This is a genomic window from Actinoplanes sp. NPDC049681 (genome assembly GCF_044465265.1).
GTDB lineage: Bacteria > Actinomycetota > Actinomycetes > Mycobacteriales > Micromonosporaceae > Actinoplanes.
This window is the reverse complement of the sequence record NZ_JBITLP010000009.1, coordinates 1-57671: the sequence shown is the minus strand read 5'-3', so window position 1 is coordinate 57671 and position 57671 is coordinate 1. Positions and strand designations below refer to the sequence as shown.

Below are 57671 nucleotides of genomic sequence, written 5' to 3'. Positions count from 1 at the left end.
GCCGTGTAGCGGGCGTCGCCGAGCACCCGCTGCTCGACGAGGCCCTTGAGCGCGCTCACCACGCCGCGGGACCGGGTCCATCGGGCCAGGTCGCCGTAGAGCGCGCGTTCGGCCTGCGCCTGGCAGCCGCGTTCGCTGCGGCGGATCAGCATCCCGTTCGGCAGCCGCACCGACACGACGTCGGCGTCGCGGCCGGGCCGCGGGTCGCCGTTGAGCGCGTCGGCCGCAGCCTGCCGCTGCTGCGGCGACAGGGCGAGCGTGTACGCGCGGTTGGGATCCGACTCCTGCGCCCGGCGGACCCTTTCCCGGACGTCCGAGCCGTACCCGTGCGCCCGTGCCCACGCCACGTCGTCCAGGACGTACGGGAAATCCCGGTCCTCGGCCACCGGGTTGCGTGCCTCGACCGTCCAGCGGAAGCCCGCGCGCTCGAGGCACCTCTTGATCAGGGTCTGCTCGCCGAGGTGGAGGAGACCGGCCTCCTCAGCCGTGATCGCCCGTGCCGGAACGTCGACCGGCACGGCCGGCGTGGCCGTCGTGCGCGCCGTGCATCCCGTCGCCACCACACCGATGACCGACAGCAGACATGCCCATCGTCCCGCTTGCCCTGTGACCGCTCCGGTCATCGATGCCCCCGTTGTTGCCGTCCCCTTGCACGCCGGGAACGTTAGGGCCGGGAGGCAGGCGCGGGTACCTGCAAGGTTGCAGGGGCGGCCGACCCGATAATGTGCCCGGCGACGAGCGGAGGGGGGCGCGACGTGGGCGCAGCGGGGGTCATCGTGCAGAGTTGCGACGATCCGCCCGTGGTGCGGCAGCTCGCCCCGGGAGAGGCGGCCACCTTCGGCCGGGGATCACCGCAGGCGCCGGTCGACATCATGCTGCCCGACGTGGCGGTCTCCCGCGTGGCGGGGCGCATCCTGGCCGTGGAGGACCACTGGCTGGTGAGCAATCTCAGCGCCCGCAGCACGTACGTCATCGAGAACCCGGAGGGCGGCGGGGAGTTCGTCAAGGTGGCGCCGCGCCGGCTGGACATGCCCGTACCGTTCGAGTTCTCCCGGGTCGTGGTGCCGGGGACCGACGGCCATGCCGCGTTCTACGTCTTCGCTCCGCAGCACGCCTATGCGGATGTGGCGCCGACGCCCGACGGCTCGGCCGACGCCACCCGGGTCTCCTTCCCGCTGGACGAGACCGCGAAGTACTTCCTGATCCTCGTCGCGCTCTGCGAACCCCGGCTCCGGAACGCCTCGAGCGTGGTGATCCCGACCGCGCCGGAGGTGCTGGAGCGGCTTTCCGGTCTGCCGGCCGCCGCCGGCCTCACCCGGGCGGCGGTCAACTTCCACGTCGGCTATCTCGCGCGCGAGAAGCTGCGGGTGAAGACGCCGGACGACACCGACGGCACCAAGGCCGATTGGCAGCGGAGCGCTCTGGTGTCGGTCGCCCTCCAGTTCGATCTGGTACGGGAGGAGCACCTCGCCCTGCTGGACGGAGCCTAGGACGCGGCGGGCCTCGGTGACGCCGGGACGACCGGACGGTAGCGGGCCAGGGAGGTGCGGACGCGGCCGATGTAGGCGATCACCTTGGGCCGATCCGTCGGTACGCCATGGGACTGGCGGACCACGTCGTCCGAGGTCCGGTAGGCGGCGGCGAGGTTCTCCTCCGGGGAGCCCGGCAGCCCCTCCAGCTTCGGCGCCATCGCGCACAGGTACCGGCCCATCGCGGGGATGGACAGCTCGGGCGGGAACGGCGGCGCCGGCACCTTGTCCCGGTGCCCGGCCGGCATGTAGTACTGCAGGACGCCCGGCGTCCACCGGGCGATGCCGTACTCGTCCTGGGCCGGGTCGGCCAGCCGGGCGTCGAAGTTGCTCTCCGCCTTGAGCATGGCGGCCACCAGCGCCGGCGTCACGGCCTTGTCGTCCGGGCACGTGGTGCCGGCCTCGACGATCAGGTCGTAGTAGGCCGGCGGGATGTCGGCATCGGTGCGGAAGTGGCGGTCGTACGGGCTCGGGGCGGCCGACCGGGCGCCGCCGTCGCTCCGGGCGCCCGTTGCCGCCTGGACGGTCGCCACCGTGGCCCCGGCGGCGCAGGCGAGGGCCGCGGCGAGCACCGCGCCGCGCCGGCGCGACGACACCAGGCGTCGGGCCAGCGGTCGCCGGCTGCCCCCTGAAGCCGCGATGATGTCGCGCGCCCGCCGGTGCAGCGCCGCGGCGTCGTGGCGCTGACGCGCAGCGTGGTCCGTTGCCAGGCAGTCGGTGATGAACTGCCGCCAGGGTGCGGGGAGCCCGTCCGGCAGGTGGAGGGCCGCCCGCCCGGCGGCGTAACCCGCGGCGGCCGCGGCACGTGCCCGGGAAGTCACGCCGGGGAAGGGCAGGCGCCCGGTGAGCAGCTGGCACGCGGTGACACCCAGCGCCCAGACGTCGGCGGTCTGGCGCACCGCCACGCCTCTGCCGCCCGTGGGCTCGGCCCAGCGCTCGGGTGGCACGTAGTCGCAGGTGCCGCCCGGGGGCAGGTACGCGTGCGTCCCGTCGATGTGCGCGGCGAGCCCGAAGTCCGCGAGTCGTACGGACCCGTCGGGCATGAGGAGGATGTTGCCCGGCTTCAGGTCGCCGTGCACCCACCCCGCGCGGTGCAGGTGGGCGAGGGCGTCGCAGATCTCGGCGATGATCCGCGGTGCGTCCGCGAGACCGGCGCCGGCCGCCCGCTCGAGCGCCGCCGCCGCTGATCCGGCCGCCAGCTCCATGGCGAGGACCGTCCCGCCGTCCAGCGCCGGGTGGGCCGGATCGTCGATCACGGTGACGTCGAGCAGCCGGATCAGCCCCGGGTGATCGACGTGCCGGTGCACGGCGACCTCGCGGTCGGCCATGTCCGCGAGATGGCTGAGCTGCCGCACGGTCAGCGTGCCGGTCGGGATGAACTTCAGCGCGGCTTGCAGCGGTGTGCCCGCGTCGCCCGTGCCGATCCGCGAAGCGGCGTAGACGCTGCTCCAGCTGCCACTGGCCAGGGCGTGTTCGACCCGCCAGCGTCCGACGCGGTATCCGGCCGGCACCCGCATCGTGCGCGGCTCGTTTTCCGGTGATCCCCCATGATCCTGTCCCACGGCGAGCCATTATTCACAGCCGTCTCTGGCTCCGGGCGGCGAGCGTGGTTCTCTGCGACTTCCGCCACCTGCAACGTTGCAGGTACCGCGGACGCGGAAGGTGGCCGAGGCTGCTCCGGCAGCCCACCACCTCAGGAGGTCTCCTTGCCCCGGCAGTTCCTCTCGAAGGCAATGCTCGGCGCGTTCCTCGGCGCCGCCCTCGCCGGTGTGCCGGCCCCGGCGTCCGCGGCGCCGCCACCGGGCGGAAACGCCGGTGGCGCTCCCGGGCCGGCCGGCAAACCCGTGCCGCTCGCCATGGCCGCCACGATCGCCCAGGCGCCCTGCGCCCCCGGCGGCGTCAGCGCCGCCGACAACACCGTCGCCGACCAACTGCGCAGCCGGATGAACGGCCGGCGGGTCGGGCATGCCCTCGACGGCTACCAGGTGTCCTGCGCGCGTGCGATCACCGCCGCGGTCGCCGGCCGCCGCCTGGACCGGCGCGCCGCCGTGATCGCCCTGACCACGGCGATCACCGAGTCGTCATTGCGCAACTACACCGAGGCCGTGGACCACGACAGCCTGGGCCTCTTCCAGCAGCGCCCGTCGCAGGGCTGGGGGAGCCCCGGGCAACTGGTCGACCCGGCGTACGCGACGGGCGCATTCCTCGATGCGATGCTGCGCGAGTATCCCGGCAACTCGTGGATGAACGGGGACATCGGCGCCATCTGCCAGCGCGTGCAGGTCTCCGCGGTCCCCGACGCCTACCGCTACGAGGTGGCCGACGCCCAGCTGCTGGCCGACGCGCTCTGGACCGGCGGAGGCGACCCGGGCGGCCCGGGACTGTACTGGGTGGACACCATGGAGACCGCTCCCGTCTTCGGCTCGCCGACCGGCACGATCCAGACCGGCACGTTGAACAAGGGCACGAACTATGTGTTCTGCAAGGCCTGGGGACGCAGGATCGAGCGGGGGAGCGCGTTCAACCACTGGTGGCTGCGGACCGATCCCGACTCGGGCCCGGCGGGGCAGTACGTGTCGGCGTTCTACCTGACGCGGTGGGGGAACGACGAGGCGAAGGCCAACGACGGCACCGTCATCCCGGACTGCTGAGAGGGTTGTGCGTGACGGCTACCGTGCCCGTCGATGACCATCTACCGCTCCTCCGCGCCGCCGCCGCGCCGTGGCCTCGCCGGCCGGCCGATCCTCACGGCCACCATCGCCGTGGCCGTGCTGGTCAGTGCCGGTCTGGGGAGCGTGGCCCTGGCGGATCGCGGGCGGCCGGACCGCCCGGCGGCCCGGCCCCCTGCCGCGGCGGCCTCGTCCGCCGCGCCGGCGGCGTCCGGGGGCCGGCCCGGGAGCATCTCGCTCTCCGCCACCGGCGACATCATCATGGGTCAGGCGCCGAGCCGGCTGCCGGCGGGCGGCGGCCGCGGATTCTTCGACGACGTGAAGCCGGTCCTGGCCGCGGACCTGGTGATGGGAAATCTGGAGCAGACCCTCACCGGCGACACCGGGTTCCGCAAGTGCGGTGCGGGCAGTGGCCGGTGCTTCGCGTTCCGGACGCCGCCGTCGTACGCCGCCCACCTCAAGGCCGCCGGCTTCGGCCTGCTCAATCAGGCCAACAACCACGGCGGGGACTTCGGTGACGCCGGCTTCGCCAACACCCGGGAGGCGCTCGAGGCACAGGATCTGCGGCACACCGGCGCGGAAGGCGAGATCACCGTCGTCGACGTCCGCGGCGTACGCGTGGCGGTCGTCGGGTTCGCCCCTTACGACCGGTTCAACGACCTGCGTGATCTGGCGCAGTCGCGGGCGGTGGTCCGGCGCGCCGCAGGGCAGGCCGACGTCGTGGTGGTGCAGGCGCACCTGGGTGCGGAAGGGGCGGACTACACCCACGTCCGGCCGGGCCACGAGTCCCTCGGCAGCGAGGACCGGGGCGACCCGATCGCGTTCGCGCACGCCGTCGTGGACGCGGGCGCGGATCTGGTGATCGGCCACGGGCCGCACGTGCTGCGGGCGATGGAGTTCTACAAGGGCCGGCTCATCGCGTACAGCCTGGGGAACTTCAGTTCCGGCCCGGCACCGTTGAAGAGCGACGGCGTGCTGGGCCGCGGCGGTGTCCTCACCGTCTCGCTGCACCCGGACGGGCGATGGGCCGGCGCGAGATTCCATTCCACGGCGATCGGCCCCGGTGGCCGGCCGGTGCCGGATCCGGACGGAAGCGGGCGAAATGCGGTGGCGCGGTTGTCCGCCGCCGACTTCCCGGAGAGCGGTGCGCGGGTGGCCCGCGACGGCTCGATCACGCCGCCGTCCTGACGGGGTGCCCGTAACGGCGAGCCACTGCCGCGTCAATCGCGAGTTCGGCCCCGGCGCAGAGTCGTCGACGGGCTGGTCCCGTACCGGCGCTGGTAGGCGGCGGCGAACCGGCCGAGGTGGGTGAAGCCCCACCGGCTCGCGGCCTCCGCCACGGTGTGCACCGCGCCGCGCCGGAGATCGTCGTGGACGCGGCTCAGCCGGACGTGGCGCAGATAGCTCACCGGGCTCGCGCCGACATGCCGGCGGAAGCCGTCCTGAAGGGTGCGCACCCCGACGCCCGAGAGCTGGGCGAGGGATCCCGGCGTGTGCGGGTGGTCGGGGCGGGAGTGGATGGCGTCGAGGGCGTGCCGGACGCTGCGGGGGTGGCATCGCGCGGCCGGGCGGTCCAGAGCCTCCCGGTAGGGGTGATCACTGATCATCAGCAGTCCCGCCAGGAGAGCCTCGGTCAGCGGCCCCGCCACCGGGGACCGATGGATCAGGCTGTCCGGGTCGTGCATGCCGTCGGTGAACATCCGCAGGATCCCGAGCCATCCGGTGCCCGCGAGGGACAGATCCAGGGTCGGTGCGAAGGTGATGGGCCCGCGCACCGGGTGCTCCAGCAGGCGCTCCAGCTGGACCTCGAGCGCGGTGCTCTCGATCGCCAGGAGGCGAACCCGGCTGGGCTCTCCGACCCGTGCCGTGAAGCGGCCCGCGTCGGGACGGTGGACGAGCGCCCGCGCCGGGCCGGTGGTGACGTGCGTGCGGCCCTGTTCCAGGGTGAGGGTTCCGGAGATCGCGAAGCCCAGACCGTACGACTGCATCTGGCTCTCCAGCACGATCGACGGGACCCGGGAGTGCTCGAGCAGCTGGAGCGGACCGTGCTGCAGCCAGTGGGCCACGAAGTCGATCTCCGCGGGACCCTGGGAGGCGTCGATCGAGGCTCGGATCCCGAAGTGGTCGGCGTAGAAGTCGCGCACGCTGTCGATGTCGGACGAGCAAAACATGGAACGGCTGCTGCCAGGCACCCGCAGTTCCCTCCTCGGGGCATTTGTCCGGCTGACCGCGATGATATCCCGACCGCGAGCCACCCACACGGGACCGGAGTTGCCGCTGGGCCACCGCTCGGTACTAGGTTGCCTGAGCAAGCGTTCAACCTAGGAGAACAGCATGACCCTCACCTTCTCGCGGCGCGTCGTGGTCACGGCGGTCGCGGCGCTCACGACCGCCGCTCTCGGCGGCGCCGGCATCGGGTACGCGGCGTCCTCGGCGACCGACCCGCAGCCGGCCATCAAGACGTGGACGCCCCGGTCCGAGGACCAGATCACCAACATCGACGTCCTGCGCCAGCAGATCCGCAACTACTACGGGGATCCGCTGAGCACCGGCCAGTTCGCCGCGGACAGCTACTACGCCAAGGAGGCGTCCTCGGTCGCCCGCCACGGCGAGCGCTACCTGGCCGCGCAGCACGGGACCTACAAGACCCGCGCGATCGTGCTCGACGTGGACGACACCACACTGGCCACCTACAACTACGAGATCGCCAGCAACTGGGCGTACAACCCGACGACCAACGGGGAGTACGTGACCCAGCAGAAGTTCCCGCCGGTGCCGGGCATGGTCGACATGGCCACCGCCGCCGAGCGCGAGGGTTACGCGATCTTCTACCTGACCGGCCGCCCGGCCGCCCAGGAAGCCGCCACGCTCGGCAACCTCACCGCCGACGGGGTCGGCGTGGACGCCGGCTACCCGAAGCCGACCACGCTGAGCAACGGGGAGGACGGCCTGTTCACCAAGCCCGCCGTCGCCGACTACCCGGACTACCTGAAGGCCGCCTGCGCCGGCGACCCGGACGGCAAGTGCACGACGATCCACTACAAGTCGGCCACCCGCGCGCACATCGAGTCTCTGGGCTACGACATCGTCGGGAACTTCGGCGATCAGTACAGCGACTTCAAGGGCGGCTACGCGAACAAGACGTTCAAGCTCCCCAACCCGAGCTACTACCTGCCCTGACGAGGCGCGACACGAAACTGACCGCGGTCAGCGGGGTCTCTCGACCCTTGTCGCTGACCGCGGTCATCGTGCGCGGTGACTGTTACTTGCCGAACTTCTTCGAGGCCTTGGCGACCGCCCTGGCGATGGCCGCCCGGAGTCGCTCCTGGACCTTCTTCGCCCACTCCGCGGCCTTGGTGGCCCGCTCCTGAGCCTTCTTGGCCTTCTCGAGAGCCTTCTCGGCCTTCTCCTGAGCCTTCTTGGCCTTCGCCGCGGCCTGGGCGGCCTTCTCCTTGGCCTTGCGGGCCTTCTCGGCAGCCTTGTCCTGCCCCTTCTTGGCCTTCTCCGCGGCGGCCTGCTCGGCGGCTGCCTTGTCGGCGGCGTCCTGCTCGGCCGTGGCGGCCTGCTCGGCGGCGGTCTGCTCGGCGGCGGCCTGCTCCGCGGCGGCCCAGTCGGCGGCGGCGGCCTGCTCGGCTGCGGCCTGGTCGGCTGCGGCCTGGTCGGCGGCGGCCTGCTCCGCGGCGGCAGCCGCGTCGGCGGCGGCCTGCTCGGCGGCCGCCTGGTCGGCGGCGGCCTTGTCGGCTGCGGCCTGGTCCGCGGCGGCCTGCTCGGCGGCGGCCTGCTCCGCGGCCTTCTCGGCCTCCGTCTGCTGGACGTCCGCCGTCCAGCTCCAGTCCTTCACGAGCACCTCGTGCGCCGGAGCCGAGGTGGCGGCCGAGCCGGGCCAGAGCGAGATCGCCTCTACCTGCAGCCGGGCGGAGACGTCGCTGCCCCAGCTCGCCTTGGGCAGCTTGGTGTAGGGCGCCGCGACGACGCTGCCGTCGAGGGTGACCTCGACCTGCTGCTGCATCGGGTTCACCTGGAAAGTCACACTGTGCCAGGCGGTGTCCGGCTTGAGGTAGCCGGCCGGGATCCAGGTGCCGCCGTTGGTGTCCGACCAGACCCGGATCTGCCCGAAGTTCGGCAGCCACGGGTTGAGCACCCACTGGAACGCGGCGCCGTTGTCCAGACGCGTGTTCGCGCCGTCCCAGACGAACATGCCGCCCTCGACGGTCTGCGCGTTGAGGGCTCCACCGGCCGTCGACGGTACCGACGGCAGCTGGAACGAGTAGCCCGCCTTGTGGATCGCGTTCATCATCGACGCGCCGGTCGAGCGCGTGTACGACAGCGCGTCCGCCATCACGCCGCGGCGGCCGACGTTCGACTGCAGGCTGGTGTAGCTGCGACGGTCGTCGGCGGAGACGTCGGTGCCGGTCACCGGCTCCTGCCCGGTCGCGGCGAAGGTGCTGCCGCCCAGGATCGTCTGCCAGCCGGACAGGTCCGCGCCCGAGCCGATCGTCACGGCAGTGCTCGCCATCGCGGGGCTGGCCAGGCCCACCGTTGCGGCCACGCCGGCCGCGACAGCCGACCCCACGAGGGACAGCAAGCGTCGGGAGCCGGTCCCGTTCGAAGCCTTCATCGGTGTGTTCCTTCCACGTCTTCGCGTACCCCTCGAGCGTGCCGCCGCTGGTTCAGGGCCGGCTCAAGGGCAGGTATGGATCCCTGCATTTCCCGGTGTGCGCGCCTTGCCGTCGACGGGCCGCCGCCCTCCGGTCGGAGGACGATCGAGTGCCGACGGAGCAGAACATCGGCGGCCGGCCGCGGCGCTGAAGCATTTCGGCCGGCACGTCGGCGTGTGGCCTCGGTCACCGTGAACCGGCGGGTGCCGCGAGGGTGCGGAAGAGCCGGGACGAGGGCTGTTCACGCCGTAGAATCAGCTTTGGGCAGATCTACCCCGGCGTACCGCCCGACTTGTAGAGTCGACACCGGCTCGGGCGGTTGTTCACATGGATAACCAGCCGCCCCTGCGTCGCCGTCAACCATGTCCGGCCGGGACGACACCGGCCCGGTGATCGCCGTGGGTGGGACGGCTGACGGGAGCTGATCATGGGCGCTGCCGGGGTCCGGGTAAACGGACAAGACCTCGCCATCGGGGACGTTTCTCCCCACACCACCACCCTGGAGTGGCTGCGGGAGCAGGGCCTCACCGGGTGCAAGGAGGGCTGCGGGGAGGGCGAGTGCGGCGCCTGCGCGGTGCTGGTCGCGCGGCCCGGAATCGGCTCGGCCACCGAGTGGGTGGCGGTGAACGCCTGCCTGATGCCCGTGCTGGGGCTTGACGGCCAGGAGGTCGTGACGGCCGAGGGGCTGGGCAGCCCCGGGCGGCTGCACCCGGTCCAGCAGGAGATGGCGGTCCGGGGCGGCTCCCAGTGCGGCTACTGCACGCCGGGCTTCGTCTGCAGCATGGCCGCCGAGTTCTACCGGCCCGGCCGGGGGGCACGCTCGAACGGCCGTGCGCCCGGGCCCGACCACGGCCCCAACGGCTTCGACCTGCACGCGCTCAGCGGCAACCTGTGCCGGTGCACCGGGTACAGGCCGATCCGCGACGCCGCGTACGCCCTCGGGCCGCCGGCAGCCGAGGATCCGCTCGCCCGGCGCCGGGAGCAGCCCGCGGCACCCGCCCGGCCGACTCGGCTGCGTACCGATGAAGGCGAATTCCTCCGGCCCGCCGCGCTCGCCGACGCGCTCCGGCTGCTGCGGGAGCGGCCCGCCGCGACCGTGGTCGCGGGCGCGACCGACTGGGGTGTCGAGGTCAACCTGCGAGGCGCCCGTGCCGGCTGCGTCATCGCGATCGACCGGGTGCCCGAGCTGCGGGATCTGGTGATCGCGGAGGACCACATCGAGATCGGCGCGGGACTCGCCCTGACCGAGATCGAGCGCCGCCTCGCCGGCCGGGTTCCGCTGCTCGGGCTGCTGTTTCCCCAGTTCGCGTCCCGGCTGATCCGCAACAGCGCGACCATCGGCGGCAACCTGGGCACCGGCTCCCCGATCGGCGACACCGCGCCGGTCCTGCTGGCGCTGGACGCCGACGTCCTGCTGGCCGACGCGGACGGCGAGCGGCGAGTGTCGCTCGCGGACTACTTCACCGGGTACAGGCGCAGCGTCCGGCGGGCCGACGAGCTCATCCGGTCGGTCCGCATCCCCCTGCCGCTGTCCGGCCTCGCGGGTTTCCACAAGATCGCCAAGCGGCGCTTCGACGACATCTCCAGCGTCGCCGTCGGGTTCGCCCTGGAGGTCGCGGACGGGACGGTCGTGCGGGCGCGTATCGGCCTCGGCGGCGTGGCGGCCACGCCCGTGCGGGCCCGTGCCACCGAGTCGGCGCTGGAGGGGCGCCCCTGGTCGGCGGAGACCGTCCGGGAGGCCGCGCGGGTGCTGCGGGGGGAAGGTACGCCGCTGGACGACCACCGGGCGAGCGCGGCGTACCGGGCCGCGATGCTCGAGCAGAGCCTGCTCAAGCTGTACGCCGAGCACGCGGAAGGGGCCCTGCTGTGAGCGCGCTGTCGGAACGGCCGGAGAGCCCTGCCGTCGGAGTCGCCGTGCCGCACGAGAGTGCCGGGCTGCACGTCACCGGCGCGGCGCTGTACACCGACGACCTGGTCCACCGCACCAAGGGCGTGCTGCACGCCCACCCGGTGCAGGTGCCGTACGCCCACGCCCGCGTGACCGGGCTGCGGGTGGCGCCCGCGCTGAGCGTGCCCGGGGTCGTCCGGGTCCTCACCGCCGCGGACGTGCCCGGGGTGAACGACGCCGGGGTCAAGCACGACGAGCCGCTGTTCCCCGACGAGGTGATGTTCTTCGGGCACGCCGTGTGCTGGGTGCTCGCCGAGACGTTCGAAGCGGCGCGGCGGGGCGCCGAGGCCGTCGAGATCGACGTCGAGCCGCTGCCCTCCCACGTGTCGCTGCGGGACGCGATCGCCGCGGAGAGCTTCCAGGGCGCCACGCCGCAGATCGTGCGCGGCGACGTGGAGGCCGGGCTGGCCGGCGCCGTCCACGTGTTCAGCGGCGAGTTCGAGTTCGCCGGGCAGGAGCATTTCTACCTGGAGACACACTGCTCGCTGGCGTACGTCGACGAGGCCGGGCAGATCTTCGTGCAGAGCAGCACGCAGCATCCCACCGAGACGCAGGAGATCGTCGCGCACGTGCTGGGCCGGCCCAGCCACGAGGTGACCGTCCAGTGCCTGCGGATGGGCGGCGGCTTCGGCGGCAAGGAGATGCAGCCGCACGGGTTCGCCGCCGTCGCGGCACTGGGTGCCACGCTCACCGGCCGTCCGGTACGGGTGCGGCTCACCCGTACCCAGGACCTGACGATGTCGGGCAAGCGCCACGGCTTCCACGTGGACTGGCGGGTGGGCTTCGACGACGACGGCCACCTGCAGGCGCTCGACGCGACGCTGACCGCCGACGGCGGCTGGAGCCTCGACCTCTCCGAGCCGGTGCTGGCGCGGGCGCTGTGCCACACCGACAACGCCTACTGGCTTCCGCACGCGAGGTTCACCGGCCGGATCGCGCGCACCCACAAGACATCCAGCACGGCGTTCCGCGGGTTCGGCGGGCCGCAGGGGATGCTGGTCATCGAGGACATCCTCGGCCGGTGCGCCCCGCTGCTCGGCATCGACCCGGCCGAGCTGCGCCGGCGCAACTTCTACCGCGCCGGGCAGGCCACGCCGTACGGCCAGCCCGTGCGCCACCCCGAGCGGCTGCACCGGCTCTGGGAGCAGCTGCTCGACAGTGGGGCGGTCCCGGCGCGGCAGGACGAGGTCGCCAGGTTCAACGCCGGCCATCCGTACACGAAACGGGGTCTGGCCGTCACGCCGGTGAAGTTCGGCATCTCCTTCAATCTCACCGCGTTCAACCAGGCGGGCGCGCTGGTGCACGTCTACAAGGACGGCTCGGTGCTGATCAACCATGGTGGTACCGAGATGGGCCAGGGGCTGCACACCAAGATGGTGCAGGTCGCCGCCACGACGCTGGGACTCCCGCTCGAGCGGGTGCGGCTCGCGCCGACCCGGACCGACAAGGTGCCCAACACCTCCGCCACCGCGGCCAGCTCGGGCGCGGACCTCAACGGCGGGGCGATCAAGGACGCCTGCGAGCAGATCCGCGAGCGGCTGGCGCAGGTCGCCGCCACCATGCTGGGCGTCAACGCCGCCGACGTCCGCATCGTCGACGGCATCGCGCGAGGCATCGGCGCGTCCGCGGGTGTCACCTGGGACGACCTCGTGCGCGCCGCGTACTTCCAGCGGGTCCAGCTCTTCGCGGCGGGCTTCTACCGCACCGAGGGGCTGCACTGGGACTCGTCGGTGATGCAGGGTTCGCCGTTCAAGTACTTCGCGTACGGGGCGGCCGCCGCCGAGGTCGAGGTGGACGGGTTCACGGGCGCGTACCGGACCCGGCGGGTCGACATCGTGCACGACGTGGGCGAGAGCCTGTCGCCGCTCATCGACATCGGGCAGATAGAGGGCGGTTTCGTCCAGGGCGCGGGCTGGCTGACGCTGGAGGACCTCCGCTGGGACACCGGTGACGGGCCCTCTCGCGGGCGGCTGAGCACCCAGGCCGCCAGCACGTACAAGCTGCCCAGCTTCTCGGAGATGCCGGAGGTCTTCAACGTCACGCTGCTGACCGACGCGGCGGAGGAGGGGGTCGTCTACGGCTCCAAGGCGGTCGGCGAACCTCCGCTCATGCTCGCCTTCTGCGTGCGCGAGGCGCTGCGCCAGGCGGCCGCGGCGTTCGGTCCGGCCGGAACGAGCGTCGAGCTCGCCTCGCCGGCCACCCCGGAGGCCGTCTTCTGGGCGCTCGAACGGGCGCGCGCCGGCAGCGGCAGCGGCGTGGCCGACGCGGACGTCCCGCCGCCGCAGCCCGGGGCCGAATCGCAGGCCATGCGGCCCGAGTCGGAGCGGGTGGGGCAGGCGGTGAGCCGTGGCTGACCGTACGTGGCTCGGCGCCGTCACCCACCTCAGGGCCGTCCGCGAGCCGGGCATCCTCGTCACCCTCACCGCGGTGCGCGGGCACGCGCCGCGGGCGGCCGGGGCGAAGCTGGTCATCAGCGCGGCAGAGACCTGGGGATCCATCGGCGGGGGCAACGTGGAAGCCGTCGCCGTCGACCGGGCCCGGGCCATGCTCGCCGCGAACGGCACGGCACCGGAGACGTTCACGCTCGCACTGTCCGACAAGGCGCCCTACGAGCACGGCGTCCAGTGCTGCGGGGGGAGCGTCACGGTGCTGCTCGAGCCGTTGCCCGTGGTGCCCGCGGTGGCGGTCTTCGGCGTCGGCCACGTCGGCCTGGAGCTGGCGCGCATCCTGGCCCGGCACGACATCGAGCTGCACCTGATCGACACCCGGCCGGAGCAGCTCACCGACGCGCGGCTGGCCGTGCTCTCCGACGCGGTGGCGGCGGTGCACGTCCACCGGGTGGCCGTGCTGCCGGAGATCGTGCTGGGGGAGCTGCCCGCCGGCACGCACGTACTCATCATGACGCACGACCACGCGGAGGACTTCGCACTCTGCGACGCCGTCCTGCGCAACGGCGAGTTCGGGTCGATCGGCCTCATCGGCTCGGCGGCCAAGTGGGCCCGGTTCCGCACCAAGCTCGCCGCCCAGGGCCACGACGACGCCGCCCTGGCGCGGATCACCACGCCGATCGGACTGCCGGACATCCGCGGCAAGGAGCCGGCGACCATCGCCCTGAGCGTGGCGGCGGATCTCCTCCGGGCGTCCTCGACAGTGGACAGCCAGGCATGACCCTCTACCGGGCCCGGACCATCGACACGCCGGAGGACCCGTTCTCCGGTGGCGGGCTGCGCTGCGAGGAGGACGGCGGGCTGCTCGTGCAGGACGGCGTGGTCGTGGAGCGGGGCACCTTCGCCGACCTGCGGCGCCGTCACCCCGGGGCCGACCTGGTGGAGCTGCCCGACGGCGTCCTGCTGCCCGGGCTGGTGGACACCCACGTCCACTTCCCCCAGGTACGGGTGATCGGCGCACTGGGCATGCCCCTGCTCGAGTGGCTGGAGCGATGCGCGCTGCCCGAGGAGTCCCGGCTCGCCGAGGCCGAGTACGCCCGGGCGGTCGCCGCCGAGTTCGTGGCGGCCCTGCTCGGGGCGGGCACCACCACCGCGCTGGTCTTCGGCTCCCATTTCGCGCCGGCCGTGGACGCGCTGTTCGAGGCGGCCGCCACCAGTGGCCTGCGCATCACCAGCGGCCTGGTGGTCGGCGACCGGATGCTCCGGCCCGACCTGCACACGTCGGCGCAGCGCGGCTACGACGAGGGTCACGCGCTGGCGGCGCGCTGGCACGGCGTCGGCCGCAGCCGGTACGCGGTGATACCCCGGTTCGCCCTTTCCTGCAGCGACGACCTGCTCGCCTCCTGTGGACAGTTGCACCGGGACCTGCCGGACAGCTGGTTCACGTCCCACCTCAACGAGAACCTGGACGAGGTGGCCACGGTGCGGCAGCTGTTCGGCGGCGGGACCTACCTCGACTGCTACGACCGGCACGGCCTGGTGGGCCCGCGCAGCGTGCTGGCGCACGACGTCCATCCGACGGACAAGGAACTGAAGCGGATGGCCGAGGCCGGTGCGAGTGTGGCGCACTGCCCGACGAGCAACGCGGCGCTGGGCAGCGGCCTGTTCCCGCTCAACCGGCACCTGGCCTACGGCGTACCGGTCGCGCTCGGCTGCGACGTCGGCGCGGGCACCGGCTTCTCGCTGTTCAAGGAGGGGCTGCAGGCGTACCTGCTGCAGCAGCTGCGCGGCCGGGACGGCACCGCCCTCACCGCCGCCCACCTGCTGCATCTCGCCACCGCCGCCGGCGCGCAGGCGCTCGGGCTCCGCGACCAGGTGGGCGACCTGAGCGCCGGCAGACGGTTCGATGCCATTTGGGTACGCCCCCGGCCGGGCACGCCGCTGCACATCGGCATGCGCCACGCGAACAGCCCCGAGGAGGCTCTCGCCAAGGTGTTCGCGCTGGCGACCTCGCACGACGTGGTGCAGGTCTGGGCCGACGGCGTACCCCGGACTCAGCCCGCCGAAAGGGTCTTGTAGATCGCCCTGGTCTCCTCCGCCCAGGGCGTGGGGCGGAACGTCTTCGGGTCGAGCCGGATGTGCACCCGGCGGCCCTCGGCGTGGACCGCTCCTTCGGCCGAGAGCACCCGGAAGGTGTACCCGACGCTCGTCGAGCCGATGTGGTCGACCGTCAGGTGGACGTAGACCGCCCCGGTGCCGATGATCGGCGCCTTGTAGGAGATGGCGAACTCGGCGACACCCACCGAGGCGTCGGGGTGTCCGAGCTTGCCGTTGCCGAATCCGTAGCCGTGGGAGTCCCAGAACAGGGTCAGTGCGCGCTCGACCAGTACCCCGTAGCGGGTGTTGTGCACCATGCCCATCTGGTCGAGGTCGTCGAAGTGGACGAACATCGGCTGCAGGTGTCCATGGTCCACGCTCGGTCCCTGGTTCACGAGAGATTCCTTTCGGTTGCCCATCGGGAAGACGTCAGCATAGCCACGCTCAGAGCGCCACGACTTCCGTGATCGACATCGCCGACGGCGTGGGAACCACCCGGCTGATCCGCAGTCCGGCGGCCGACAAGAGCTTCGTGAGCTCCTCCTCGGTGCGTTCCTTGCCCTCGAACACGGCCATCATCAGCACGTCGGACGTGGGGTTCGGCTGCTCGGCGCCGGCCGGCGGGACGACGATGTCGATGATGAGCAGTCTCGCGGACTCGTTCATCGCCGCCCGGCAGGTGCGCAGGATGCGGACGGCCTCCTCGTCGCTCTTGTCGTGGATGATCCGCTTGAGCAGGTAGACGTCGGCGCCGGAGGGCAGCTCGGCGAAGAAATCGGCCTCGGTGAGCTCGAACCGGCCGGCGACGGCGGGATGGGTCATCCGGTGCCGCTCCAGCACCTCGGAGCGGTCGACCAGGACGCCGCGCAGCCCGGGATTGGCCACCAGCACCGCCTGCAGCATCCCGCCGAGCCCGCCGGCGACGTCGACGACCGTGCCGGACGCCGGGAAGTCGTAGCTCTGGGCTATGCCCGTGTGCTCCAGCACCGACAGGTCCGCCATCGCATCGACGAACAGGTCGTTCTTGGCCGGTTCCTTGCTGAGGTGCTCGAAGATCTGGGCGCCGAAGACCTTGTCGAAGACCGTCGTGCCGCGCCGTACGGTCTCGTCGAGGTGCCCCGCCGGCCGCCAGTACAGCTCGTCGGTGAAGAGCAGCACCAGATTTCGCAGGGGTGCCGGGGAGTCCCGGCGCAACACGCTCGCCGCGGTCGTCAGGGCGAAGCTGCCGTCGGGCTGCTCGCTGAACACCCCGCGGGTGGCCAGGAACCGCAGCAGCCGGCGCAGGTGGCCGCTGTCCACGCCGGACCTGCGGGCCAGTTCCTCCGCGGGGAGCGGCCCTTCGGTGAGGTGGTCGGCGATCCCGGCGCCGGCCGCCGCCCGCAGCGCCGCCGGGTAGAGGTAACCCAGTGCGTCGCCGAGCAGCTGCCGTACCGCCGCGCCGATGTCCTTCGGGTCCGAGCTGATCACGAGCAGGCCTTCCGTTCGGGTGTCACCACGTGACGAGGAACCGTTCGAAGCCGCCGAGCGCGGCGTTGTTCTTCCATTGCAGGTCGTCCACCGGCTCCACCATCCGCAGGCCGGGGAAGCGGTCGAACAGCGCGCGCAGCCCGATGCGTACCTCCAGCCGGGCGACCGGCGCGCCGAGGCAGAAGTGCGGGCCGTGGCCGAACCACACCTGCGACGGCTGGTGCCGCCGGATGTCGAACGCCTCGGGGTTCTCGTAGATCCGGGGGTCGCGCAGCGCCGTTTCGTAGTTCACGACCATCGCCGTGCCCCTCGGGATGTCCACCCCGTGCATCGACACGTCCTCGGTCGCGATGCGGGGGAACGGCGAGACGCCCGGGATGCCCAGCCGCGAGATCTCCTCGGTCGCTGCCGTCCAGAGCTCGGGGTCGGCCTTCAGCGCCGCCAGCTGGTCGGGGTGCCGCAGCAGGTTCAGCACCCCGGCCGTGAGCACGGTGGCGCTCGTCTCGTGCCCGGCGACGAGCAGGAAGGTGCCCAGCGACACCAGTTCCGTCTCGGTGAGGGTGCCCTCCGCGTCGGACTGGGCCGCCAGCACGCTGAGGAAGTCGTCACCGGGGTCGGCGCGCTTGTCGGACACCAGCTTGACGAAGTAGCTGCGCAGGGCGACGTACGCCGCGGCGATCTCCTCGGCGGTCGAGGCGATCGTCATGATCGTCTCGGTCCACTCGGTGAACAGGGGCCAGTCCTCGAACGGCACGCCGAGCATGTGCGAGATGATCCGCAGGGGCAGCGGCCGGGAGAACATCTCGTTGAGGTCGACGGGCCCGTCCGCCGCGGCCATGGCGACCAGGATGTCGTCGACGATGGACTCGATCTCCGGCGTCAGCGCGGCGATCCGGGCCGGGGTGAAGGCCTGGGCCGCGAACTTGCGGATCCGGGTGTGCCGCGGGGGGTCCATGTTCATGATGGAGTCGGGACTCGGCCGTACGGCCTGGGAGCGCGGCGCGTATTCCCCGCACACCGCGGCGCGGCTGAACACCCGGTCGGTGAGCACCCGCTTCAGGTCGTCGTGCCGGGTCACCAGCAGCGCCGGGTCGCCGGTCACCATGGAGACCGGGCAGACCGGCTGCTCCTCGCGCAGCCGGCCGAAGATCTCCGGTATCTCGATCGGGTTCGTCCGGTGGATCGGCAGGGCCAGCCGCTCGGGCCCGGTGTCCGGGCGTGGGGTCAGCATCTCGCTCGACATGGTCTCCCCACCTCAGGCCGCGACGGCCTCGACGACGGAGACCGAGCCCGGCGTGGCGATGACGCGCTCCAGCCGGAGGTCCGCCTGCGCGAACAGGGCCTTCAGTTCCGCCTCCGTACGCTCCTTGCCGTCGAAGACGATCATCATCGCGATGTCGGACAGCTTGGCGGGGTGCGGGTCGTTGCCGAGCGGCACGACCGTGTCGATCACCAGGACCCGGCCGCCCTCGGCCATCGCGTTCCGGCAGCCGCGCAGGATGCGGACGCTGTCCTCGTCGTTCCAGTCGTGCAGGATGCGCTTGAGCAGGTACACGTCCGCGCCGGACGGGATGGCGTCGAAGAAGCTGCCGCCCTCGACCCGCCAGCGCCCGTCGAGCGCGGGAACGTCCAGCCGGTGTCCCTTCACCACCACGTCGCGGTCGAAGAGCACGCCGGTGACGTCCGGGTTGGCCTCGAGGACCGCGCGCAGCAGCCCACCCTGGCCGCCGCCGACGTCCACCACGGTGGAGCCGGGCGCGAACTCGTAGTTCGCCACGATGGGGCCGTGTTCGGTGGCGGACAGGTCGTCCAGTGCGGTGTGGAACGTCTGGCCGCTGTCCTGGTGCTGCTCGAGGTATTCGAACAGCGACGAGCCGAAGATGTCCGGGAACGCCGTGGTGCCGTTGCGGACCGTGTCGTCCAGGCGCCCGGCGGGCAGCCAGTACATCTCGTCGGTCAGCAGGTTCACGACCGAGGCCATCGCCAGCGGCGAATCGGTACGGAGCAGGTTGCTGGCGGTCGTGAGGTGGAACGCGCCCTCCGCGTCCTCCTCGAACAGCCCGCGGGTGGCCAGGAACCGCAGGACCCGCCGGAGGTGGTCCGCGCTCGCCTTGCTCAGCTCGGCGAGCTCCTCGGGGCTCTTGGCGCCCTCGGCCAGGTGGTCGGCGATGCCGAGGGAGACGGCGACGCGCATCGCGGCGGGGTAGAGGTAGCCGAGAGAGTCCCCGAGCACCTGCCTGACCGCCGCACCGATGTCGTTCTGCTGCGCCTGACTCAACGGATACCTCCGAGGTGACTTGGATCGACGATCAGACCGGCCCAGTCTCGCGACGGCGGCTGACGTGTCATTGACGGCTGGTTGACCGGGTGCTGACGACGACCGGGGATCAGGGCGTGGTCAGTGATCGGTCAGCGCGCCGCCGGACACTCGCCGGAAACGACGGAGGGAGACGGCGATGCGGATCACCGAGGGCGTGCTGGAGCGCGGCGACCTCACCACCTGGTACCAGGTGGTCGGTGACCTCGGCGCGGACGACACCCGGAGCCCGGTGGTCGTCTGCCACGGCGGTCCGGGGCTGACGCACGACTACCTGTCCCCGCTGGGGGTGCTCGCGGAGTCCGGCCGTCCGGTCGTGTTCTACGACCAGTTCGGTAGCGGCCGCTCGGGACACCGGCCCGGTGCGGACGCCGCCTTCTGGACGGTCCCGCTGTTCCTGCGGGAGCTGACCGACCTGATCGCCCACCTCGGCATCGGCGAGTACCACCTGCTCGGGCACTCCTGGGGCGGGATGCTGGGCCTCGAGCTGGCCGCGCAGGCGCCGGCCGGCCTGCGTTCCCTCGTCGTCGCCGACGCCTTCGCCCGCTCGCGGACGTACAGCAGGGAAGTGGCAGGGCTGGTCGCCGCGCTGCCGGAGGACGTCCGCAGCACCATCGAGCGGCACGAGGCGGCCGGAAGCACGGAGCACCCTGAGTATCAGGAAGCGGTGCGCGCGTTCTACCGGCTGCACGTGTGCCGGTGCCGCCCGGTGCCCGGAGACGTGCTCAGAACGCTGGGCGCGCTGGCCGAGGACCCCACGGTCTACCTGGCCATGGCGGGGCCGAGCGAGTTCCGGCTGACGGGGAACCTGCGCGACTGGGACATCACCGGGCGGCTCGGCGGGGTCCGGGCCGAGGTGCTGATCGTGTCGGGCCGCCACGACGAGGTCACGCCCGGGGCGGTGGCAGAACTGCACGCGGCGCTGCCGGGCTCACGGTGGGAGCTGATCGAGGACGCCAGCCACATGCCGCACCTCGAGACCCCCGGGCGATTCCTCGAGCTCGTGGAGAAGTTCCTGGACGGCGCCGACGGCGTCAGGCCATGAAGGCGGCGGCCTGCTCGCCGACCAGCAGGGCCGGGGCGTGGGTATTGCCCGTGGGGACGCTGGGGAACACCGAGGCGTCCGCCACCCGCAGGCCCTGGACGCCGTAGACCCGTAGCCGTGGATCGACCACCGCCTCCGCGTCGGTGCCCATCCGGCAGGTGCCCGACTGGTGGTGGTACGTGGTGACGGTGGCGCGCAGATACTCCCGGAGCGACCGCTCGGACTGCACGCCGGGTCCGGGGTGGCACTCGACCGCGTCCCACTCCTTCTCCAGCACCCGGGCACGGCCGATCTCGCGGCACAGCGTCACCGCCGCCGCCAGCGTGTCGACGTCGGCGGCGGTACGCAGGATCGCCGGGTCGATCAGCAGCTCGTCCCCGGGGTCCGCGCCGGTCAGGCGTACGGTTCCGCGGCTGGTGGGGCGGACCAGGCCGGCCTGCATCGTGAAGCCGGTCGGCGGCCCGGCGAGGCCCGGCTGGTACATCGGCACCGGGAAGTTCAGCGGCTGCACGTCCGGCACGACCAGCCCGGGCTGGCTGCGCCAGAACAGGTGGGTCTGCGCGGGGCCGATCCCCGCCGACGGCCGTCCCGGATCCCGCCCGGTCCCGACGATCACCGGCACGAGCAGGTGATCGTGCAGGTTCCGGCCGACCCCGGGCAGCGCCACGCGGACCTCGATGCCGACCGAGCGCAGGTGCTCGGGATCTCCGACGCCGGAGAGCATCAGCACCCGCGGCGATTCGATCGCCCCCGCACTGAGGACGACCTCACCCGAGCAGGAGGCCTGCTCGACCTGTCCGTCACGCAGCCACTCGACGCCGACGCAGCGGGTGCCCTCCAGCATCAGCCGCCGGACGCGCGCGCCGGTCAGCACGGTGACCCCGTCCGCCTCGGCGAGGTACGCACGGAAGGCGCTTCTGCGCTGCCCGCCGGACACGGTGAACTGCACCCGCGACACGCCGTCGGGCGTACCGGTGTTGTAGTCGGGGTTGTAGGCGATGCCGGTCTCCACGGCTGCCTCGATCAGCGACTCGTGGACCGGATCCGTGCGGTACCGGGTGGTCACCGGCACCGGGCCGCCGGTGCCGTGCCACTGGTCGGCGCCGGCATCGAAGTCCTCGATCCGCTTGAACACCGGCAGCACGTCCGCCCAGGACCAGCCGTCGTTGCCCAGGTAGGCCCAGTGGTCGTAGTCGGCAGCCGCGCCCCGGGTGTAGATCATGCAGTTGAGCGAGCTCGATCCGCCCAGCACCTTGCCGCGCGGCCAATGCAGCCGGCGCCCGGCCGCGTCCTGCTGCGGCGTGGTCAGGTACGCCCAGTCGCGCTCGCCGAACCACAACTCGCCGAAGCGCCGGGGGTCGTGGATCGCCGGGTCGGTGTCGGCGCCCCCCGCCTCCAGGAGCAGCACGCGGGCGCCCCGATCAGCCGTCCGGCGGGCCACGACGCAGCCCGCCGATCCCGCACCCACCACGATCACGTCGAATTCGGCGCCGTCGGTCGGCATGGTCCTCCTTGGAACACGAGTTGGTGTCAGGGCGTGAACACGAGCACGGCGTTCTGGCCGCCGAACCCGAACGAGTTGCTCACCGCGACCTCGACCGGCTGCGCGCGGGCCGCCTTGGCCACGACGTCGAGCTCGATCTCCGGGTCCAGGCTGTCCAGGTTCGCCGTCGGCGGCACCGACGCCTGCTGCACGGTCAGCGCGGTCACGGCCGCCTCGATCGCACCGGCGGCGCCGAGCGAGTGCCCCACGACGCCCTTGACCGAGGTCACGGAGGCCCGGTCGCCGAGCGTACGGCGCAGCATCCGTGCCTCCGTGACGTCGTTGAGCGGTGTCGACGTCCCGTGCGCGTTGACGTGGTCGACGTCGGCGATCCCGAGGCCGGCGTCGGCGAGGGCGGCGGACAGGGCCCGTGTCGCGCCGGCCCCGGTCGGGTCGGGCGCGGTCATGTGGTGCCCGTCCGCGGAGCTGCCGTACCCGGCGACCCGGGCGCGAATGGTGGCGCCGCGAGCGCGGGCGTCTGTCTCGCGTTCCAGCACGAGGATCCCGCTGCCCTCACCGACGACGAACCCGTCCCGGTCCACGTCGAAGGGGCGGGACGCGGCGGCCGGGTCGTCGAGGCGGCCCGAGAGCGCACCCATCCGGGCGAACCCGGTGACGATCAGGGGGCTGACGCCGGCCTCGGCGCCCCCGGTGAGGACGACGTCGCACAGATCGTCGCGCAGCAGGGCCATGGCCGACCCGATCGCCGTGGCCCCGGAGGCGCAGGCGGTGGCCGTGACGAAGTTCGGCCCGGTCGCGCCGAAGCGGATCGCCAGATGACCCGCCACCATGTTCGGCACCAGCATCGGGATCAGCAGCGCCGACACGGTCTCCGGCCCGGGGCCCAGCAGCTGGCGATGCTGCCGCTCCCAGGTGGACACGCCGCCGAGCCCGCAGCCGATCACCACGCCGACCCGCGCACCGTCCCAGGTCGACGGGTCGAGGCCGGCATCCGCGATCGCCTCGGCCGCCGCGGTCAGCCCCAGCTGGACGAACCGGTCGTGACTGAGCTCGCTGCGCCGGCCCACGTGCCGGGCCGGGTCGAAATCCGGGACCGTGCAGGAGATGTCCACCGGGAGCCCGGCCAGCTTCGGGTCCCGGCGCGCGGTCGGCGTACCGGACCAGATCATCTCCCGGTTGGCGGCGACGCCGATGCCGGCGGCGGTGACCAGGCCGAGGCCGGTCACCGCGATCGCCGGACGGGTCATGACGCCGCCGCCGCGGCCACCTGCTTCTCGATCATGTCGGCGGCGTGCTCGATGGTGTCCCGCGGGGTGGCGGTGTCCTCGCTGATCCGCACGCCGGTCGTGGTCTGCACCTCCAGGAGCAGCTCGACCATGAACAGCGAGTCCATCTCCAGCTCCTCGAAGGTGATGCCGGGCTGGATCTCGTCGCGCTCGACCTTGAACTTGGTCACCAGCAGGTCGACCAGGGTTTCGTACATGGTGCTCATCTCGGGACTCCTTCATCCGTCGGGGAATGGGTGGTCGAGGGGCGGCCGGCTCACCCCCGGTTCAGCGCCGGCCAGGTGAGTACGGTCGACCCCCAGGTCAGGCCGCCGCCGAACGCGGTGAGCAGCACCCGGTGCCCGGGTCGCAGCAGCCCCGCCGCGCAGGCGTGGTCCAGTGCGAGCGGCACCGACGCCGCGGCCGTGTTGCCCACCTCGGCGATGTTGCTGACGCAGCGTTCGCGGGGAATGCCGAGGTTGTCGGCGAGCCGGTTGAGGATGCGCTGATTGGCCTGGTGCCCGACGAGCCGGTCGACGTCCTCGGTGGTCATCTTGGCCTGCTCCAGCACCGCCCGGCAGGAGTCGGACATCCGTTGCACGGCCCGCCAGAAGACCTCGCGGCCCGCCATCGTGAAGTAGTGGTCGCCCGGTTCCGGCGACGTCGCGGCCAGTCGTGACCGGGACCCGCCCGCCCGTACGGTGATCATGTCGTAGCCCTCGCCGTCGCTGCCCAGGTCGCAACGGCCGATCGCGCCGGGCTCGTCGGCCGTGCCCGCGCGCAGCACCACGGCGCCCGCGCCGTCGCCGAAGATCGCCGAGGTCGTACGGTCGGCCGGATCGAGGATGCTGGAGAACGTCTCGGCGCCGATGACGAGAACCCGATCGGCCGAGCCGCCCGCGATCAGCCCGGCGCCGGTGGCGAGGCCGTAGAGGAAGCCGGTGCACACGGCGTTGACGTCGTACGCGGCCGCGCCGGTCATGCCGAGGCGGCTCGCCACCAGCGGTGCCGTGCCGGGGCAGGGGCGGTCCGGCGTGGTGGTGGCCACCACGACCGTGTCGACCGTGGTCTCGCCCGCGGACTTGAGGGCGGCCGCGCCCGCGCCCACCGCCAGGTCGGAGGTCGCCATGCCGGGGTCCGCGTAGTACCGCTGCGCGATGCCCGTACGGGCCCAGATCCACTCGTCCGTGGTGTCGAGACGCGCGACGAGGTCCGCGTTGGACACGACCCGGGGCGGCAGGAAACTGCCGATCCCCACCAGCACTGCCGACCGGCTCACGTTGAATCCCTTCGCTGTCACCACTGTCAGTCTCTGCGGGAGCCCTGACCGGCCGGCGACCGCTCCTTGACCGGGCGCTGACCGATCACTGACGCCCCCGGCGCGGTCATCGGCTCGTCAACAGGCGGTCAGCGCGGCTCGGCACGCTGACCGCACGGAGCTGGAGGTGCAGGTGAGTCCTACAGACGTGATCCCCGGACCGCGGCGGGTGTTCGACGGCGTGCCCGCGCTGGCGGGAGAGGTGGGCCGGACCCTCGGCGTCACCCCGTGGCGACGACTCGAGCAGGCGGAAGTCAGCCGCTTCGCCGACGCGACGGGGGACCGGCAGTGGATCCACGTCGATCCGGACCGGGCCGCGGCCGGCCCGTTCGGCGGCACCATCGCACACGGCTACTACCTGCTGTCGCTGGTTCCGGCGCTGCTCGCCGAGATCTTCGAGGTGCGGGGCGTCGGTGCGGTGATCAACACCGGGGTGCGGGAGCTGCGGTTCCGGCACCCGGTGCCGGTGGGCGCCCTTTTCCGTGCGGCGGCCCGGCTCGACGCCCTCGAGACCAATCGCCGGGGTGTCGCGGATCTGGCGCTGTACGTCGAGTTCCACCTCGAAGGGCGTACCGATCCGGCGTGCACCGCGCTGGTGCAGCAGATGGTGCGGCCGCCGGTCAGCCGGCCGAGGTGACTCCCACCAGCCCGTCGGCCAGCGCCGGGTCCTGGGCGAGAATCTCGGCGTAGCGTTGCCGCAGGGGGCGGCTGGGCTGCAGTCCCAGTTCCTCGTCCAGATGCCGGCGCGTGCGGTGGAACGTCGCCAGGGCGTCGCTCTGCCGGCCGCAGCGGTAGAGCGCGAGCATCAGCTGCTCACAGAACACTTCCCGCAACGGGTATTGCGCGACCAGCGGGCCGAGATCCGCGGCGGCGGTCACGTTGTCACCCACGGCCAGCCGGGCGGTGGAGACGAGCTCCCACACGTCGAGCTTGCGCTCCTCGAAGAGCATCGCCGCCGAGCGGCAGCGCAGCCCGTCGCCGGCGTCGAGCAGGGCCGGGCCGCGCCAGAGCCGCATCGCCTCCTCGAGCAGCTCGATCGCGCGGTGCGGTTCGCTGCGCACCAGCGCGGCGCCGCGTGCGGCGAGCGTGAGAAACCGGCTGCCGTCCACCTCCTCCGGTGCGACGTCGAGCACGTAGCCGTTGGGCACCGCACGGATCGCGATGCCGCCGGGGCCGTCGACCAGCTTGCGCAGCCGGGCCGCGTGCGCCTGGACGGCATTGCGGGCGTTGGACAGCGACCGTCCCGACCACAGCTCGGTCGCGACGTCGTCGTAGGACAACGGGCGTCCGGGGTCCAGCGCGAGCGTGGCCAGCATCGCGCGGACCTTGCTCGCCCGAATGTCGCGCAGGGCACCGCCGACGTTCACGGAGACGGTGCCGAGTAGACGAATGAGCACGATTTCCCCCTCGCCGGGATGGGCGGTTCTCGCCGCCCAGAAAAGCACACCCGGCGCCGCTCCCGCCATTCTTTCCGGCCGCCGGTCGGAATTCTTACCCTGGACCGACCCAGGGGGTGCCCGGCCCCGGTACAGGGGTTCCCCCACTGCTTTCCCGGGGTCCGGCGGTGCAGACTCGCAACAGCTCGAATGTCCGCCGAGAATTCGGAGTGCCCGCATGGAGAAGACCGCCGTCCAGGCGCCGCCGGTGCCGCGCCTCGACCACGTCATGGTCCTGCTCGACCCCGCCGACTACCAGGCGGTCGCGGATGCTCCGTTCCTCGGCTCCCGCTTCGCGCGGCGCAAGCTGAAGCACGCGGACAGTTCGGTGGCGGGTTCGTACTCCACGTTGGGGCTCGCGGGGGACAACACCCTGATCGAGCTCTTCGGTACGCCCCCGGCCGGCGCGGGCGCCCTCGTCGGCGGGCTGGTGTTCTCCTTCGAGCAGCCCGGATCGTCGGCCCGGGCGCGGGCCGTGCTCGACGACGCCGGCGTCGCGTATCACCAGGATCTGGTGCGGCGCACGCTGCCCGGCCATGACGAGCCTCAGCCGTGGTACCACCGCATCAGCGTCGGGCTGGGCCCGGCATGCCCGATGGTGCTGTTCCTCAACGAGGTCACCCCGGCCTACCTGGCAGCCGTCGGGGCGGCCCCGGCGCCGGACGGATCCCTGACCCGGGCCGGCTATCTCGACGCCGTCGTGGGCGGGTCCGGCGACGGCATGCTGATGCGTGACATCGAGAGCGTCACCCTCGTCACCACCCCGGAGCGGGCCGCCCGGCTGACCGCCGCGCTGGCACCGGTCGGCTTCGCCGCCGGCGACGACGGCGTGCTCCGCGGGCCGGATCTGACCTTGCGGCTGTGCCCGGCGCAGGGCGCGCCGGAACGGATCACGGAAATCGGGATCCGACTGTCCGGCGCCGATACCGCCGAACAGCGTGAATACACCTTCGGTGCGGCGTGCCGACTCGTCATCGATTCGCCGGAATCCGGGCGAATGCTGTTCTCGCCGTCTTCGCATTCATGAGCATTCGCTAGAAGGAATTCAATGGTGATGGCCAAGAATACGCCCTTGTTCGCCGACATTTTCGCCCGGCAGGTGGCGCTCACGCCGCACACCGTCGCCGTCGAGTTCCGCACCCGCACGCTGACGTACCGGGAGCTCGACGACGCCGCCGCCCGCCTCGCCACCGCGCTGCGCGAGCGCGGCGCCGGGCCGGGCACCCTCGTCGGGATCTCCGGGAGCCCGTCGCACTACCTGCCGGTCGCCGTTCTCGGCGTCCTGCGCGCCGGGGCCGCCTGGTTGCCGCTCGACCCGGGCTACCCTGCCGAGCGCCTGCAATACATGATCGCCGACTCGGGGATCCGCCTCCTGGTGGCCGACCCCGTCTCCGCCGCGGTTCTCGGCCACGGCCTCGACGTGGTCGGCCCGGACGTCTCCACCGCGCCGTCGGCCGCCGTGCCGGTCGGCCCCCACGACGCGGCGTACGTCATCTACACCTCGGGATCGACCGGCCGCCCCAAGGGCGTCACCCTCACCCACGGCGGCCTGGCGAACCTCGTCGCCGCCCAGCAGGCCGCGTTCGACGTCGGTCCCGGGGACCGCGTCCTGCAGTTCGCGCCGTCCAGCTTCGACGCCTCGGTGTTCGAGACGGTGATGGCGCTGGCCACCGGCGCCACACTGGTGCTGGCCTCGCGGGACGCGCTGGCACCCGGTCCGGGCCTCACCGACCTGCTGCGCCGTGACGGGATCACGCATCTCACCGTCCCGCCCTCCGTCCTGGCCACGCTTCCCGCCGAGGAACTGCCGGCCCTGCGTACGGTGATCTGCGCCGGCGAGGCGCTGCCGGAGCACCTGGTGCGGCGCTGGCAGCCCGGGCGCCGGATGGTCAACGCCTACGGCCCGACGGAGACCACCGTCTGGGCCACCGCCGCCGACGTCAAGGCGGACGACGGGAAGCCGTCGATCGGCACCGCCATCCTCGGGGCCGACGTGGTCGTCGCCGACGACCGGCTGCGCCCGGTGCCGACGGGCGTGCCCGGCGAGCTGCTGATCGGCGGCGCCGGCGTGGCCCGGGGCTATCTCGGCAGGCCGGGACTGACGGCCCAGCGGTTCGTGCCCGACCCGGCCACGCCGGGCGGACGCCGGTACCGCACCGGCGATCTGGTCGTCCGCCATCCGGACGGCAACCTGGAGTTCCTCGGCCGGGTCGACAACCAGGTCAAGATCCGCGGTGTCCGGATCGAGCCGGAGGAGATCGCCCGGTGCCTCGCCGAGCACGACGCCGTCCACGACGCCGTCGTGGTGCCGCTCGACCTCGGCCGCGGCGACGAGCTCTACGGCTACGTCACCGGCACCGCCGATCCGCAGCAGCTCCTCGCGCACCTGCGGAGCCGGCTGCCCGAGCACACGGTGCCGGCCGACGTCGTCGTCCTCGACACGATGCCGCTCACCCCGAGTGGAAAGATCGACCGTTCGGCGCTGCCGGAACCGCCCCGCGGACGGTCCCACCAGGACTACGTCGCACCCCGGACCCCCACCGAGCAGGCGCTCGCGGAGATGATCGCGGAGCTGCTGCACCTGGAACGGGTCGGCATCCACGAGGAATTCTTCGCGCTGGGCGGGCATTCGCTGCTGGCCGGGCGCCTCGCCGCCCGCGTACGCCAGGAACTGGGCCGGGAACTGCCCTTGCGCCTGCTGTACCAGTCGCCGACCGTCGCCGGGATGGCGGCGGTGCTCGACGGCGGCGAGGGGCACGGGCTGACCCCACCGCCGATCGAGACCACCACCGGCGACGACCCCGCACCGCTGTCCTTCCCGCAGGAGCGCGTGTGGTTCCTCGAGAAGCTCGTCCCCGGCAACCTCGCCTACAACGCGCAGGCGACGCTCCGGCTGCGAGGACCCCTCGACCCGGACGCCCTGCGGGCCACCCTCACCGAGATCGTGCGCCGGCACGAGGTGTTCCGCTGCGCGTACGTCGCCGAGGCGGGTACGCCGACCCAGCGGCCGATGCCCCCGATGCCGGTCGAGCTCCCCATCGTCGACCTGACCGGACTGCCCGCCGGCGCGCGCGACGACCGCGTCGAGGAGATCGTCGCCGACACCGTGCGTACGCCCTTCGACCTCGCCCGCCCGCCGCTGGCCCGCTGGGTGCTGATCCGCCAGGCCGAGGACGACCACACGCTGGTGCACGTCGAACACCACCTGGTGCACGACGGCTGGTCCTTCGCCCTGTTCGTCCGCGAACTGCAGCGGATCTACCCGGCCGCCCTCGACGGCGAGGTTCACGACGCACTTCCGGAGCCGCGATACACCGACTTCGCGCGGTGGCAGCGGAACTGGCTGCGCGGTGACGTCCTCGACAAGTTCCTCGCGTACTGGACGTCCGAACTCGACGGGTGCCCCACCGCGCTGGAGCTTCCGCTCGACCGCCCGCGCCCGCGGGTGCAGAGTTTCCGCGGTGCCGTGCTGCGGGTCGACGTGCCGCCCGCGCTCAGCGGCCGGCTCCGCCACTACAGCCGGGCTCGCGGGGTCACGCTCTACTCGGTGATGCTCTCGGGCTTCGCCGCCCTGCTGTCCCGCCACGCGGGGCAGGACGAGGTCGTCGTCGGCAGCGGGGTGGCGAACCGTCGCCTCGCCGAGACCGAGGACCTGATCGGCATGATCGTCAACACCCTGGCGCTGCGGATCGACCTCCGGGGCGCGCCGGGCTTCGACGAGCTCGTCGGCCGCGCCCACGCCACCGTCGGCCGGGCCAGCCAGTGGCAGGACATGCCGCTCGAGCTGCTCGTGGACGCGCTGGACCTGCCGCGTGACCCGGGCCGCAACCCGCTGTTCCAGGCCATGTTCAGCTTCCACGACTCGCAGGTGCCCGAGCTGGACTTCGCCGGGGTCCGGGGCACCGTGCTCGAACGGCACAACGGCTCGGCCAAGACCGACATCAACGTCGTGGTGGTGCCCCGCGCCGAGCAGCGCGCCGGGCACGCGGTGCTCGACGACGCCGACCCGATCACGCTGATCTGGGAGTACGCCACGGATCTGTTCGACGCCGAGACCACCGCCGGGCTCGTCGAGCGGTATCTGGCGCTGCTCGACGCGGCGGTGGCGGACCCGGCCACGTCGTTCGACCGGCTGCCCATGCCCGTCGGTGAGCAGCCGTCGTCCGGTCCGGTCACCGACTACTCGGCCGGGCGGACGATTCCCGAGCTCTTCGCCGAGCAGGTCGCGGCTCGCCCGGATGCCCTCGCGATCGTCGACGGCGACCGCGAATACACGTACGCCGAACTCGACCGGCGCGCGAACAGCATCGCCCACGCATTGCGTGCCAACGGCGTGGGCCCCGACAGCCCGGTCGGCGTGCTGCTCCCGCGGGGCGGCGAGATGATCGTCGCGGTTCTCGCGGTGCTCAAGGCTGGCGGCGCCTACGTGCCGCTCGATCCCGGCTACCCGGCCGAGCGCCTGGAGCTGATGGCCGGCGAGGCGGATCTCGCCGCCGTCGTCACGCGCTCACCGTTCGGCGGGCTGCTGACCGGCCTCCCCGTGCTCACCATGGAGGACGTCACGAGCGCCGCGGCCGACGCGCCGCCGTTGACCGCAGGACCCCGCAACCTCGCCTACATTCTCTTCACGTCCGGTTCCACCGGCCGGCCGAAGGGCGTGATGGTCGAGCACCGGTCGGTGCTGCGGCTGGTGTGCGGTACGGACTACGCCGAGTTCCGCCCGGGCGAGCGCTTCGCCCAGGTCGCGGACGCCTCCTTCGACGCGCTCACCTTCGAACTGTGGGGGGCGCTCCTGCACGGCGGCACGGTGTGCGTCATCGACACCGAGACGCTGCTGACCCCCGGTGGCCTCGGCCGCGCGCTCGAACACCACGGCGTGACCGCGATGTTCCTCACCTCCGCGCTGTTCACCGAGGTGATGGCGGATCATCCCGGCTCCTTCGCGGGCCTGCGTACGCTGCTCGTCGGCGGCGATGCGCTCCACGCCGACCGCGTCCGGCGGCTGCTCGGCGCGCCCGCCGCGCAGCGGCCCGAGCGGCTCATGAACGGTTACGGGCCGACCGAGGCCACCACCTTCGCCGTCTGCCACCTCATCGAGGAAGTCCCCGCGGAGGCGACGTCGGTGCCGATCGGCCGGCCGATCGCCAACACCACCGCCCATGTGCTCGACGCCCACCTGGCGCCGGTGCCGGCCGGCGTGGCGGGCGAGCTGTACATCGGCGGTCCCGGTGTGGCGCGCGGCTACGCGGGGCGGCCCGGCCTGACCGCCCAGCGATTCGTGCCGGATCCCCACGCCGGCGACGGCGGCCGGCTGTACCGCACCGGCGACCTCGTCCGCCTCCGCCGGGACGGCCTGATCGAGTTCCTCGGCCGGGCCGACGGGCAGGTGAAGATCCGCGGCTTCCGGGTGGAGCCGGGCGAGGTCGAGGCCGTGCTGGCCGCCCACCCCGGCGTCGCCCAGGTCGCGGTCGTCGTCCAGGACGCACCCGGCGGACGCCGCCTCGCCGCCTACGTCGTGGGCGCGGCGACCACCGCGGAAATGCGGGACTTCCTGGCGGACCGGCTGCCCCCATACCTGATGCCTTCGCGCTTCGTCCGGCTGCCCGCGATGCCCATGACCGCGAGCGGCAAGGTGGACCGGGCCGCGCTGCCGCAGGGCGACGACCCGGACGAGGCGGCCGGCTACGAGCCGCCGCGTACCGCCACGGAGCTCGCGGTCGCCGAGCTCATCGCCGAGTCGCTCGGACTGACGCGGGTCGGCCGCGCCGACGACTTCTTCCGGCTCGGCGGCCACTCGCTGCTCGCCATGCGACTCGTCGCGCGGATCAACGAGCGGTTCGGGACCGACGTGCCGCTGCGCCGCTTCCTGCTCACCCCCACGGTCACCGCGCTCGCCGCCGAGGTGGACGCCGCGGCCGGGGCCGCCACGCCCGACCTGCTCGACACCGACGCCGCTTTCCTGGACCGGCTCGAGCACATGTCCGACGCCGATGTCGAGGAGTTGCTCCAGACCATGGCCGAGAACGAGGCCGACCGGTGACCGAGAACCCGGGAATCTCCGACCTGCCCGCCGATCCGGCCGCCCGCCGGGCACTGCTGGCGGAACGCCTGCGGGAACGCATCGCCACCCGCGGCCACGTCCTGTCGTACCCGCAGCAGCGTCTGTGGTTCCTCGCCCAGCTCGACCCCGGCAATCCGGTGTACGTCGTGCCGATGGTCTACCGGATCAACGGTCCCCTGGACGTGGCGGCACTCGACTACGCGCTGACCGAGCTCGTGCGCCGCCACCACGTGCTGCGGACGACGTTCCGCGTGGTCGACGGCGAACCGCGCCAGTTCGTCCAGCCGGCACCCCGCATCACCGTCGAGGTCCGCGACGCCGCCGACGCCACCGAGGCCGAGCGGATCTGTGCCGACGAGGCCAGGACCGCGTTCGACCTCGAGTCGGACCTGATGATCCGCCCGCTGCTGGTGCGGCTGGGCCCTACGGACCACCGGCTGTGCCTCACGCTGCACCACCTGGTCTGCGACGGCGCGTCACTCGGCATCATCGGCCGCGAACTGTCGGCGCTGTACCGCGCACACCGGACGGGCACGGCCGCCGACCTGCCCGAGCCGCCCCTGCAGTACGCCCAGTACGCCGAGCGTCAGCATGCCCGCCTCGCCGGGCCCGAGCTGGCCGAGATGCTGGAATACTGGCGCGACCGTCTCGCGGATGCGCCCGTCCTGGCCACCCTGCCCACCGACCGTCCGCGACCGCCGGTGCAGAGCCACCGGGGCGGGCACGTCCCGTTCACCGTGGGTTCGGCTCCCACCGCCGCGCTCGCCACGCTCGCCCGGGACAGCGCCGCTACGCCGTTCGCAGTGCTGCTCGCGGCGTTCGGCGTCCTCGTGCACGGCTACACCGGTGCGCAGGAGGCCATCGTCGGTTCGCCCGTCGCCGGCCGTACCACCGAGGCGGTCCGGCCGCTGATCGGGTTCTTCACCAACACCGTCGTCCAGCGCCTGGACCTCAGCGGCGATCCGACGTTCCGGGAGCTGGTGGGCCGGACCCGCGACGAGGCCCGGCTCGCCCTGGCACACCAGGAGCTGCCCTTCGAGAAGCTGGTCGAGGAGCTGCACCCGAGCCGGGACACCGCCCACAATCCGGTCTTCCAGTTGATGGTGAGTCACCAGGAGGGTGAGCAGGGCGAGCTGGTGCTGCCGGGCTGCGAGGTCAGGATGGTGCCCGGCGACACCGGAAGCGCGAAGTTCGATCTGACACTGGGCCTGACCAGCACGGGAGACACGCTGTCCGGGCGGCTCGAGTACGCGACCGACCTGTTCGACCGGGAGACCGCGCACCGGCTGGCCCGCCATTTCACCACGGTCCTCAGCGCCGCGGTGGCCCAGCCCGACGCCCGCATCAGCACCCTCCCGCTGCTGTCCGCCGAGGAGTCCCGGCACCTGCTCGCCGATCTCAACCCGGCACCGGTGCCGGTGCCCGACGCGCTGGTGCACGACCTGATCGCGCAGCAGGCCGCCCGGACGCCGGACGCCCCGGCGTTGATGCACGTCGACGACGCACCCGATCAGGCGCTGACCTACCGCGAGGTGGAGGCCCGCGCCGAGGCGCTCGCCGCGCGGCTGCGCGCCTGCGGCGTCGGCCCGGACGTCCCCGTGGGCGTGTACCTGCACCGGTCGCCGGACCTCGTGATCGCGCTTCTGGCCGTCCTCAAGGCCGGCGGCGCGTACCTGCCGCTCGACCCCGGATATCCGCACGCCCGGCTGGCGTTCATGGTCGCCGACGCGCGGGCCCGGGTCGTCGTGACCAGCGCGACCCTGGCGCAGCGCGCCACCCGGTTGCCCGCCGAGGCCCTGCTCGTCGACGAAACCGGCGGCGACGGGGCCGCACCGGTCGCCCCGGCGGCGCTGACCCCGGACAACCTGGCGTACGTCATCTACACCTCCGGGTCCACCGGCACGCCCAAGGGCGTCATGGTGACGCACCGCAACGTCGGGAACTTCTTCGCCGGCATGGATCCGCTGATCCCGGGCGCCGGCCCGGCGAGCTGGCTGGCCGTCACCAGCATGTCGTTCGACATCTCCGTGCTGGAGCTGCTGTGGACGCTGGCCCGCGGCCACCGGGTGGTGCTGCGCGGCGACGAACCCACCCGGACGACGGCGCCGGGCGGTGGCACGGTCGTTCCCGCCGCGGCGCAGGCGCGCACGATGGACTTCAGCCTCTTCTACTTCGGCGGTGACCGCGGCGGCGACCCGGCCGACCGGTACAGGTTGCTCATCGAGGGCGCGAAGTTCGCCGACCGGCACGGCTTCCACGCGGTGTGGACCCCGGAGCGGCACTTCCACGAGTTCGGCGGCCTGTACCCGAACCCGGCGGTCACCGGTGCCGCCGTCGCCGCCATCACCGAGCGCGTGCGGATCCGCGCGGGCAGCGTGGTGCTCCCGCTGCACGACCCGTTGCGCGTCGCCGAGGAATGGTCGGTGCTCGACAACATCAGCGGGGGCCGGGTCGGAGTGTCCGTCGCCTCGGGATGGCAGCCGGACGACTTCGTGCTCGCACCGGACACCTACGCCGATCGCAAGCAGGCCATGCTCGACGGCGTCGCCACCCTGCGGCGGCTGTGGCGCGGTGACAGCCTGACACGCCGCAACGGCGTCGGCCGTGACGTCGACGTCTCGGTCTTCCCGCCGCCGGTGCAGCGGGACCTGCCGGTGTGGATCACCAGCGCCCGCAGCCCGGAGACGTTCCGGCTGGCGGGGGAGCTCGGCGCCGGCCTGCTGACGCACATGCTGGGCCACTCCGCCGAGCAGCTCGCCGAGAAGATCGCCCTCTATCGCCAGGCGTGGCGCGAGGCCGGGCACCCCGGCGACGGCCGGGTCACGCTGATGCTGCACACGTTCGTCGGCGCCGATGCCGACGAGGTACGCGAGATCGTGCGCGAGCCGCTGTGCGCGTACATCAAGTCCTCCCTCGACCTGCTTTCCGGGCTGGGCGCGGCGATGGGCGACGACACCGACCCCCGGACGCTGCCCCCGGACGAGCTGGACATGCTGGTGGCGCGGGCGTTCGAGCGGTTCTTCGACACCTCCGGGCTGCTCGGTACGCCGGAACACTGCGCCGACCTCATCGACCAGCTCAAGGCCATCGGCGTCGACGAGGCGGCCTGCCTGATCGACTTCGGGGTGCCGCACGAGCAGGTGCTCGACGCGCTCGGCCAGCTCCGGCTGGTGCGGGAGCTGTCGGAGGACCGGAGCCGCCGGGTTCGCGCCGACGAGCCGATCGCCGCGCAGATCCGCCGGCACGGCATCACCCACCTGCAATGCACGCCGTCGGTGGCCGGGCTGCTGGTCGACGACGAGGACGCCGCGGCGCTCGGCGAGCTGACCGGCCTGCTCGTCGGCGGGGAGGCGCTGCCCGATCCGCTGGCCGAGCAGCTGGCCAAGAGCGTCCCGGCGGTCCGTTCGATGTACGGCCCGACCGAGGTGACCGTGTGGGCGACGAGTGCGGAGGTGAACGGCCGCCCGGTGGTCCTCGGTGAGCCGATGGCCAACACCCGGGCCTACGTCGTCGACGCCCATCTGCGGCCCACGCCTCCGGGCGTACCCGGCGAACTGCTGCTCGGCGGCCTCGGCGTGACCCGGGGCTATCTCGGGCGTCCCGCGCTCACCGCCGGGCGGTTCATCCCGGATCCGTTCTCGGGGATTCCCGGGCAACGGCTCTACCGCACCGGTGACCTCGTGCGCCGCGACGCCGAGGGCGCGTTGTGGTTCCTCGGCCGGCTCGACCACCAGGTCAAGATCCACGGCCATCGGATCGAGCTCGGCGAGATCGAGAACGTCGTGGCGGCGCATCCCGGCCTGCGGGCCGCGGTCGTGGTCGTGCGCGGCGAGCACGCGGGCCGCCGGATCGTCGCGTACGGCGTTCCCGCGAGCGAGAACGCACCGCCGGCGGCCGCGGACGTGCGCGCGTTCTGCGCCCGCACCCTGCCCGACTACATGGTGCCCGCGGACGTCGTGCTGCTCGACCGGCTGCCCAGCACGCCGAACGGCAAGGTCGCCCGGGACGCGCTGCCCGAACCGGGCCGGCAGGCGGCGCGCGAGTACCAGCCGCCGGAGGGCGCGACCGAGACCGGCGTCGCCCGCGTGTTCGCCCAGGTCGTCGGCGCCGAGCGGGTCGGCGCGCACGACAACTTCTTCGAGGTCGGCGGGAACTCGCTGCTCGCCGTACGGCTGCGGACGCTGCTGGTCCCCGTGCTGGGCGACCGGGTATCGCTCGTCGACATCTTCCGCTATCCCACGGTCCGGGGCCTGGTCTCGGCCTCGGGGGCGCAGCGCAGCGACGCCGGGATCGACCGGGCCCGCGAGTCTGCGGGCCGGCGCGCCGCCGCCTTCGCCCGGCGCCGTGCGGGACGGGACCGGGCATGAGCGACCGCACCGCACGGCGGCCAGGCCACGAGCAGCGCACAGGAGAGGCAGGAAACGGATGAGCGCGACCGAAGCCGAGGGGCTGGAGCCGATCGCCCTGGTCGGGGTCGCTTGCCGGGTTCCCGGCGCGCGGACCCCGCAGGCGTTCTGGCGCACCATGCGCGACGGCGTCGAGTCCATCACCCGGTTCGGCCGCACGGAGCTGCTGGCGGCGGGGATAGACGAGCAGACGCTGGCCGATCCGGACTACGTGCCCGCCTCCGGGCACCTGCCGGACGCCGATCGCTTCGACGCCGAGTTCTTCGGGTTCACCGCGGCCGAGGCCCGGACCATGGACCCGCAGCAGCGGATGCTGATCGAGACCGCCTGGGAGGCCATGGAGGACGCCGGTCACGACCCCGGCCGGTTCCCCGGCGACGTCGGCGTGTTCGCGGGCGCGTTCTTCACGAAGTATCTGCTGCAGAACCTCGCCACGAACGCGCGGTTCCAGCGTTCGCCGATGGCGCCGCTGGCCCGGATGTTCAACGACAAGGACTTCGTCGCCACCCGGGTCTCGCACCTGCTCGACCTGACCGGTCCCGCGCTCACCGTCCAGACGGCCTGCTCGACCTCGCTGGTCGCCACGCATCTCGCCTGTCAGTCGCTGCTGAGCTACGAGTGCGACGCGGCGCTGGTCGGTGGTGTGACGGTGAACGTACCGCTCAAGACCGGCTACCCGGTCGCGGAGAGCGGGCTGTTCAGCGCCGACGGTCACTGCCGTCCGTTCGACGTCACCGCCGGGGGAACCGTGCCGGGCAACGGCGTCGTCGTGGTCATGCTGCGCCGGCTCGCCGACGCCCTCGCCGACCGCGACCATGTGTACGCCGTCATCCGCGGCTCCGCCGTGAACAACGACGGGGCGATGAAGGCGGGGTACGCCGCCCCCAGCGTCGACGGGCAGCTTCGGGTGGTCACCTCCGCGCTGGCCGTCGCCGGCATCGATCCCGCCACCGTCGGATACGTGGAGGCACACGGCACGGCGACCCAGGTCGGCGACCCGATCGAGACGACCGCGCTCAGTCAGGCGTACGGCGCCGGCGGCATCGTCCCCGGCTCCTGCGCGCTGGGCTCCGTCAAGGCGAACATCGGTCACCTCGACGCCGCCGCGGGCCTGGCGGGACTGCTGCGGGCCGCCCTCGCCCTGCACCACGCGGAGGTGCCACCGGCCGCGAACTTCACCATGCCGAACCCGCACCTGCGGCTCGGCGAGACGCCGTTCTACGTACCGACGAAGGCCGAACCGTGGCGGACCACCGGGCACCCGCGGCGTGCCGGGGTCAGCTCGCTGGGTGTCGGCGGCACCAACGCGCACGTCGTCCTGGAGCAGGCGCCTGAGGTGCGGCGCCCCGCGACCCAGGCGCGGCAGTGGCAGCTGCTGCCGGTCTCCGCGCGGACCACCGCCGCGCTCGACAGCGCCACCCGCGGGCTCGCCGACGCCCTGTCGGCTGCCGGCGCGCCCGAACTGTCCGACGTGGCCTTCACGTTGCAGGACGGCAGGCGGGCCTTCGGGCTCCGCCGTGCCGTCGTCTGCACCGACCACGCCGACGCCGTACGGGTGCTGCGCGGCGAGGACCCGCGCCGGCTGGCCACCCGCTGCGCCCCGGACGGATCGCATGCCGCGGTGTTCGCATTCCCCGGCGGCGGTTCGCAGCACCCGAACATGGGTCTCGACATCTACCGTTCCGAACCGGTGTTCCGCGCCGAGGTCGACCGCTGCGCCGAGATCCTGCGGCCGCGTCTGGGCTTCGACCTGCGCCGGCTGCTGTTCCCGGCCGCGTTCACGCCCCTGGAGGGCCGCGAGCTCGCCGGGGGAGCGGCCACCATGGGCCGCGACCAGGGTGCGGGCGTCGTGTCCTCGCTCTTCGTGATCGAGTACGCGCTGGCCCGCCAGCTGATGGCCTGGGGCGTGCGACCGGCGGCCCTGCTCGGCCACAGCCTCGGCGAGTACGTCGCGGCCTGCCTCGCCGGCGTGTTCACCCTCGAGGGTGCTCTGGAGATCACCCTGGCCCGCGGTGAACTGTTCGCCGCGATGCCGCCCGGCTCCATGCTGGTCGTCGGGCTTCCCGAGGCCGAGGTCGCCGCGATGCTCTCCGACCGGGTGTCGGTGGCCGCCGTCAACGCCCCCGACCTCACCGTGGTCGCCGGGCCCGACGAGGACATCCTCGCGTTGCGCACCCGGCTGCGCGGGGATGACATCGACTGCCGCAAGGTCAGCGTCCCGGTCGCCAGCCACTCCTGGATGGTCGACCCCTACCTGGACGACTTCACCCGCAAGGTCGGCAAGATCAGCCTGGCGGCGCCGGAGCTGCCCATGCTCTCGGGGGTGACCGGCACCTGGCTCACCGCCGAGGAGGCCACCGACCCGGCGTACTGGGCCCGCCACCTGCGCCGGCCGGTACGGTTCGCCGACAGCCTGCGGCAGGCGCTGGCCCAGCCCGGCAGGGTGCTGCTGGAGGTCGGCCCCGGCCGTACCCTCAGCTCACTGGCCGGATCGCAGCGGCTCGCGCCGACTCCCGTCGCGGTGCCCACCATGAGCCTGCCCCGGGACGTCCTGCCCGACCTGGCCCATCTCGTCTCCGCCGTCGGGCGGCTGTGGCAGTCCAACGTCGATGTCGACTGGGTGGCGTTCCACGGCACGGCCGACCCCCGGCGGGTCTCCCTGCCGACGTATCCGTTCCAGGGCGAGCGGCACTGGATCGATCCGGGAGGACCGCGGGCCACCGAGAGCCTCGCTGCTGAGCCGGCCGGGCCCACGCCGCCGGAGCTGCGGCTCGACGACGGGTTCGTGGGTCCCCGCACCGAGCGGGAGCGGCGGATCGCCCGCATCTGGTGCGACCTGCTGGACCTGGAACGCGTCAGCGTCGACGACGACTTCTTCGACCTCGGCGCGCACTCGCTCATGGTCACGCAGCTCACCCGGGAGCTGCGCCGCATGGGCGCGGTCGATCTGAGCGCCCGTGACGTGTTCGCGGCGGGCACGGTCGCCGGCATGGCGGACCTCGTCGGCCGGGCACTCGGAGAGCCTCCCTCGGCACCCGCGGGCACCGGCATCGTCCTCGAGGACGAGGTCGTGCTGGAGGAGTCGATCACCGCGGCGGGGCTGCCACCGGTGACCGCGGGGGCGCCGGGAACCGTACTGCTGACGGGCGCGACCGGGTTCGTCGGTGCGTACCTGTGTGCCGAGCTCCTGCAACGCACCGATGCCACCGTCCTCTGCCTGGTCCGCGCGGCCGACCAGGAGAGCGGCCTGGAACGGGTACGGGCCAATCTGACCTCGTACGGCCTGCGGACCTCCTGGGGCGAGCGGCTTCGTGCGGTGCCCGGCGACCTGTCCCGGCCCCGGCTCGGGCTGGGCGAGGCCGAGTTCGCCGCGCTCGCCGAGCAGGTCGACGCGATCTACCACTGCGGTGCGTGGGTGAACTTCGTCCGCCCGTACCGTGCGCTGAAGGCCGCGAACGTGCTCGGCACGCAGGAGATCCTCCGGCTGGCCACCACCACCCGGCTGAAGCCGGTGCATCACCTGTCCACGCTGGCGGTCCTCGCCGGCGCGATGCGCCCCGACGTCGCCCGCATCGGCGAGGACGACCCGCTGCCGCCCGCGGTCGGGCACGACACCGCCTACAGCCAGAGCAAGTGGGTCGCGGAGGGGCTGATCGGCCTCGCGCGCGACCGGGGGGTGCCGGTGTCGATCTACCGGGCCGGCGGCGTGCTGGCGGACAGTGGCAGCGGCGCGTCCAACCGGGAGGACTACGTCACCAAGGTCATCCAGGGCTGCGTCCAGCTGGGGCTGGCGCCGGACCGTCGCTACGAGCTCTCCGTCGGCACCGTCGACCATCTGGCGCGGCAGGTCATCGATCTTTCGCTCGAGGCGGCGGCGCTCGGGCGTACCTTCCACACGATCGACCCGGACACCCTGCCGTGGAACACGATCTTCGAAGAGATCCGTGAGTTCGGCTACCCGGTCGCCTCCGTGCCGTTCGACCAGTGGCGCTCGGCCCTGGTGGAGCGGGTGGACAGCGACGGCGACGACAACGCCCTGGCGCCGCTGATGGCCATGATCGGCGAGACCCCGGACCGGGCGATGCCCGCCATCTCCTGCGACAACGTGCGCGACGTGCTGGGCGACCGCGCCGCGCCGGCACTCGACCGAGCCTATTTCACCAAGATGCTGGGGTTCTTCGTCAGCAACCGGTTACTGCCGCCGGTCCTCGCGGCGAAGAAGAGAGGTTCCTGATGAGCATGTTTCTCACCGGCGCCACCGTCATCGACGGCCTCGCCGACGAACCGGCCACCGACGTCCAGATCCTCGTCGAGGGGGAGCGGATCGCCGAGGTGGGCTCTCCCGGGCTGCCCGGCGACGCCGACCTCGTCGACCTGTCCGGGCTCACGCTGCTCCCCGGGCTGATCGACGCCCACGTCCACATCGGCCACTCCAGTGAGATGCGCGCGGTGCTGAACATGGAGCTGTCGGTCGCCGAACGCGCCGCCGACATCTTCCGGACCCTGCGCCAGACCCTCGACGCGGGTTTCACCGCGGTGCGCGACTGCGGCGGCATCGACCATGGTGTGCTGCGTACGGTCGGCCGCGGCCTGGTGCCGGGCCCGCGCATCTGGGCCTCGGCGTCCCCGCTGGTGCAGTGCGGCGGCCACGGCCACCTCGGCTCGCCGTTCGTGGGCCCGGACGAGACCTTCCACTTCCGGGTACGCGGGCTCACCGCGGTCGGGCGCATCTCCGACGGGTGCGACGAGGTCCGCAAGGCCGCCCGTGAATGCTTCCGCCAGGGCGCCAGCTTCCTCAAGATGGCGGTCACCGGCGGCGTGGTGTCGATCGCGGACAACCTCTCCGACACCCAGTTCACCGTGGAGGAGATAGCGACGGCGGTCGCTGAGGCGCATGCCCGCAACACATACGTCACCGTGCACGCCCACAACGTCCCCGGCATCCGCAACGCGGTGACGGCCGGCGTCGAGTGCGTCGAGCACGGCACCGGCATCGACGAGCCCACCGCGGCGATGATGGCCGCGCACGGCGTCAGCCTGGTGCCGACGCTGGCGATCGCCAAGGTGCTGGAGGAGAACTTCGACGTCCACGGGCTGCCCCCGCAGATCCGCGACCGCGTCTGCGGCACCATGGACGGGATGATCGACGGCATCCGGGCCGCCATGGCCGCGGGCGTGCCGGTGGGCTCCGGATCCGACCTGATCGGCCCCGACCAGAACCGCCGCGGCCTCGAGATCGCGCTGAAGGCGGAGGTCATCGGGGCGATGCCGGCGATCAAGTCCGCCACCTCCGTCAACGCGAAGATCATGCGAGTCGCCGACAGGATCGGCTCCATCGCCCCCGGCAAGTACGCCGACCTGGTAGCGGTCGACTTCGACCCGTTGACCGAGCCCGCCCTCTTCGACGATCCCGAGCGCGTGGTGCTCGTGATCAAGGGCGGCCGGATCGTCAAGGACACCCGCAAGTAGAGGAGCACGCACGATGGCCGAGCGCCCGTCCAACCACCCCGCCGCCACCCACGAACGGACTGAAGGCCGCACCTTCCTGGTCGTGGTGAACGACGAGGAGCAGTACTCGATCTGGGACGAGGCCGCCCCGGTACCCGCCGGCTGGCGGGCGACCGGCTTCGCCGGGCCCGAACAGGACTGCCTGGCCCACATCGACGAGGTGTGGACCGACATGCGCCCGCGCAGCCTGCGCGACGCGAGCTGAACCCGAGGAGCGGGGAGAGAAGCGATGGACGCGCTCGGAAAGCGACCCTTGGTGGTCGGCATCGGCGGGTCGGAAGGCCCCGGGTCGGCGACCGAGCGGGCCCTGGCACGAGCGCTGGAGGAGGCCGGGCTCCGCGGTGCCGAGGTCCGGATCTACGGCGGGGCCTTCCTCGGATCGCTGCCGCTGTTCCGGCCCAGGCATCCGGAGCGCACCTGGCAGGCCCGTGAGCTGGTCACGGCCGTCGCCCGCGCCGACGGGATCATCCTCGCCACCCCCAGCTACCACGGCGGCGTCTCCGGCATGGTCAAGAACGCGCTGGACTACCTCGAGGACCTGCGCTGCGATGACCGGCCGTACCTGGACGGCCGCGCCGTCGGTTGCGTCGTGACGTCCGCGGGCCCCCAGGCGGGCGGGATCACGCTGGCCGCGCTGCGGGCCATCGTGCACGCTCTGCGGGGGTGGCCGACGCCGTTCGGTGCCACCCTGGACGTCCTGCCGGGTGCGTCGGCGGAGTCCGTCGCGGAGCGGGACGCCGGCAAGCTCGCCGTCGTCGCCGCCCAGGTTGTCGACTTCGCCCGGATGGCCCGGACCGCCCACAACGCGATCGAGGTGGCCGGGTGACGACCACGGACGACACGGTACGGATCACGGTCGCGCCGGTGGACGGAACCGCGCCGGCGGATGGAACCGCGCCGGCGGACGGAACCGCGCCGGCGGATGGAACCGCGTCGGCGGACGCCACGACGGCGGGTCGCATCGCCGAGTACCGGCGGCGCCGCGAGGAAGCCCGTCAGCCCGGCTCGCCGCGTGCCGCACGCCGTCAGCACGTCCTCGGCAAGTTCACCGCCCGGGAGCGCCTCGCGATGCTGCTCGACGAGGACTCCTTCGTCGAGATCGACTCGCTGGTCCGGCATCGCAGCACCAACTTCGGCACCGACCGGCAACGGCCTCCGGGCGACGGCGTGGTGGCCGGCTTCGGCACCGTCGACGGCCGCCCGGTCTGCGTCTTCGCCCAGGACGTGACGTCGTTCAACGGCAGCGTCGGCGAAACCTTCGGGCACAAGGTGGGCAAGGTCCTGGACATGGCCGTACGGGTCGGCTGCCCGGTCGTCGGCCTCTACGACTCCAGCGGTGCGCGCGTGCACGAGGGCGTGCTCTCCCTGGCATCCTTCGGCCAGGTCGCCCGCCGGGTGGTCGCGGCCTCCGGCGTCATCCCGCAGATCTCGGTGATCATGGGCATGTGCGCGGGCGGCGCGGTGTACACGCCGGCCGCGTCGGACTTCGTGGTGATGGTCGAGAAGACGTCGCACATGTTCGTCACCGGGCCGGACGTGATCCGCTCGGTCACCGGCGAGACGGTCGGCCTGGAGGAGCTCGGGGGCGCCTGGCTGCACGCGTCGAAGACCGGCAACGCCCACCACGTGGCGGCCGACGAGGCGGCGGCCATCGAATACGTCAAGGACCTGCTGTCCTTCCTGCCCGCCAACAACCTGGACGAGACGCCGCACCACGCGGTCGAGGCGGACCTCGCCGAATCACCGCTCGACCGCGAGCTCGACGAGGTGATTCCCGACTCGCCGGCACACGGCTACGACGTCCTCGAGGTCATCGGCAGGCTCGTGGACGACGGGTTCCTGCTGGAGGTCCACGACCGGTTCGCGCGCAACGTCGTCTGCGGCTTCGCCCACGTCGAGGGCCGGACGGTCGGGGTGGTCGCCAACCAGCCCCGCCACCTCGCGGGTGCGCTCGACATCGCCGCCGCGGAGAAGGCGGCTCGGTTCGTACGGTTCTGCGACGCCTTCGGCATCCCGCTGCTCACCCTCGTCGACGTGCCCGGCTTCCTGCCCGGCACCGATCAGGAGCACGCCGGCATCATCCGGCGCGGCGCGAAGCTGGGCTTCGCCTACATCGAGGCGACGGTACCGAAGATCACCGTGATCATCCGCAAGGCCTTCGGCGGAGGGTACGCGGTGATGGCGTCGAAGGAGTTCGGCGCCGACCTCGTGCTCGCCTGGCCGACTGCCGAGATCGGCGTGATCGGCGCCGGCGGCGGCGTGGGGCTGCTGTTCCACCGGGAGATCGCGGCGGCCGCCGACGCCGGGGCGGCGCGCCGTGAGTTCTCCGAGCAGTACTACGACACCCTGGTCAGCCCGTACGTCGCCGCGGAGCGCGGCTGTATCGACGACGTCGTCGCGCCGTCGGAGACGCGGGCGCACATCGTCCGCGCGCTCCGCGCCCTGCGTACCAAGCGGGTGGCGACCACGCCCCGCCGGCACAGCAACATCCCGCTCTGATCACCCGGCCGAGGCCGCCATCGCCGCGAGCTGCGAGTTGGTCACGTACGCGGCGACACCGGCCCGGTTGACCACTCCCAGCTTGGCGAACAGGTTGGTCAGGTGCATCTCCACGGTCTTCTCGGAGATGCTCAAGGTGCGGGAGATCCTGCGGTTGGTCAGCCCGTCCCGGACGAGCTCGGCGATCTGCTGTTCGCGGCGGGTGAGCACGGTCTCGGCCGTCGTCCGTTCCGACTGCTCGCGCAGCCTCGGCCCCCGCGCGGCGAGCCGGCGTTGTTCGCGGCGGGCGCGCTTCGCGAGGGGGAGCGCGCCGATCCGTTCCAGTCCGACCTTGGCGCTGCGCAGCTCCCGCAGGGCCTCGTCCGGGCAATCCCGGTGCCACATGGCGACACCCAGCACGATCCGGGCACGCAGCTCGTCGATGGCGGCCCCGGTGGGCCTGATCCCCGCGACCGCCTGTTGCGCGCGGGGCAGCGCGGCCGTGGGGTCGGTGGCCAGCAGCACCTGCGCCGTCGCCAGGTGGCTCAGACCGGACGGCCCGACGTGCTTCGTCAGCGCCTCCGAGCGTTCCGCCCACCGTGCCGCGGCCCCGGGACGTCCCGCGTCCAGCTCCGCCCGGACCAGCAGTTCGTACCAGGTAGCGCGGGAGGTGGCGTTGGCGCCCTGCAGGTTCGCGCCGCCCGCGAGGTGGACGAGTTCCAGGCAGCCGTCCGGGTCGTCGTTCATCAGCCGGGCCTCGGCCAGCATCCGTACGGCCAGCGCACCCTGCCAGCCCACGACGGCGTCACCCACGCGGGCCATCGCCTCGGCAGCCGCGTCCAGCTCCTTGTCCGGGCCGCCCAGGTGACTGTTCGCCCACGACAGCATGGCCCGGGCGATGAAGAGCTGCTCCTGGCTCGTGGACTGCTCGGCCAGCCGGAGCGCATGCTGCGCGGCCGCCTGGGCGTCCACCAGCCGGCCTCGGTTGCGCAGCGCCATCACGTGGCCCAGCAGCAGGTGCGGCAGCACCAGGCCGTTGCTGGTCCGCACGGCGCTGTCCACCGCCCGGCCGAAGTGCCGCGCGGCGTCGCGCCAGCGTCGGAGCAGCACCTCGCTCCAGCCGATCCACACCGCCGCGTCCAGGCTCTCGGGCAGCTTGTCGTCGAGCATCCCGTCGAGGATCGCGGCCGCCACGTCGAGCCGGGTGGAGGCACCGGACACGTTGCCCAGTGCGCAGTCGGTCTTGCTGAGCAGGCCCAGGCAGGACGCCTCGAGGGCGTGGTGACCGTGCAGGCGGGAGATGGCGAGGGCCCGCGTGGCCCACTCGTGGGAGGCGGCGGCATCGTCTCGGACCAGTTCCCGGTGAGCCATCTCCAGCTGCAGGAAAGCGGTGGACACCGTCGTGTCGTCGCCGCGCGCCGCCATCTCGGCCCGCAGCACGGCATCGGTCGAGCTGTGGGTGCCCAGCATCCGCTCGACGGCGGCGATGTGGGCCACCGCCTCGGCCCGCTGGTCCGGCCGCCCGACGCCGATCGTGCGCAGCGCATAGTGCATCGTGCTCAGCGACTCGGGCAGTTTGCCGCTGATCCCGAGGCTCTTCGCCAGCGCGGTCAGCACCACGGCCCGCCGATCGCGGGTGGCCTCCTGCTGCGGCAGGGTCTGCAGCGCCGTACGCAGCCACGCGGTCGCCGTGTCCGGCTGGTTCGCCATGATCTGCACGGCGGCGCCGGTCAGCAGGTCGGCGCCTTCGAGGTCGCCGTGCCGGATGCTGTGCTGCACGTGCGGGGCCCGTTGCAGCGGCGTCGCGGCCCGTTCCCGCAGCGCCTCCTCGGCCCGTTCGTGCAGGCCGATCCGCCGACTCAGGCCGAGGCTGCGGTAGATCGCCCGGCGGATCACCGGGTGGCGGAAGGCGAAGCTGGTGCCGTGGGCGGCCGGGCGCACCAGGTCCCGGGCGATCAGCGAGTCGAGGGCGGCCGGCACGGTCTGCTCGGGCTCGGCGAGCATGGTCGCGATCAAGGCGATGTCGAAGCCGTCGCCGAGCACCGCCGCGGCGTCCGCGACCTGCCGTGGCAGGCCGGTGATCCCGTCGAACTCGCCCAGGAAGTCGATGTCGTCGTGATTCGTGCCCGGGCCGTACGCCGCCTCGTCGGGGCCGGACCGCTCCCGGAGCAGGGCGTGCAGGTAGCGCGGATTGCCGCCGCTGTCCTGGTGGAGCTGCTTGCGCCAGGTCGGGGTGCCCGCCTCGCCCAGCAGCTGGTACACGGCCTCCTCGGAGAGCTGACGGACCTCGAGGTGCATGGCCGGCAGTGCCCGCAGGCGGTCCTGAATGCTCGAGCGCAGGCCGGTGCAGGCCTGACGGTCGCGGTAACCCAGCACGAGCATGACCGGGGCGTCCGGTGGCTTGCGCAGGAGGTCCCCGAGCAGCGTGAGCGACCTGGGGTCATAGGCGTGGCAGTCGTCGAGGACGAGCACGAGCGGGCGGTCCGCGGCGAGCTGCTCCAGCAGTCCGCGGATGGTGCGGTGGGTGTCCTCCGGCAGTTCGCCGGAGATGGACGGCATGTCGTGGCAGCCCTCCAGCAGGTCGCTGAAGACGCCCAGCGGACGGCCGGCGGCCCCGCGAAAGGCGCGTCCGGTCAGGACCGTCGCCCCGCGTTGCCGAGCCATTTCGGCAAACGCGTCCAGTATCGCGCTCTTACCGATTCCGGGCTCACCAGTCACATTGGCAAGCATCGATGTATTGTGCACGTTCAGCATGTCGAGAAAATCAACGAGCGATTGCAGTTCCGTGGTTCTTCCGAGCAATGTTCCATGATCGAGAGAACTATCCATCCCGCGCTTCCCCGTCATTGAAACTCCCCCTGGCCTTACGGCTTGTCCCCATATGTCCAGAAAGAACCTGCCGCGGGGTTCCTTCCGGCCCAGCTCGTGACCGATGGTGTGCGCATCGTTGCGGAGTGAGGGGTCTACGGAATCGCACCGCCCCGTCACTGTCAAGCGTCTTGCCGTGCACAGGATCACATTGAATTCGCTCGAAGTTCGATGCCGATGAAGGTGTTGCTGATCCCCGGCCTGTTTCGCTGGTGGAGAGGCTATCGGTCGCTGATAGCGATATTGATAACACTCACGGTGATGGATGTGTCGGGAATGCGGCACGCGCACCGATGCATCCTTGCGGGATCTGGAAGGAGCCTGTCGTGTTCCGTATACCGGTGCGACCCTGGGGGCGGTTACCCCAGGGTATTCCCCACTGCCCCGGCGGCGTCCGGCCCACGAGACTGGGCTACGTCCTGGCCAGCGCAAGGGGAAGTCCGTGGAGGATCTGTGAGCACACGCATCTATGCGCTGCCGGTCGAGCAGACGAAGTGGCAGGTGCCGAGCGGCGATACCACGGTCTTCGACTGGGAGTACGACGAGGGCCGCGACCGCCTGCTCAGCCTGTACGAGAAGGGCAAGCAGAAGCAGTGGGACGGCGCCGATCGGCTGGACTGGTCGATCGAGGTGGACCCGAACGACCCCATGGGCGTGCCGGAGCAGAGCATCGCGATCTACGGCTCCCGGGTCTGGGAGTCCCTCGGCCCCAAGGACCGGGGCATGATCCGTCACCACCTCACCGCGTGGCAGTTCTCCCAGTTCCTGCACGGTGAGCAGGGCGCGTTGATCTGCTCTTCGAAGATCGTCCACACCGTCCCCGAGCTCGACGCGAAGTTCTACGCCGCCACTCAGGTCATGGACGAGGCCCGGCACGTCGAGGTCTACTCGCGCTACCTGCGGGAGAAGCTCCAGCTGGCCTACCCGATCAATCCGGGACTCAAGGCCCTGCTCAACGACGTCATCTCGGATTCTCGCTGGGACATGACCTACCTCGGCATGCAGGTGCTGATCGAGGGGCTCGCGCTGGCGGCCTTCGGGTTGATCCGCGACATGGCGACGGAGCCGCTCGCCAAGGCGCTCAACGCCTATGTGATGCAGGACGAGGCCCGCCATGTCGCCTTCGGACGGCTCGCGCTGCGCGACTATTACCCGCAGCTCACCCAGGCGGAGCGGGACGAGCGCGAGGAATTCTGCACCGAGGCGTGCCACCTGATGCAGCAGCGGTTCGTCGGCGAGGAAGTGTGGCGGAACCTCGACGTCGACGCCGACGAGTGCATTGATTTCATGCGCCGTTCCGAGCACTTCAAACAGTTCCAGAGCCACCTGTTCTCCCGGATCATGCCGACCCTCAAGGACATCGGGCTGTTCGGCGAGAAGATGCGGACCACGTTCGCCGACATGGGCATCCTCGGCTATGCGGGGCAGGACATCGAGGTGCTGATGGACGAGGACGAGAAGATCGCCGGCGACCTCGACAAGGCCCGGATCCAGCAGGTGGACACCGCCATCGCGGTGGGCCGCTTCGAGAGTTGATCGTGGACGGTCCATTGTGACGTGGCTCTCATCCAGAGAAACTAACCGACCGGTCGTACATTTTGTTGGTAGCGTCTCCCTGTGATCCAGATCGCAGACGGCAAGCTCTCGGACGGCAAGCTCGCAGACGGCAGGGTGGCTCGGGGCGACCGAACCCGGGCCGCGGCGTTGGACAGCGCGATCGCGCTCGCCACGGAGGCCGGACTCGACGGTTTGACGCTGGGCCAGCTGGCCGATCGGCTGGGAGTCAGCAAGTCCGGCCTTTTCGCGCACTGGCGCAGCAAGGAGGAGCTCCAACTGGCCACGATCGAGCGGGCCCGGGAGAGCTTCAAGGAACGGGTGGTCGCGGCGGCGATGGACGAGCCGGCCGGCGTCGGGCGGCTGTGGAAGCTGCACGAGGCCCGGCTGGAGTACATCGCCGACGACCGGCTGCCCGGAGGCTGCTTCTTCGTCAACGCGCAATTCGAGTACGACGCCAAGACGGGCCCGGTCCGGGAGCGTCTGGCCGAGGTGCTCGCGGAGTGGCTGGCCCTGATCGAGCGGCTCGCGGCCGAGGCGGTCGACGCGGGGGACCTCGCCGCCGATGTGGACGTCGCCCAGCTGGCCTTCGAGATCAACGCCGTGGGAGCGGCCACGGTCTACCAATCGCGCTTGCTGCCCGGCTCGGCGGTGATGTCGCTCGCCCGCACCGCCGTGCTGACCCGGCTGAAGTCCGCCTGCACCTACCCGGAGCTGCTACCGCGCTCCTGAGCACCCCGCCCGTAGCTCCACCTGTTGACCAGCGCCGCCCGACGCGGCGCTGTGTCGTGCGCCCGAGTGTCGTGCACCCGAACGGAAGTGAGAGGACTTCGTCATGGCCGAAACCACGCCCAGATCCTATCGGGCGATCGTCCTGACCGCCTGCGGAGGCACCTTCCTGGCCATGCTGGACTCGACGGTCACCAGCCTGGCCGTCCCCGACCTGCATCACGAATTTCCCACGGCCACCGTGCCCGATCTGTCCTGGGTGCTCAGCGGCTATGCGGTGATCCTCGCCGCACTGCTGGCTCCCGCCGGCCGGCTCGCCGACGTGCTGGGCAGGCGCAGGCTGTTCATCGCCGGCGTCGCCCTCTTCACGCTCGCGTCGCTGGCGTGCGCCCTCTCGCCGGACCTGATACCGCTCGTGGTGTCCCGTGTGGTCCAGGGTGCGGGTGCCGCCGCGATGATCCCGGCCTCGCTGGCGATCCTGCTGATGGACGGGCCGGCCGAGAAGCGAGCCGGCTCGATCGCGCTCTGGAGCACCGCCAGCGCGGTGGCCGCCGCGGTGGGCCCGAGCATCGGCGGTGTCCTGGTCGAGCAGTTCGGCTGGCAGTCGGTCTTCTACATCAACCTGCCGCTCGGGCTGCTGGTCGTCGTGGCGGCCCTGCGGGTGCTGCCCGCACCGCAGGCGGCGCTCAGCGGGCGGCTGCCCGACCCGGTCGGGACTCTCGCGCTGGCGCTGGGCATCGGCGGGCTGACCTTCGCCGTCACCCAGGGCGGCACCTGGGGATGGTCCGACGCCCGGATCGTCGGCAGCGCGGCGCTCGGCCTGTGCATGCTGCTCATCGCCGTGCTCCGGTCCCGCCGGCACCCGGTTCCGGCGATCGAGATCTCGCTGTGGGGCAACCCGACCTTCGCCGCCGTCAACGTCGTGTCCCTGTTCTACGGCATGGCCCAGTACGCCTGGATGCTCGGCAGCATCCTCTTCCTCACCGAGATCTGGAAGTACTCGGAGCTGCAGGCCGGCGTCGCCAACACGCCCGGCGCGTTCGCGGCCTCCGTGGCGGCGCTGGGACTGGCGCGGGTGGCCGGCAAGCTCGGCGGCCCGCGTACGGTGACCATGGTGGGACTCGCCTGCTTCGCGGCCTGCGGCCTGTGGTTCAGCTTCGGACTGGTCGACCACGCGGCGTTCCTGACCTTCTGGTTGCCGGCGGCGCTGGTGGCCGGATTCGGCATGGGCGCGGCCACGATGGGCACCTCGGCCACCGCGGCGATGTCGGCGCCGCCCACCCGCTTCGCCGGGTCCAGCGGTCTCAACACCGCCTCCCGCCAGTTCGGTGGCGCCCTGGGCATCGCGGTGATGGCCGCGATCCTGCAGCACTACACGATCGGGAACGTCCGGACCGTCGACGCCTACAGCCACATGTTCCTGTACTGCGCGATCATGATGCTGATCGGGCTGCTGGTCACGGCGGTCTTCATCAGGTTCCCGGCGCCGGCCGCCCAGCCCGCCGCCCCGAAGCCCGCGCCGGAGGCCGCGACCGTCGAGGGCTGATCCGGGTGGCGCGTGCACCGAGGCGGGGTCTCGACGACCCCGCCTCGGCGTACCGGTCAACCGACCCGGAGATCGTCGATGACCCAGTACCAGTTGTTGCCGGCGTCGTAATAGCGGAACTTCACGGTCATCGTGGCCGCGCCCGGCGGGACCGCGACCGGCAGCGACTCGACGGTGGCGCGGGCGTCCGAGGCGTACCGTTTCACCAGCTGGTCGGGGCCGCCGTTGAAGCAGACCAGCACGTCGCCCTTCTGCGCGCCCTCCTGCCGGTAGTGCGTCACGTAGTTCAGCCGGACCGTGCTGCCCCCGGTGACCGGGTACGCCGGCGTGACCAGCGTGGAGTCGTAACTCCCACCGCCGGACTTGTCGGCGAACTCGTCGCTGTCGGCCACGGCGAAGACGCCCCGAGTCCGAAGCGCGTTCTCGCGTTCCTGGCCGCTCTGGGTACGGCTCCAGAACTCGTCGGTGGCGAACGACCACCCACGCCACTCCGTGACCCCGCCGGCAGGCATCGCGCCGCGGGCCACCGACCATCCGGCCGGTGCGTCGGGCGTCCAGCCGGCCAGGGTGGCGGGGATGCCCGTCTCGTCCACCGGCGTACGCAGCGGCAGCGTGTCGAACGGATCGGTGGACCGCACCCGGACGTCCTTACCGTCCAGGGTGGCGGGTACGCCGAAATGCGCCAGCGCTGACGCGGCGAGGTCGGGCTGGCGTACGTCGGCGGGCCGGCTGCCCGCGCTGATCCCCGAGCCGGTCGCGAGCAGGAACGTGCCGCGCTCGTCGATGCGGCAGCCGCCGTGCCCGCCCAGCGGCACCCGGTGCCCGTGATCGGTGGTCACCATGATCAGCCAGTCCTCCCCGGCGTACGTGGGCCGTGACCGCACCGCGGCGAGGATCCGCCCGAGCTGCTGATCCTGCTTCTCGATCGCGGCCAGGTAGCGGGCGCCGGTGCCCGAGGCGTGGGCCACCACGTCGGTGTTGCCGAGGTAGACGAAGGAGGCGTCGGGGCCGCCGCTGCTCAACCGGCCGACGGCGTCCGCAGTGATCTTCTCGTCCTCGCCCGGGTAGCCGTTCGCGTCGCCGTCGAAGGTCACCCGAGTGTCGATCTCGGCGGAGAACGTTCCCTGGTCGTGCAGCGGGGCCCAGTCGACCGCGGAGTAGGTGGCGTAGGCCGGGTCGGCCCGTTCCAGGCGGCTCAGGAAGTCGGGGTAGGTGGCGTACTGCTTGCCGGAGAAAGTGTTGTCGTGCACGCCGTGCCGGTCGGGCCAGACGCCGGTGGCGATGGTGGACCAGCCGGGGCCGCTGGACGATTGGGCCAGCGACGGGCACTGCACCAGGCTGCGGCCCAGCAGGCCCTCGGCCGCGAGCGCGTCGAGGTTCGGTGCGTTCGCGGCGACGACGCTGTCCCAGTTGAGACCGTCCATGCCGACGACGAGAAGTTTCTTCGCCGGCGCGGCAGCCGCCGCAGGCACGGGCACGGCCACGGCCGCGCCGGTCAGCAGTGCCAGGGCGAGGCCCAGGCGTCGAATTCGTGGCATTCCCTACCTCCAGAGCCGGGGTTCATCGATCTCCATAGAAGAACATGAATGTGAACCTCGATCGTGGGAGAAGTCGATGACCACGAAAGACTCCCGGCCGGCGTCGACGCCGGCCGAGAGTCTCGTGACTGGTTGTTCAGGGTCAGTCGTGCTCCGCCGACGGGACATAGGCACCGGGTACGGCGCCCGGCGCGAGGATCTCGGCCTCGCCCGGGTACGGCCGGGTCCAGTCGTGCGCCTGGTACCACGTGAAGTGGTTCATCTGCACGGGGTTCGCGAAGTCCGGCCGGGCGTCGGGCCCGCTGAGCCGCTGCTGGGCCTTCCACGCCTCCCACTGCGCCGCGACCTGGCGCTTGTCCGCCGGGATCGTGGCCGTCGGCGGGGGAGCGGCGGCGCGAAGCCTGGCCGCCGGGACGTCCTCCCCGCACGGCGGCGGTGTCGCCAGGCCCAGCGTGAGCGAGGTCCGGTTGGGCACCGCCGTGAACGGCGTGTGGTCCGGCCGGCCGGTGAAGGCGCCCCGCATCGGGCTGGCCGCGCTGTCCTTCTGGTTCATCGGGTGGATCCCGAGGATCTGTTCGATGGTCCGGATCATCGTGATCTGCGTGTAGTAGTGGTCGTCCACGACCTGGCGCCGGGCATACGGGCTGATGATCTGGATCGGTGCCCGGTGGCCGTCGACGTGGTCCAGGCCGGCCTGCGAGTCGTCCTCCACCACGAAGATCGCCGAGTCCTTCCAGTACCGGCTGTGCGAGATGGTGTCGACCATCCGGCCGACCGCCAGGTCGTTGTCGGCGACCTGGGCTGCCGCGTTCGGCGGGCCGCCGGTGTGGTCGCTGGAGAGCCAGAACATGGTCAGATTCGCCGGCCCGTTCCGCGTGAAGTCGCGCTTCCAGATCTCGTAGCGGTAGATGTCCGGGACGTCGGTGTCGAACTTCGGGAAGCCGGGCATCGACACGGAGTTCAACGAGGGAATCGGCGAGGACGAGACCATCGGGTACGCCGTGTCCCGCCCGGTCGCCGCCATGGTCCTGGTGTCGCAGTACAGGTTCTGCCAGGTCGCGTCCTCCGGCTTGGTGAGGAACTGGTGGAACTCGCCGAAGTCCCGGACGGTCCGGCCGGCCGCCTGGGCGCCGGTCCACAGGAAGCCGGTCCGCTGGTGGCCGAGCGCGTCGTCCTCCGTGTCGTAGCTGCGGATGTACTCGCCGGCGGAGGACTCGGTGTATTCGGGGTCGTCGGCCTGCATCAGCCAGTTGTGGCCCTCGGCCGAGTTGGTGCCGATGTCGTACGTGTTGTCGAACAGGACGAACTGGCGCGCCATGGCGTGCTGGTTCGGGGTCACATTCTCGCCGAACTCCGCCAGCGCCGGATCGCCGTCGCCCCTCGGGTCGTCGCCGAACAGCTGGTCGTACGTGCGGTTCTCCTTGACGATCAGGAAGACGTGCTTGATGGTCGAGGGGTCGCCGAGGCGCAGCGGGACCGGCACGGGCTTCGCGGGCTTGCGACCCGTGGCGAGCGCGACCGAGCCGCTGGTCCAGCCGTTCTGGCTGAACACCTTGCGCGTCGCAGCCCGGATGTCACGGTCGCCGGGCAGCCGGAACCGCTGCAGGCTCGAGGTGGTGTCGTGGGTGTTGTGCCCGGGCCGGGTGGTGGTGCGGCGGCCGTCGATGCCGCGGGTGCTGGAGACGAGCACGTCCTTGCCGATGGTGGTGATCTCCGCCGGGAAGTAGTCGGTCGGCAGCAGGCCTACGTAGCTGACCGGCTCGAGCGGAGTGGTGTACCGGTAGACGGCGATCGCGTCGGCGCGGCCGAGCGTCACGAGCAGGTGACCGTCGTCCGTGAGGGTCACCGCGTCGGGCTCGTATCCCACCGATGCCTCCGGCCACGGCTGCGTGGCGATGGTCTGCACGACCTTGTCGGCGGCGGTGTCGATCACGGACACGTCGTTGCTGGCCGTGTTGGTGACGAACAGGGCCCGGCCCTTCGCGTACAGGGCCGTCGGGTGCAGGCCGACGTCGATGCTCCCGGCCGTCGCGTCCGGGCGGGCGAGGTCGATGACGCTGACCGTACCCGTGGTGGCCGCGGCCGTGACCGGATCGGCCGGGACCGGGGTGTGGTAGGAGTTGATCGTGGTGTCGCCGGGCCGCGCCGGACGTCCGCCCTCGTTGCTCACATAGAGCTTCGTGCCGACCAGGGCGAGGCCGCGCGGGGCGTTGCCGACGGCCCAGCTGTGCCGGACGGTCCCGCCGGCGGCGTCGATGGCGACCACCCGGTTCTGCCCGTTCACCGCGGCGTAGACGGTGGCGCCGTCGGCGGAGAACACCGCCTGGGCCACCAGTGCGCGCTTGGGGCCGTCCGCCGGGATCGCGATGAAGCGGGGGTCGGCGAGCGTGCCGTCCGGGCCGACCCGGAACGTGCGGTAGCCGTCGGCCTGGCCGAGCCACAGCTGCGAGCCGTCGGGCGAGTACGTGGGGCCTTCCTGGCCGACGTCGTTGCCGCTGATGCGCAGATCCGCCGCGGCGTTGTTGCCGACGAGCTGCTGCACCCTCCAGCTCTTCAGGTCCACGACGGCGAGGGCCATCCCGCCGTCGGCGACCGACGCCGCCAGGTGGGTGCCGTCCGGGCTGACCGCGGACGACATGATCTTGCCGTTCTCGATGACCAGGCGCTTGCCGACGGAGTCGACGTACTGGTCGGCGGAGACGACCAGGCCCCGGCGGGTCGTCCGGCCGACCTGGTCGGTGCCGAACTGGTAGGTGGTGGCGAACGCGATGCCGGTGCTCGCGGTGACGACGACAGCGGTGATCCCTGCGGTGAGGACGAAGAGCCGGCGGCCGCGGCCGGGCCCTGCGTCTCTCCGGCGGCGTGTGACCTGCATGAGCTATCCCTTCGGTACGGTCGGGAGAAGCGCGACGGTGCCGTCGAACTGCCAGAGCGGGTTCGGGGCGTCCCCGGCCGGCGTACGGACCAGGAAGTAGCCGTTGACCTCCTTGGGGCCGTCCCCGTCGGCCATGAACCGCCCGTCCGGCGTGAGGTCGAGCTGGTAGGTGGCCGATCCGGCGGCCGGCACGCCGGGCAGGTGCCAGGAGACGACGCAGCGCCAGTCGTTGCCCGGCCCCTGCGGCTCGAGCCGGCCGCCGCCCCTGGTGCACGCGGCCGAGGTGTCCAGCTGGACCTCGGTGACAGCGGGGCGGTGGAGCTGTTCGGTCTGCAGGCGGTAGAGGTGGGCGAAGGCCGTGGCGACCGAGCGCTGCACCTTGTCCTGCTCGATACCGGAGCTCGGGCCGCCGGTCACCGGCACGATGACGGCGATCGTCACCACGAGGACCCCGGCGAGCGGCAGTAGCCCGCTCGTGAGGGCGCGACGCCCCGCGCCGTCGTACGCCTGGTCGGTGAAGTCGCGCCGCAGGAAGATCCGGTAGGCGAGCCCGGCCGCGGTGACGGCCCACACCAGGCTCACCGTGATGCCGATCAGCAGGGGCCCGAGCTGGGCCGGGCTGGTGAAGAGCCCGTTCCAGGCGATGAAGGCATAACCCGGCAGGGCCACGCGTACGGGGACCGGAAGCGGCATCATCTGCGCCAGCTGCAGGCCGAGCGCCACCAGCACGGGCAGCAGCAGCCCCATCGGCGACCGGCCCAGCGCCACCGAACCGAGCAGCCCGATCGCGGCGAGGGCGAGCGTCGGTGCCAGCACGCAGATCCAGGCGAGCAGGACCGTGCCGGCCGCGTCGGCCGGTGCCAGCGGATGCCCGTCCAGCCCGACCAGCGGATGGTTGCCGACCGTGAGGAGCCCACCGGCCGTGCTGCCGGCCGCGAGCCCGGCGACCAGCAGCATGATGACGGTCAGGCTGGCCAGCACCTTCGCCGCGAAGATGCGCCGCGGGGATCGGACCGCCAGCAGCAGGTGCCGCCAGGTGCCCAGCCGGTCCTCGGCGGCGAACACGTCGCCGGCGACGACCGATGTCAGCAGCGGGAGCGCCCAGGTGCCCGCGAAACCGAGTGTGACCAGCGGCCCGGCCCAGCCGGTGGCGTGCATCCACCGGCCGAAGAGCGTGTCGACCGGAAGCGTGCTCTGCTGACTCACCGCGGCGACGAAGAGCGCCGGCCCGGCCCAGCAGGTGAGCAGCAGCAGGCGGACACGCCGTTGCGACCACAGCTTGACCAGCTCGAACCGGTAGCCCCGGGCCACCGGAACGCTCGCCGCCACGGCGGTAGCGGTCATCGGCACGACTCCGGCTGCTCGGTCAGCGCCAGGAACGCCGCCTCGAGCGGCGATGTCACGGGGGCCAGCTCACGGATCGCGATGCCCGCCTGCACGAGGCGTACCACGAGGTCGTCGAGGGCGGTCACCGGTGCGCGCACGATGAAGGCGTCCTCGGCCACGGTCATCCCGGCCGTGCCCTCGGCGATCCGGCGGGCGGCCGGCGGGTCGGAGGTGATCAGGCGGTACTCGAGTTCCCGGTTCTCCGCGGCGAGCTTGCTCAGCGGGCCGGAGAAGGCCACCTGGCCGGTGGCCAGGATGGTCACCTCGGAGCACAGCGCCTCGACATCGTCCATGCGGTGGCTGGACAGCACCACGCTCACGCCCTCGGCCGCGAGCTTCACCAGGGCACCGTGGACGTGCCGCCTGCCGGTCGGGTCGAGCCCGTTGGCGGGCTCGTCGAGCAGCAGCAGCCGCGGCCGGGTGAGCACCGCGGCGGCCAGCCCGAGCCGCTGCCGCATGCCCAGGGAGAAGCCGTTCGTCCGGTCGTCGGCGACATCGGTCAGCCCCACCTGGCCGAGCGCGTCGTCGATCGCCGCGGCCCGCCTCCCCAGCCCCCGCAGCGAGGCCAGCGTGGCGAGGTTCTGCCGGGCGGTGAGCGACGGGTACAGGCCCGGACCGTCCACGAACCCGGCGACACCGTCCGGGGTGCCGAGCGCCCGCCGAACCGGGGTGCCGAGGATCTCGAGCCGGCCGCCGTCGGCGACGGACAGGCCGAGCAGCAGCCCCAGTAGCGTCGTCTTGCCGGCGCCGTTGGGCCCCACCAGGCCGTGGATCCGGCCCTGTGGCACCTCGAGGTCGATACCGTCGAGCGCCACGACGTCGCCGAAATACTTCGTGATCCCACGGGCCCGGACGGCCAGGACTTCGTCCATGACACCTTCTTCCGTACGCCTGCTCAAAGGCTAGGAAGAATGCATGGAGCACCCGTGAACCGCGAACTGAACGTCAAGGGAACGATAGACGTCGGACGATCGTGCGCCCGCGTCCTCAGCCGAGCTTGACGTTGAAGATCGGGTTGGCGGCGACCTTGCGGAAGGCGGCGAGGTTGGTCTTGGTGCTGTCGATGCTGATGTCGCGGTCGC

Annotated in this window: 39 protein-coding genes (1 of these 39 running past the window's edge); 21 read left to right on the top strand and 18 right to left on the bottom strand. The window is 72.2% G+C overall.

Features of this window, described 5'->3' with window-relative positions; all coding sequences use genetic code 11:
• Window positions 1-563: the 5' portion of a hypothetical protein gene (locus ACIBO8_RS30240; protein ID WP_396118766.1), read on the bottom strand. 304 nt of this gene lie to the left of the window's left edge; the window shows 563 of its 867 coding nt (coding positions 1-563); it begins with the start codon at window positions 561-563; its stop codon lies beyond the left edge, outside the window.
• 192 nt (window positions 564-755) lie between these two features.
• Between ACIBO8_RS30240 and ACIBO8_RS30235 the strand changes: the two genes are divergently transcribed.
• Window positions 756-1490 (top strand): hypothetical protein, encoded by a 735-nt coding sequence (locus ACIBO8_RS30235; protein ID WP_396118765.1) that lies wholly within the window; start codon window positions 756-758, stop codon window positions 1488-1490.
• Here ACIBO8_RS30235 and ACIBO8_RS30230 read toward each other — a convergent pair.
• On the bottom strand, window positions 1487-3091 hold the full coding sequence (locus ACIBO8_RS30230) for a serine/threonine protein kinase (protein ID WP_396118764.1): 1605 nt from the start codon (window positions 3089-3091) through the stop codon (window positions 1487-1489). The genes ACIBO8_RS30235 and ACIBO8_RS30230 overlap by 4 nt on opposite strands.
• A 144-nt stretch (window positions 3092-3235) precedes the next feature.
• On the opposite strand from ACIBO8_RS30230, the gene ACIBO8_RS30225 reads away from it, so the two are divergent.
• A complete protein-coding gene (locus ACIBO8_RS30225) occupies window positions 3236-4180 on the top strand; it encodes a hypothetical protein (protein ID WP_396118763.1) in 945 nt (314 codons plus the stop codon).
• 33 nt (window positions 4181-4213) lie between these two features.
• Window positions 4214-5386, top strand: a complete 1173-nt coding sequence (locus ACIBO8_RS30220) for a CapA family protein (RefSeq protein ID WP_396118762.1) — start codon at window positions 4214-4216, stop codon at window positions 5384-5386.
• Between the two features lie 32 nt (window positions 5387-5418).
• Here the strand turns inward: ACIBO8_RS30220 and ACIBO8_RS30215 are convergent, their stop codons facing one another.
• Window positions 5419-6369 carry an AraC family transcriptional regulator gene (locus ACIBO8_RS30215; protein ID WP_396118761.1) on the bottom strand — a complete coding sequence of 317 codons (951 nt, stop codon included), beginning with the start codon at window positions 6367-6369 and terminating at the stop codon, window positions 5419-5421.
• Between the two features lie 163 nt (window positions 6370-6532).
• On the opposite strand from ACIBO8_RS30215, the gene ACIBO8_RS30210 reads away from it, so the two are divergent.
• The gene (locus ACIBO8_RS30210) at window positions 6533-7378 is read left to right on the top strand and encodes an HAD family acid phosphatase (RefSeq protein ID WP_396118760.1); all 846 of its coding nucleotides are present in this window, start codon (window positions 6533-6535) and stop codon (window positions 7376-7378) included.
• 82 nt (window positions 7379-7460) lie between these two features.
• Here the strand turns inward: ACIBO8_RS30210 and ACIBO8_RS30205 are convergent, their stop codons facing one another.
• Window positions 7461-8816 carry a hypothetical protein gene (locus ACIBO8_RS30205; RefSeq protein ID WP_396118759.1) on the bottom strand — a complete coding sequence of 452 codons (1356 nt, stop codon included), beginning with the start codon at window positions 8814-8816 and terminating at the stop codon, window positions 7461-7463.
• 467 nt (window positions 8817-9283) lie between these two features.
• On the opposite strand from ACIBO8_RS30205, the gene ACIBO8_RS30200 reads away from it, so the two are divergent.
• Genes ACIBO8_RS30200 through guaD form a run of 4 tightly spaced genes read left to right on the top strand, consistent with a single transcriptional unit; the run spans window position 9284 to window position 15270 of the window.
• Window positions 9284-10726: a xanthine dehydrogenase small subunit gene (locus ACIBO8_RS30200; RefSeq protein WP_396118758.1), complete on the top strand. Its 1443-nt coding sequence runs from the start codon at window positions 9284-9286 to the stop codon at window positions 10724-10726.
• Window positions 10723-13158: a xanthine dehydrogenase molybdopterin binding subunit gene (xdhB, locus tag ACIBO8_RS30195; protein ID WP_396118757.1), complete on the top strand. Its 2436-nt coding sequence runs from the start codon at window positions 10723-10725 to the stop codon at window positions 13156-13158. Before ACIBO8_RS30200 ends, xdhB begins: the two co-directional genes overlap by 4 nt.
• Window positions 13151-13972, top strand: a complete 822-nt coding sequence (gene xdhC / locus ACIBO8_RS30190; protein ID WP_396118756.1) for a xanthine dehydrogenase accessory protein XdhC — start codon at window positions 13151-13153, stop codon at window positions 13970-13972. Before xdhB ends, xdhC begins: the two co-directional genes overlap by 8 nt.
• The gene (guaD, locus tag ACIBO8_RS30185) at window positions 13969-15270 is read left to right on the top strand and encodes a guanine deaminase (protein WP_396118755.1); all 1302 of its coding nucleotides are present in this window, start codon (window positions 13969-13971) and stop codon (window positions 15268-15270) included. The genes xdhC and guaD overlap by 4 nt, the downstream gene beginning before the upstream one ends.
• On the opposite strand, the gene ACIBO8_RS30180 is transcribed toward guaD, so the two are convergent.
• The 4 genes from ACIBO8_RS30180 to ACIBO8_RS30165 are packed head-to-tail and all read right to left on the bottom strand — an operon-like array spanning window position 15246 to window position 19033.
• Entirely contained in the window at window positions 15246-15683 is a 438-nt protein-coding gene (locus ACIBO8_RS30180; protein ID WP_396118754.1) for an acyl-CoA thioesterase, read from the bottom strand. The genes guaD and ACIBO8_RS30180 overlap by 25 nt on opposite strands.
• A 49-nt stretch (window positions 15684-15732) precedes the next feature.
• Complete coding sequence (locus ACIBO8_RS30175; RefSeq protein ID WP_396118753.1) at window positions 15733-16755, bottom strand: methyltransferase; 1023 nt, start codon at window positions 16753-16755, stop codon at window positions 15733-15735.
• Between the two features lie 22 nt (window positions 16756-16777).
• A complete protein-coding gene (locus tag ACIBO8_RS30170; RefSeq protein ID WP_396118752.1) occupies window positions 16778-17998 on the bottom strand; it encodes a cytochrome P450 in 1221 nt (406 codons plus the stop codon).
• Window positions 17999-18010: 12 nt separating this feature from the next.
• Entirely contained in the window at window positions 18011-19033 is a 1023-nt protein-coding gene (locus ACIBO8_RS30165) for a methyltransferase (RefSeq protein WP_396118751.1), read from the bottom strand.
• Window positions 19034-19211: 178 nt separating this feature from the next.
• Between ACIBO8_RS30165 and ACIBO8_RS30160 the strand changes: the two genes are divergently transcribed.
• On the top strand, window positions 19212-20117 hold the full coding sequence (locus tag ACIBO8_RS30160; protein ID WP_396118750.1) for a proline iminopeptidase-family hydrolase: 906 nt from the start codon (window positions 19212-19214) through the stop codon (window positions 20115-20117).
• Here ACIBO8_RS30160 and ACIBO8_RS30155 read toward each other — a convergent pair.
• From ACIBO8_RS30155 to ACIBO8_RS30140, 4 genes are read right to left on the bottom strand one after another with little or no spacing between them, the layout of a single operon-like run.
• Window positions 20107-21621, bottom strand: coding sequence for a GMC family oxidoreductase (locus tag ACIBO8_RS30155; protein WP_396118749.1), 1515 nt, complete (start codon window positions 21619-21621; stop codon window positions 20107-20109). The two genes, ACIBO8_RS30160 and ACIBO8_RS30155, sit on opposite strands and share 11 nt — an antisense overlap.
• A gap of 26 nt (window positions 21622-21647) precedes the next feature.
• Window positions 21648-22868, bottom strand: coding sequence for a beta-ketoacyl-[acyl-carrier-protein] synthase family protein (locus tag ACIBO8_RS30150; RefSeq protein ID WP_396118748.1), 1221 nt, complete (start codon window positions 22866-22868; stop codon window positions 21648-21650).
• Entirely contained in the window at window positions 22865-23113 is a 249-nt protein-coding gene (locus ACIBO8_RS30145) for an acyl carrier protein (protein WP_396118747.1), read from the bottom strand. The genes ACIBO8_RS30150 and ACIBO8_RS30145 overlap by 4 nt, the downstream gene beginning before the upstream one ends.
• 50 nt (window positions 23114-23163) lie before the next feature.
• Window positions 23164-24165, bottom strand: a complete 1002-nt coding sequence (locus ACIBO8_RS30140) for a beta-ketoacyl-ACP synthase III (protein ID WP_396118746.1) — start codon at window positions 24163-24165, stop codon at window positions 23164-23166.
• 172 nt (window positions 24166-24337) lie between these two features.
• On the opposite strand from ACIBO8_RS30140, the gene ACIBO8_RS30135 reads away from it, so the two are divergent.
• Window positions 24338-24841 carry a MaoC family dehydratase gene (locus ACIBO8_RS30135; RefSeq protein WP_396118745.1) on the top strand — a complete coding sequence of 168 codons (504 nt, stop codon included), beginning with the start codon at window positions 24338-24340 and terminating at the stop codon, window positions 24839-24841.
• Here the strand turns inward: ACIBO8_RS30135 and ACIBO8_RS30130 are convergent.
• Complete coding sequence (locus ACIBO8_RS30130) at window positions 24825-25601, bottom strand: BTAD domain-containing putative transcriptional regulator (protein WP_396118744.1); 777 nt, start codon at window positions 25599-25601, stop codon at window positions 24825-24827. The two genes, ACIBO8_RS30135 and ACIBO8_RS30130, sit on opposite strands and share 17 nt — an antisense overlap.
• 217 nt (window positions 25602-25818) lie before the next feature.
• Between ACIBO8_RS30130 and ACIBO8_RS30125 the strand changes: the two genes are divergently transcribed.
• The 8 genes from ACIBO8_RS30125 (at window position 25819) to ACIBO8_RS30090 (ending at window position 44114) form a co-directional block, all read left to right on the top strand.
• Window positions 25819-26667, top strand: coding sequence for a DUF5829 family protein (locus ACIBO8_RS30125; RefSeq protein WP_396118743.1), 849 nt, complete (start codon window positions 25819-25821; stop codon window positions 26665-26667).
• Between the two features lie 27 nt (window positions 26668-26694).
• On the top strand, window positions 26695-31680 hold the full coding sequence (locus ACIBO8_RS30120) for an amino acid adenylation domain-containing protein (protein WP_396118742.1): 4986 nt from the start codon (window positions 26695-26697) through the stop codon (window positions 31678-31680).
• The gene (locus ACIBO8_RS30115; protein ID WP_396118740.1) at window positions 31677-36068 is read left to right on the top strand and encodes a MupA/Atu3671 family FMN-dependent luciferase-like monooxygenase; all 4392 of its coding nucleotides are present in this window, start codon (window positions 31677-31679) and stop codon (window positions 36066-36068) included. Before ACIBO8_RS30120 ends, ACIBO8_RS30115 begins: the two co-directional genes overlap by 4 nt.
• Window positions 36069-36126: 58 nt before the next feature.
• The gene (locus tag ACIBO8_RS30110; protein WP_396118739.1) at window positions 36127-40341 is read left to right on the top strand and encodes a type I polyketide synthase; all 4215 of its coding nucleotides are present in this window, start codon (window positions 36127-36129) and stop codon (window positions 40339-40341) included.
• Complete coding sequence (locus ACIBO8_RS30105) at window positions 40341-41576, top strand: amidohydrolase family protein (RefSeq protein ID WP_396118738.1); 1236 nt, start codon at window positions 40341-40343, stop codon at window positions 41574-41576. The genes ACIBO8_RS30110 and ACIBO8_RS30105 overlap by 1 nt, the downstream gene beginning before the upstream one ends.
• 13 nt (window positions 41577-41589) lie before the next feature.
• Window positions 41590-41820 carry an MbtH family protein gene (locus ACIBO8_RS30100; RefSeq protein WP_396118737.1) on the top strand — a complete coding sequence of 77 codons (231 nt, stop codon included), beginning with the start codon at window positions 41590-41592 and terminating at the stop codon, window positions 41818-41820.
• Window positions 41821-41844: 24 nt separating this feature from the next.
• Window positions 41845-42441, top strand: a complete 597-nt coding sequence (locus tag ACIBO8_RS30095; protein WP_396118736.1) for an NADPH-dependent FMN reductase — start codon at window positions 41845-41847, stop codon at window positions 42439-42441.
• A gap of 134 nt (window positions 42442-42575) precedes the next feature.
• Window positions 42576-44114, top strand: a complete 1539-nt coding sequence (locus ACIBO8_RS30090; RefSeq protein WP_396119178.1) for an acyl-CoA carboxylase subunit beta — start codon at window positions 42576-42578, stop codon at window positions 44112-44114.
• On the opposite strand, the gene ACIBO8_RS30085 is transcribed toward ACIBO8_RS30090, so the two are convergent.
• Window positions 44115-46922, bottom strand: a complete 2808-nt coding sequence (locus ACIBO8_RS30085) for an AAA family ATPase (protein ID WP_396119177.1) — start codon at window positions 46920-46922, stop codon at window positions 44115-44117.
• A gap of 492 nt (window positions 46923-47414) precedes the next feature.
• Here ACIBO8_RS30085 and ACIBO8_RS30080 point away from each other — a divergent pair, with 492 nt between their 5' ends.
• The 3 genes from ACIBO8_RS30080 to ACIBO8_RS30070 all read left to right on the top strand — a co-directional run bounded on the left by ACIBO8_RS30080 (window position 47415) and on the right by ACIBO8_RS30070 (window position 50790).
• Window positions 47415-48497: a ferritin-like domain-containing protein gene (locus ACIBO8_RS30080; RefSeq protein ID WP_396118735.1), complete on the top strand. Its 1083-nt coding sequence runs from the start codon at window positions 47415-47417 to the stop codon at window positions 48495-48497.
• An 81-nt stretch (window positions 48498-48578) separates the two neighbouring features.
• Window positions 48579-49247, top strand: coding sequence for a TetR/AcrR family transcriptional regulator (locus tag ACIBO8_RS30075; RefSeq protein ID WP_396118734.1), 669 nt, complete (start codon window positions 48579-48581; stop codon window positions 49245-49247).
• A 103-nt stretch (window positions 49248-49350) separates the two neighbouring features.
• Window positions 49351-50790: a DHA2 family efflux MFS transporter permease subunit gene (locus ACIBO8_RS30070; RefSeq protein WP_396118733.1), complete on the top strand. Its 1440-nt coding sequence runs from the start codon at window positions 49351-49353 to the stop codon at window positions 50788-50790.
• A gap of 56 nt (window positions 50791-50846) precedes the next feature.
• Here ACIBO8_RS30070 and ACIBO8_RS30065 read toward each other — a convergent pair whose 3' ends face one another.
• The 4 genes from ACIBO8_RS30065 to ACIBO8_RS30050 all read right to left on the bottom strand — a co-directional run bounded on the left by ACIBO8_RS30065 (window position 50847) and on the right by ACIBO8_RS30050 (window position 57461).
• Window positions 50847-52328 (bottom strand): alkaline phosphatase family protein, encoded by a 1482-nt coding sequence (locus ACIBO8_RS30065; RefSeq protein ID WP_396118732.1) that lies wholly within the window; start codon window positions 52326-52328, stop codon window positions 50847-50849.
• A gap of 142 nt (window positions 52329-52470) precedes the next feature.
• Window positions 52471-55203 (bottom strand): phosphoesterase, encoded by a 2733-nt coding sequence (locus ACIBO8_RS30060; RefSeq protein ID WP_396118731.1) that lies wholly within the window; start codon window positions 55201-55203, stop codon window positions 52471-52473.
• Window positions 55204-55206: 3 nt separating this feature from the next.
• Complete coding sequence (locus tag ACIBO8_RS30055; RefSeq protein ID WP_396118730.1) at window positions 55207-56547, bottom strand: ABC transporter permease; 1341 nt, start codon at window positions 56545-56547, stop codon at window positions 55207-55209.
• Window positions 56544-57461 (bottom strand): ABC transporter ATP-binding protein, encoded by a 918-nt coding sequence (locus ACIBO8_RS30050; protein ID WP_396118729.1) that lies wholly within the window; start codon window positions 57459-57461, stop codon window positions 56544-56546. Before ACIBO8_RS30050 ends, ACIBO8_RS30055 begins: the two co-directional genes overlap by 4 nt.
• Window positions 57462-57671 lie beyond the last annotated feature (210 nt).

Bases quoted from the DNA above. Each gene is read 5' to 3' on its own strand.
- ACIBO8_RS30220 (WP_396118762.1), top strand. From the start codon at position 4,214: ATGACCATCTACCGCTCCTCCGCGCCGCCGCCGCGCCGTGGCCTCGCC.
- ACIBO8_RS30215 (WP_396118761.1), bottom strand. From the start codon at position 6,369: ATGTTTTGCTCGTCCGACATCGACAGCGTGCGCGACTTCTACGCCGAC.
- ACIBO8_RS30210 (WP_396118760.1), top strand. From the start codon at position 6,533: ATGACCCTCACCTTCTCGCGGCGCGTCGTGGTCACGGCGGTCGCGGCG.
- ACIBO8_RS30205 (WP_396118759.1), bottom strand. From the start codon at position 8,816: ATGAAGGCTTCGAACGGGACCGGCTCCCGACGCTTGCTGTCCCTCGTG.
- ACIBO8_RS30200 (WP_396118758.1), top strand. From the start codon at position 9,284: ATGGGCGCTGCCGGGGTCCGGGTAAACGGACAAGACCTCGCCATCGGG.
- guaD (WP_396118755.1), top strand. From the start codon at position 13,969: ATGACCCTCTACCGGGCCCGGACCATCGACACGCCGGAGGACCCGTTC.
- ACIBO8_RS30170 (WP_396118752.1), bottom strand. From the start codon at position 17,998: ATGTCGAGCGAGATGCTGACCCCACGCCCGGACACCGGGCCCGAGCGG.
- ACIBO8_RS30160 (WP_396118750.1), top strand. From the start codon at position 19,212: ATGCGGATCACCGAGGGCGTGCTGGAGCGCGGCGACCTCACCACCTGG.
- ACIBO8_RS30155 (WP_396118749.1), bottom strand. From the start codon at position 21,621: ATGCCGACCGACGGCGCCGAATTCGACGTGATCGTGGTGGGTGCGGGA.
- ACIBO8_RS30150 (WP_396118748.1), bottom strand. From the start codon at position 22,868: ATGACCCGTCCGGCGATCGCGGTGACCGGCCTCGGCCTGGTCACCGCC.
- ACIBO8_RS30145 (WP_396118747.1), bottom strand. From the start codon at position 23,113: ATGAGCACCATGTACGAAACCCTGGTCGACCTGCTGGTGACCAAGTTC.
- ACIBO8_RS30125 (WP_396118743.1), top strand. From the start codon at position 25,819: ATGGAGAAGACCGCCGTCCAGGCGCCGCCGGTGCCGCGCCTCGACCAC.
- ACIBO8_RS30120 (WP_396118742.1), top strand. From the start codon at position 26,695: ATGGCCAAGAATACGCCCTTGTTCGCCGACATTTTCGCCCGGCAGGTG.
- ACIBO8_RS30110 (WP_396118739.1), top strand. From the start codon at position 36,127: ATGAGCGCGACCGAAGCCGAGGGGCTGGAGCCGATCGCCCTGGTCGGG.
- ACIBO8_RS30105 (WP_396118738.1), top strand. From the start codon at position 40,341: ATGAGCATGTTTCTCACCGGCGCCACCGTCATCGACGGCCTCGCCGAC.
- ACIBO8_RS30100 (WP_396118737.1), top strand. From the start codon at position 41,590: ATGGCCGAGCGCCCGTCCAACCACCCCGCCGCCACCCACGAACGGACT.
- ACIBO8_RS30095 (WP_396118736.1), top strand. From the start codon at position 41,845: ATGGACGCGCTCGGAAAGCGACCCTTGGTGGTCGGCATCGGCGGGTCG.
- ACIBO8_RS30085 (WP_396119177.1), bottom strand. From the start codon at position 46,922: ATGGATAGTTCTCTCGATCATGGAACATTGCTCGGAAGAACCACGGAA.
- ACIBO8_RS30070 (WP_396118733.1), top strand. From the start codon at position 49,351: ATGGCCGAAACCACGCCCAGATCCTATCGGGCGATCGTCCTGACCGCC.
- ACIBO8_RS30065 (WP_396118732.1), bottom strand. From the start codon at position 52,328: ATGCCACGAATTCGACGCCTGGGCCTCGCCCTGGCACTGCTGACCGGC.
- ACIBO8_RS30060 (WP_396118731.1), bottom strand. From the start codon at position 55,203: ATGCAGGTCACACGCCGCCGGAGAGACGCAGGGCCCGGCCGCGGCCGC.
- ACIBO8_RS30055 (WP_396118730.1), bottom strand. From the start codon at position 56,547: ATGACCGCTACCGCCGTGGCGGCGAGCGTTCCGGTGGCCCGGGGCTAC.
- ACIBO8_RS30050 (WP_396118729.1), bottom strand. From the start codon at position 57,461: ATGGACGAAGTCCTGGCCGTCCGGGCCCGTGGGATCACGAAGTATTTC.